The sequence below is a fragment of the Bacillus sp. BPN334 genome (genome assembly GCF_008368885.1).
Classification (GTDB): Bacteria; Bacillota; Bacilli; order Bacillales; family Bacillaceae_G; genus Bacillus_A; species Bacillus_A wiedmannii.
Map to the genome: position 1 here is coordinate 57,672 of NZ_QOZW01000013.1, position 57,671 is coordinate 115,342.

A 57,671-nucleotide genomic window follows, 5' to 3' on the forward strand; every position below is an offset into this window, starting at 1 on the left:
CACATTTATCGTTAAATATGGATTTTTTTAAAAACATATTTCTCAAAGAACTCATAAACCCTTATAGGTGTTGTAAGCGTTAAGGAGCGCTCTTGTCAAGCCCTCCTTAACGCTTACTAAATAACGATTTTACATGTAATGGAACTTCCAAAAATAAAAAATATGAATTCTACTCATAAACATTTACGTATAGCAAATTCTAAATGGTAAGTAAAAATTCTTATTTATATTTTATTTCTTCACTTTGAAATAATCTAATCCTTTGGAATACCATAATATCCCGAAGCACTCTTCTTACCTAATTTGATGATATCTTTAATTAATACCCAGTTAATCTTTTATAATATTAGAAATACTTTCTTCTAACAATTCAAATCCATTACTTAAGCCTTCTATATCAATTGTTAAAGAAGGTAACAACTTAATTACTTCATCATTAGGCCCAGACGTTTCAATAATTAAACCATTTTCAAATGCAACTGAGCAGATCTTTTTAGCTATTCCAAAATTATTACACGCTATTCCTTGCATAAAGCCTCTCCCTCGTACTTCTCCTTGAAGTTGGGGATATTTCAAACAAATCCCATTAAGAAAACTAGTTATTTTTTCACTTTTCCATTTTAAAGCATTAATAAACTCTATATCTTGCCAATAACTCAATGCTTCTGTAGCCGCTAAAAATGCTAGATTATTCCCGCGAAACGTTCCATTATGTTCTCCTGGTTCCCACTTATCATATTCTGGTCTAATTAGTGTAATAGCCATCGGAAGGCCAATACCACTTATAGATTTTGACAAACAAATTATGTCCGGTGTAATGTTCGCAGGCTCAAAGCTAAAAAATGTACCCGTACGTCCGCACCCTGCTTGAATATCATCAACAATCAATAATATATTATACTTTTTACACAGTCTTTCAATTCCCTTTAACCATTGGGAGCTAGCAGTATTTAAACCACCCTCACCTTGAACTGTTTCTAGAATAATTGCAGCAGGTAAATCCACTCCACTTCCACTATCACTTAATACTTTTTCTAAATACGTTAAAGAATTAAAAGAATCTAAATAATTTTCATACGGCATGATAATACTATTATTTAGTGGTACTCCAGCACCCTTTCTCTTAAAATGATTACTCGTTATCGAAAGTGATCCTAAACTCATTCCATGAAAAGCATTAGAAAAACTTATGATATTTGTTCTTCCAGTCACTTTTCGAGCAATTTTCAGTGCACTTTCAACAGAATTTGTACCAGTTGGACCAGGAAACATAATTTTATAGTCTAAATCACGTGGTTCCAAAATAATTTTGTTAAATTGCTTTAAAAAATTCACTTTAGCACTTGTTCCCATATCAAGACTATGAATAATACCATCTTCTAAAAGATACTCTATTAATACCTGTTTCATTTTTTCATCATTATGTCCATAATTAAGAGCCCCAGCACCTGAGAAAAAGTCAATATACTCTTTTCCATCTACATCCCATAATTTATATCCTTTAGACTTAGTAAAGATTGTTGGAAAGCTTCTACTATAACTTCGAACTTGGGATTCCAGTTCATTAAATATATCCATTTTTGAACTAACTACCATATAAGAGCTCCTCCTAATTTTTCGTTTTTACTATGCTCACAAAGAATAACGAAAAGTTATATAATCACTATTGTGAATTTATACTGAATGCGTATCTTTATAACGATGAGCTGCTATCGCTGCTTGGCCAAGAGAGATTCCACCATCATTAGTAGGTACTTGTTTATGCATGTAAACCTCGAATTTACAAGCCTTAAGTGACTTATAGGTTTCTACAAGTAAAAACGTATTTAAAAATACTCCCCCACTAAGAACTAGTTTATTAATCCCTGTTTCTTGACGAATTTGTTTACAGGTTTCAGTAATCATTTGAACCATTGTATAATGAAAACGATAGCTCAATTCACCCTTGGTATACTTATCTTTAAGTATCAAAGATACCAACTCTTTAAACATAGGTTTTATATCGATTTTTCTAATTCCATTCGAAGCAACTATTTCATATGATAATAAAGAATTGGAAGAATCATTGATATCAATCGCTTGCTCCAACTCAATAGCAGCCTGTCCTTCATATTGGATTGTTTCACGGACACCCAATAGTGCTGAAACAGCATCAAAAAGCCTTCCCATACTTGAAGTAAGAGGAGAATTAATTCCTTTTTGAATCATTTTTATAAGTACATCTAGTTCAAAACTATTTCGCTCTGAAATGATCTTTATTGGTAATTCTTTGACTTGTTCACCATATATTTGCGTCAATATTCCTAAAGCGATTCTATACGGTTCTTTAACGGCTTTATCACCGCCTGGTAGCTGAAAGTAATCGATATATGCCGCTCTTTGATAATTAAGAAAATCACCGATTAAAAACTCTCCGCCCCAAATATTCCCATCATCACCATAACCCGTACCATCTAAAATAACTCCTAAAACAGGACCATCTAATTGATTATCAACCATACAAGAAGCCATATGGGCATGATGATGCTGAACCTGTACAACTGGTAAAGCTTTTTGATCAAATGCATATTTTGTACTATAAAAATCAGGATGAAGATCACTTGCTATTACGGAAGGTCTGATTTCAAAGATTTTTTGTAAATGAGCTATAGTATTTTTAAATGATTCATAAATTTTATAGTTTTTTAAATCGCCAATATGATGACTAATAAAAGCTTTTTCACCTTTAGTTAAGCAAATCGTATTCTTTAATTCTGCTCCTAAAGCAAGTACATTAGTTGATCCTTCTTTAAAATCAATTGGGTTTGGTACATATCCTCTAGCGCGACGAATTATGTGTAGTTTTGTTATTTCATCATCTAAATCAATAGCCCTAACAATAGAGTCATCTACTCTAGTGAATATCTCCCTATTGTGTACTAAATAATAATCTGCAATTCCTTTTAGCTGCTCAATTGCATCTACATCTTTATATACAATAGGTTCATCAGAAACATTGGCGCTCGTAGCTATTAATGCAATAAAATTCCCTCTTAATATGAGATGATGAAGTGGGGTATAGGCTAACATTACCCCATAAGTATTATTATTAGGTGCAACATCTAAAGAAATAAACTCATTATCCTTTTTGTTTAATAACACAATTGGCCGTTCTTTAGAAACTAATAAAGCTTCTTCATTTTTTGTTATTTTAGCAAAATTTTTCACATCATCTAATTGAGATGACATTAAAGCAAAAGGTTTTTCATCCCGTTTTTTTCTTTTTCTTAATTCTTTTACAGCTTCATGATTCATTGGATCTACAACTAAGTGATATCCACCTAAACCTTTAATAGCTAGGATTTTCCCCTGTTTCAACAAATCAATGGTTTTTTCTATTGGATTATCAGTGGGGACATTTGTACCATCTGCTGTTCTCAATTGAACTTGTGGTCCACATTTCCAACAAGCATTTGGTTGTGCATGGAATCTCCGATCTAATATGTCTTTGTATTCCTTATCACACTCTTTGCACATAGGAAATTTAGCCATTGTAGTATACGGTCTATCATAAGGAATATCTTTTATTATTGAATATCTAGGTCCACAATTTGTACAATTAATAAATGGATAGCGATACCTTCTATTCGTTGAATCAAATAATTCTTCTAAACATTCATTACATACATAAGTATCAGGAGATATTAAAGTTTGCCTACTACTATGTTTTTTGCTACTCAAAATATCAAAAGAGCTATAACGATTATCGGATTCTTGTTCCTCTACCAATTTAACTTCTTGCACATAAGCCAATTCTGGGGAATTAAATTCTATATCATGAATAAAATGCTTAATATTATTTTGTTCCCCTTCTACTTCTATCAGCACTCCATTTGAATCATTTAACACCCATCCGTTTAGATCATATTTTTTTGCTATTCTATATACAAAAGGTCTAAAACCAACACCTTGCACAATGCCTTTAACTTGATACTTTTTTATAAACATATTTATTACTTTTTTCATGAATTGTCTCCTAACATAATCGAGGTAATTCTGCCCCATATAATAACTCAATGATTTTCAATTCACCTGATTTTGCTTCCATTAGTACTTGTCTATCTTGTGTTTGAGTAATTTTACCAATTACTGCAGCTTCTTTACCATATTTAGTATCTTTCAATACTCTCACGACTTCCTCGCTTACCTCTGGAGACACAAACATACAAACATTACCCTCATTAGCTAGATACATTGGATTAACACCTAACATATCGGCAGCCATAATGGTTTCTGCTAACATAGGAATCTCTTTTTCTTCTATTTTTATTCCAGTATTAATTGTTTCTGAGACTTCATTTAAAACTGTACCTAACCCGCCTCTTGTAATATCTCGCATACAATGTATAGAATCACCAAAATGGTTTTGCAACTCTGATATCATATGATTTAATGGTGCACAATCACTATTTATTCTCTGTTCAAACCCTAATCCTTCTCTTATAGAAAGGATATGTATACTATGGTTTCCTAGTTGTCCTGTTATAATGATATCGTCACCTTCTTGAATAGAGTTTACCGAAAATGGTGATACATCTCCTTCAAAAACTCCTATTCCAGTTGTATTAATAAAGATTTTGTCTACTTCACCTTTTTTAACAACTTTTGTATCTCCGGCAACAATATACACTCCAGCTTCTTTCGCTGTTTCTCTTATAGAATCTAATATTTCTTCCAAATCTTTAATTGGAAAACCTTCTTCTAGTACTAACGCCAATGATAGATAAAGTGGTTTTGCACCACTAACCGCTAAATCATTAACTGTCCCACAAACTGCTACTTTCCCTATATTTCCCTCACCAAAAAAGATAGGATCAATAACAAAAGAGTCCGTTGTCATCGCCAATCTTCTACTACTTACCTCAAGAATGGCACTATCCTCCATTTTTCCAAGATGAACATCTTCTAGTTTTGCAGTAATAATTGAGCTAATTAAATCATGACTCAATAGGCCTCCTGTTCCATGGTCTAAAATTATATTTTCTAAATCTTTAGTTAATTTCATGAATTAAAACTCCTTTTCATTTTTATTTTTATTTTTGAAAAATAATATCACTTGCTACATAGAACAAGTGATATTACAACGTATTTACTTACGGAATTGCAACTCCATCAAAAGAAATATCTTCATTTTTAGAAATCGAATTACAGATTTCCTCGATACTCATAATCTTTGCACAATATGAACCTAACCACTTTAAAGCTCGTTCTTTATCTTCAGCCTTCGCTGAAACAACCGCGTCTTCTGGTACGATTACATTATAACCACGGAAAAATCCATCTGCTGCAGTTGTTTGTACACAAATTTGAGTTTGCATACCCGTAATAATAATTGTATCTACTCCTAAATTTTTTAAGGTTTCATCAAGATTTGTCTCAAAAAAACCACTATCCTTATTTTTCTCCATAATAATATCTTTTTCATGAAGAAACTCAGGTAAGATTTCTGCACCTTTAGATCCCTTTGTGACTGGTAAAAAATCACCATATCGTTCAGCTTTTGGATCATCTTTTAAGTTAATTAACTGTAGGTGAACAATAGAAACATCATTTTCTCTCATAGTATCTAAGAAAGACACCATTTTAGGCGTAAACTCCTCCACAGCTGCAATTCTATCCTCATTTTTATTAACCAAATCGTACTGTAAGTCATTTGTAAGCACTGCATATTTCATAATAATCCTACCTCCAATTAACTAAGAATTTAATTTTTCTAAAATACAATGTTCATTATTCCACCAATAGTAAGAATATGTCAAATGTTATTTTTTATCTAAATTTTCTAAAAAATTTTCAGAAAATTAATACCTAATAGGACTCTATTTCCCATTAGGCATTAATTTTTCGCTTTTTATTTAGAATAATCTCTCATATGTAATTAAAGTTTTTCACTCTCTGTAAAAAATGATTTATGTTCTACTGGAGAAGAAAGCACTATTAAGGTTGTAGGCTTTCCATACTCTATGCACAAATTAATATAGTCTTCGAGTGTATGTACAGATTCCGTCACTACCTTTGTTAAATAACTATACATACCGGCAATACGGTGACATTCGACTACATCTGAATGTTCCATTGCGAATTTTTTATATTTGTTGCAATCCTTTGGTTCCATCAACACAAACGCAGTAATATGTTTTTTTAATTCTTTCGAATTAACAATCGTGCGATAACTTGTAATAACCTCTTGTTCTTCTAGTCTTCTAACTCGCTCTGTAACAGAAGGGGAACTCAAACCTACCAGTTTTCCTATTTCAACCATACTTAAACGTGCATTTTCTTGAAGATGAGAAAGAATCTTTAAATCTGTTTCATCCATTGTTGGACCTCCCCTTGATTAATTAAGAAAATATTTAGTAATTCTTAAATTTTTTAAGAAAATTATAATTAATACATAAATTATAGCATGTTATCCTTTTTTAAAACTTTATATAATTAATATCAATTAATGAAAGAGAGGCTGAGTATCTTGACACAACAATCATTGAAACGCTCAATTACTTGGGTACAGGGAACCGCATTAACCATAGGAGCTGTGTTAGGTTGTGGAATCCTTATTTTACCTTCCATTACTGCAAATAGCGCTGGACCAGCTTCAATTTTATCTTGGGTTATCATGTCTATATTAGCTTTTCCTATTGTAGCAACTCTAGCGCGTCTTGCTAAAATGATTCCTAGTGCTGGAGGAATTACAGCTTATGTTCAAATGGCATTTAATGCAAATACAAGTGCCATCCTAGGCTGGATTATGTTAGGTTCTATTCCTATTGGAGTACCTATTATTGCTTTAACAGGTGCCCATTATATTGGATATGTTTTTCCAATAAGCAATCTTAGTGTTATAGGAATTGCAGCATTAATTTTAATTACCTCTTTACTCTTACATATAAAAGGGATCGAGCTATCATCAAAAGTTAGTGTGTTTGTAATTTGTATCATTTCACTTTTAATAGTTGTCGCTGTTATCGTTTCTATACCTTATGTAAAATTAAGTTCTTTTACACCATTTGTACCAAACGGGTGGTCTTCCGTTGGCGCTTCTTCTGTAATTATCTTTTTCTCATTTGTAGGATGGGAGATGATTACCCCATTAGCTGAAGAATTTAAAAGACCCGCTAAAGATATTTCCATTAGTTTATTTTTAGGAGCAATTTGTATCTCTATTATGTACATTGCTATATCTTTTGTAACAATAGGGACTCACTCATATGGTGATAAGAATCAGATAGCTTCCCTTAGTATTCTAATATCAAAAGGATTAGGACCCATAGGTACATATGTAACAACTATCTTAGCAATTTTCATTTCGTTTAGTGCTGTACATGCTAACATTGCAGGTTTTTCAAGAATGATTTACGCTCAAGCTAGAGAAGGACATTTCCCTTCCTTTTTTGCTAGATTACATTCTAAATTTCAAACTCCAACTAGGGTATTACTAGTTTTAGGAGGTATTTTTAGTTGTATTTTAATCTTTTATGGTGTGGCACGACCAAATTTAGAAATGCTTCTTAAAGGTCCTAGTGTAATTTTTATTACCTCTTATATTTTTACAATGCTAGCTGCTCTAAAATTATTAAAAGTGCGTGATATTGGTTGGTGGATGGCCTTCCTTTCTCTAATTATATGTATTATTGTATACTCATTTAGTGGTTGGGCTATTTTCTATCCAGTTATCTTATCAATTATTGGTTGGATTTATATAGTTATGAATAAGAAGTATAGTACCATTAACAATCATTCAATAAATACATCAAATGAAAACTAGTCTCATATAATCTAAAAATTTACCACTCAAAATACAAATTAATATTAATACTATTAATGCTGGAATAAGGAAATCTTCCAATGACTTATACTTAACACAAATTAACCTACTAATTATGTGCATTCAAAAAAACCAGGATAACTTTTTAAAATCATCCTGGTTTTTCTATATTTAATAAAATTTATCATTTCCTATTTATAGAGACCATATCTAACAGCTCTATTTAACTCTATATATTTTATGAGTTTTTTTAATATGGATAAACTTGTATATAATAGAAGAAATTTTTTAATCTTCAATTAATTACATTTGATAAACGACTCATGTAAATTGAAAATAAATGATAATTAACTGTATTTAATTATGTAAAAAACACATAATTAAATACAGTTATAACTATTATAAAATTCATATCAACATATCAGCGAAAGCAGATCCAACGTTATTTTTACGCTTCATATGCTTCTCTAAATATATTTTTGTGGTTTGAATATTTTCGTGACCGAGTGTTTGCATTAAATGATATAAATCCGCATTTCCTTGTTCAACTGCCATAATTGCAAAAGCATGTCGAAATGTATGTGCGGTTACTGGATTTTCACGATATTGTAAGAACTCTAAGTCTGTCTTCTTTATCATATCTGTTACCTGATTTGATAGTGTTTTAGAATTATATGCACTTCCTCTTTGATTTATAAATAACGGACTTTCATCCCCTTTTTCCAATACTGTTTGGAAACCTCTTCTTCTTCTCATCTCACAAATACATTGGTATAAATGTTCTGAAATAAAAAGTTCACGCACTTTGTTCCCTTTTCCCCTAACCTTTAACCAATACTTTCCATAATAGTGTAAATCTTTTACTCTTGCAGTACACAACTCCTGAATACGCGCACCAGTACTTGCTAATGCAAGTACTATTGTATAGTTTATTAAATGTCCTCTTTCTTTATAAAAGCCTAATATTTTCATGACTTCTTCATAGGATAAATCCCGATTCGGTCGATCTTTTTCATTTACATTCGCACGCTGTAATTCTTCATGAATTGGTTTTTCAATATACCCAAATACATGAAGATGTTTTAAAAAAGAACGTATAAGTATTGATTTTTTTGCAAGTGTTGCGACCGCGTACGTATCCCCATTTCTACCGTTCTCTACCTGCTTCAACCAAGCATTATATTTACGAATATGCCAAGGCTGTAATGTTTTCAATAACGAATCATTTTGCTGCACCTCTTCTCCATTCAATTCGAATTCCTCTGCATGCTGCACCATGCACTGACAAAATGATAAGATTTCAGATACATAACTCTTTTTCGTATCCTCTTTTCTATTCTTTTTCTCATCCATATCTTTTTGTAAATGTACGAAATGATAAATGACTTCCAAATCACTTAAATACGTATATTTACTCTTTCCCTCTTTTTCTGCAACCTCCATCTTCTCTTCCAACTTATCTACATAACGACTATCATGCAGGAATGGAACCATATCTCTTATACTTTCTACATATGTATCTATATCTTCACTTTGATTCTTTATTATAGGTAAGTTCTCTTTTTTATTTTGTTTATCCATATTTCGAATTAACCCCTCCTATTGAAGATTATGAATATAATTCGCTTTATTACCTTTACTTATCATTTTATTTTACTTCTATACATTATACAAATGATTATTCATTTTCTTTCTGTAAGAATCCTACATTCTTCTCTATTATCTTATATTTATATTTTTTTATAATTTATTAGTAAATAGATATCATTTAATAGTTTATACCTTAGAATTTAAATCCCTTTTATAAAGAAAATAAATTTAAAATACATTAAGAGATAAATTAAATCTAAAACGATTTTAAACTACAAAATTTTATAAGAACTTTAATAAATTCTATTTCTCATTTTAAATATATCTCATATTCTGATATGATATATACATATCTAAAATACTAGTAAACAATAGTTATGGAGGTGTCCTTTCATGACACAAGATTTATTGTTCATTACAAAACCTACTGTAACGACAAAAGAGGCAGCCGACTTATTAGGAGTAACGGTACAAACAATTTTAAAGAAAGAAAAAGATGGATTAATAGAATGTGTATATAAAGATAACTGGAAGCAATTCGGTAGTAAGATTTTCTATTTAGAGGATATTGAACGTTTAAAAGATATCGAAGAGATTGAGGGTTATAGTACAAAAGAAGCAGCTGAGATTCTGAATGTAGCACCATCTACTGTCTTTACATATATCAAATCTGGAAAACTACCTGCTTCAAAGATTGAAAAGCGCGGAAAAGAAGTATATATCATTAATAAAGAGGACCTTGAAACTTTTCAACTTACTTATGAAAAAACTACATCAAAAGAGCGAAAAACATTCATTGCTAAGATTCAAGACGAAGATATATATTTATATCAATTATTAACACATCAACATACGGGGAAAGTAGGGAGAGTAATAGAAATTAATGGAGCAGACGGCAAGATTCTTACAGAAGACGAAGAAATCTTCCCTTTATCCACGTATAAAGAACATGATTACTCCTTTGAACCTTTCCGTAAGCAAGCTGTAATTACAAAACGAGGGTATTTATCTTTTTCCTTTAAAAAACCCCAACTATTTAATTCCATTACTTATAATCTTATAAATTTATTTTATAAAGAGCTAGGTGTCACAAATATGCGATTGAGTGTTTCATCTGATACTATTAAATTAGAAATTAAACCTTTCGTATTACAAGTTGATCCATTGCAGTTTCAAGAAGAGATTAAATACTTACATTCTCATATGAAATCCGGTACGATACTTCCACATGTTGAAGGAATTTATTTTAAAAGTAATGTAGAGCCATTAACTTTTCATGCAGATCATGAATTTAAGCAGAAAATAGTTCAAATGGCAGTGGATGCAGGTATGGGACAGGAAGAATTCTTATTACAAGCTGTAAAATCTTATATAAGAAATTTAGAACAACAATAAATATTTCTTAAAAAGAAAAACCGTAGAAATTAAATATTTCCACGGTTTTTCTTTTTACCTAAGGTCATTTTACAACAATATAGAACTTACCTGGCATTTCATTTTGTGCATCTTGAAATATTTTTAAAATTAAATCCGCATAAGGTCCTAACATCTTTTGAGTACTCTCAAAAAATTCCCATTCTATTGTTATAGGAAGACCTATAAATCCAGTTAAACAGTCCCACAAAGCATCTGCATTTTCCCCATAAAAACTAGGGAAATCTAATTGTTTTTTTAATGTTTGGTGCAATACTTCTTTACTAGTAAGTGTTCTTCCATCCAATTTTACTTTATCCATAAATTTAATCCCTCTATTTCCTATTTTACTTCGGTAAACGTTTTATAATGATCAGAAGTTTTATATACTAATCCATCATTAGAATAAAGAATTCTATCATTACCTCGATACCCTGATGAATAATTAATATCTGCTTCATACCAAGTCCTATTTGGAGCATTTGGTAATAGCCTTTCATTATTATAGTAAACATTTCCACCAACACTTTTTCCTGGAGCTACTTCGTGGAGATTTCCTTTCTTTCTATCCCATCCTAAAGCCTCAGCTTGTTGCTTTGTGATGAAATTATCCGGTAATTTCTTATTTTGTTTTATGTACTGAGCGACTTCATCAAAACCCGTAGGATATTTCGTAAATTTTGTACTTTTGGCTGCCGCTTCTAAAGCCTTACCTTTCTTCTCAAGGTCTCCAGCCTTCCCTACAACTTTACCGATAACCCGTGTTGTACCACCAGATACGACAGCCAATGTACCCCATACATAATCTTCTGGATCATATTTTTGACCTGTTACTAAGTCTTCCCCTTTGATGAGTTGTCCAATTTCTTTTCCTGTACCAATTATAGGCGTCATACCCAATACGAATGATACATCTCCATCATTCTTACGATCATATACTCTAGATGGATCGCCACCTAAATCACGTAGTGCATTACTCAAGTCAATATTTCCAACATTGATGGCAGCAGCAGATACATCAACCTTATGACTTGCTATTCTATTAGCGGAGTCCATAAATGTATTTGCAAGGTCTAATCCCATGTTGAAATCTGTGAAGAATCCTGGGACTTTCGCATCCAATGCTTGTAAATCTTGCGCAATAATTGGAGCGTTTTTTCGCGTTACTTGTACAAGTTCCTCCATCCCAGGTTTTGCCTCATCAATGGAATGTTTCAGATTAATGGAGCTATTTACAACTGGTCCTAAATCTTTAACTACACCAGATAACCCCTTCGATAACTCTTGCATATTCAATGTGATTTGATGAATATCTTTATTAATTTCATTTTGACATTCAATAGCTTTGGCCGAAACCACATCTAATGCTTGATAATAACCAACATAGGCCTCAATAAGTGATTCATAATACTGGAGTATAAAACTGTATGTCTCTACACCAAAATCTAGTAATTCTTTTCCATCAGCTCCAAGTAATTTTACAAGTTCTTTCCTTTGGGTAACGGTTAAATTTTTTATATCACCTTTCATTGCATTTACTAGTTCTTGTAACTTACCATGTGCTTCTTTCATCACTTGTATTTTATACTGTACATCTTGCTTTGCGTTGTTTACGTTCCTTGAAATACTTTCCCAATGCTCTGCATCATCTACCAAACGATTTTCTTCTTCTTCTAAAATCTTAATCGTGTTATTTATGAGTGTTTCATCACTTTTTAAATAATCTAATACACCTTCAAATATCTTTACTTTTCCATCAAGCAAAGTGAGTGGACTTTTAGCCTCCTGATCAAAAATAATGGCATCATGAATGCGCACATATCCCTTTTCGCCTTGGTAATTAACCTCATACCAAGAACCGACTTTCCCCACTACTTCTATTAATTCACCTTTATTTACACTTTTTGCACGTAATGCTTTTTTCAAGTCTGCCTCAGGATATACTTTTTTAACAAGGGATTCTAATGTAATCCACCCTTTAACCATTTCTCCATCTTGATTAAAGGAGAATTTCTTATCTTTATATGTAAAATCTCCTGTTTGTAATGCACCTGAAGGCTGTAGTAAATACCAATTAAACTCTTGCTTCATCCAACCATTTCTTGATTCATGAGAAGCATCAAAATAATACGGTTTCCCATCAACATGTGTAAATCCAGATTGTACAGGACCTAACGGGCCAAAGTAATAGGTTTTTCCGTCAATATGTTGGATTCCAGTTTGCACCACGCCATCGGTACCCAGATAATAATCATATCCATTTGTATGTACCCATCCCAATTGCATAAACCCATCGGTACCAAAATAATAACGTTTCCCATCAATTGATTGGAAACCTGTTACTTTTTGCCCATCTTTTTGATAATACGTCCATTTTCCTTCTTCTTGTACCCACCCTTGTTTATTATCTAAATAGAGTGCTTCTTTTAATTGATCAATCCATTGTAATCCATTCGCAAGAACATTTAGATCACTATCAAGTTGTTTATCAAATTTCTTTTGAATATTTGGTGGAAAGTATTTTTCGGGATCTTTATGATACTCCGTTATCATAAAATGAGACAAATTCGTTGCTTCTTTTGCTACATCCCATGAACGAACTGGTGATTCACCAATTATAACTGACTCTAGTACCCGGACATATCCGATTTCCCCTTGATACTTGACCTGGTACCATAAACCTTGTTTGGATATGACCTCTAAAACATCTCCATCCTTTACAGGTTTAGACTTCATTAGAAATTTTGTTTCTGGCTTTGGATAGATTCTTTTAACAGCAGAACGTAGAGTAATCCATCCCTTTTCCATATCCCCGTACTTATTAATTTCAAATGGTTTTCCTTGATAGGTAAATGTTCCTGTCACATACTTCCCATCTTTTAAATAGCTCCATGAAGTTGCAGAAAAACTCCATCCGGTCTTTAGTTTACCAGGTTCACTATAATATAAAGTATCTTTCCCTACCTGCTTTCTTCCTTGGAATAGCCTTCCATCTTTAAAAAAGGAGTACTCTATTCCATCTAACGTAATGTTATCTGTTTGCTTACTCCCATCTTTGTTGTAATAGTACCAATTCTCTTTCTCCTTCACCCAGCCAACTGATTCATCATTTTGCATATCTGTTACTTTCATAATCGTCCTATATAAGAACATAGAAAATTGCTCTCTAGTAACAATGCCATTTGGATTAAAATTGCCGTCACCTGTACCACTTGTTATGTTGTTACCGGCTAATATTTTGACATATTCGTTGGCCCAGTGACCTTTCATATCCGTAAATTCAACATTTCCTTGCGGCATTAAATCAAATGTTTTGACAAGCACAGTTGCCATTTCGGCACGTGTCATATTATTTTTTGGATTGAATTTTTTTTCAGCATTTACACTGAAAATGCCACGTGCTGTTAGTGCCAAAATTTCCTTTTTGAAATTGCTGTCACCAATATCAACAAATGGATTATTTGTACTATCTTGCGGTTTTAAATATCGATACAAGAAAGCAGCGAGATGTTCGCGAGTAATAGGATCGGTTGCACCGAAATACCCATTTCCGTATCCTGTTATAATCTTCTTCTCCACCATATACATCATTTCTTTATACGCCCAGTGAGTTTTAGGAACGTCAATAAAAGATGATGAATTCACTTGATCATTTTGTTCTGCATACGCTGTTCCTACTGTACTGAATAACAAAATACATACCATAAAACTTAAAAATAATTTCTTAATTGTATTCATAATAGCTCCTATTCAATAGTTAAAAATATAATTGCAAAATCAGCACTTATTTTATACTTCATTTACGGCGTTTTATATAATTATCAAATTTCTATTCATACTGATAGTTCGCATAAGGACAACCTAAGTCATTCTGTCTAAACAATAATTAATTCATAAGATGTTTCATTTTTTAAATGTAGTAGCCCGTTTATGGAACCTTCTTAATATATAGTAAAACCAAGTTTTTTAATTTAAAAATCCCTTAGTGTAAAATCCGCATTATGATACCAATCCCCTTTCTCTTTGACGCGGCCTATTTGATTTAAAACTTCGACTTCCTCTGTAAACATTGGTGCATAGGTAGAAAATAATTAAAATAACGATAATATAAGTCCTATGATTTTCTTCATACTCGCATCTCCTTATCAATTCGTAAAAACTTTTTAATTATATATTAGGTTTCATTTGTATTGAAATAAAAAAATATAAATATGCATAATTGCATATTTACCTTCTTAATAGAGTTTACCCTATTGAGAAATACTCCCTTTCCTTGATATTATTAGTCTCAGAGACTCTCAATAACACTTATCAAAAATACAATTGAAATGAAGAGAAAAATGTTTTATGGATACGCTCGTGTCAGTGCACAAGATCAAAATCTAGATACACAGATTGAACAGCTCATGAAATATGGAGTAGATGAAATTATTAAAGAAAAAATAAGTGGAGTAACCAAACAAAAGCCAGAGTTAGACTCTATACTTTCAAAACTAACTACTGAGGATACTTTAGTCGTAACTAGAATGGCTCGTTTAGGTCGAAATACCATTCAGCTTTTACAATTAGTAGAACAACTTCAGGAAAAAGATGTTCACTTTGCGATTTTAAATTTAGGAATAAATATGAGAACGCCAACAGGAAAATTCTTTTTAACTGTCATGGCTGCCTTTAGTGAACTTGATCGAGAAATGATTAAAGAAAAGCAACGTACGGGAATAAAGTTAGCGAAACAAAAAGGAGTGTATAGAGGAAGAGTAAAGAAATATACGGATAAGCACCCAGTTATGAATCATGCGATTGAATTGCGCAAGCATACCAATAAAATTGTTAAAGAAATATACCAAATTACTGGTGTGAGTCCGGCCGCTCTGTATCGTAGATTAAAAGAACTTGAATAAAGTTCTTTTTTGATTTGTAATTAAATCCCAGAGTGGCCCCTCATACCGAGTATCGTTTCCGTACCCCTGGGAGAGAAACACATGCTTATCAGGGTAAAATTAGCTAAGTTCAAACTCATCCAAACTTTTTTGTTCTTGTACAAGGGCATAAAACTCTCAACTATTCCGAGAAAAATCTATATTCAGTTAAATTTCATATCTTTAATTGAGCAAAAATCACAAAAATTATCCAACTTTTGTATAAAAGAATGAGTCAATTGAACTTAGAAAAAGCGTGTTTTAATAAAAAAAATTTTCCGAATGCACTTTTTCTTTTTGTTCTTCTATCAGGGATCATAACGTTAAATTAATCAAACATTTTTCGAAAACAACAACAGTTATTTACGAGAATACAACCTCAACTTAAAAAAGACCACCCCTTTCAATAAAGGAAGTGGTCTTCCTAAATTATCTATTTTCTTAAAATAAAACTATAATAACTTTGATATCTCTTTACTCAGTCATCCGATTATAGGAATAAAATCCATTAATACATGTAATTCCATCCCTATTAAAGCAGAAATAAAAATGATTTTTAAGAAAATACTCTATTTATAAGTAAACAATATTATTAATCTAAGTATTATAAAATTAGTAACTCACTTAAGAAGTTTTAAAAGACAAGCTTGTTAATGATGTTCCAACACTTAAGTCGTCATTTAATACGAGGGATAAACAAGCTACTAATGGTAATGTAATGGTAATTGAGCCATCAGAATTAATCACTATACTAGGACTAGATCCACACTCTTCTCCACCACTTACAATTGATTCTACCCCACCACTCGGAGTAAACGTAACTATAAGACACACATCGATACAAATATCATTTAAAGTATATGCCATTACTTATACCCCACCCTAAAACAATTTATAATAAGCTATGTAGTAAAAAGGGTTAATGACACATAAAAATTTTAGATAAAGGCGCATTAAGATGTTTTTTCTATTTTTACAGAGACCCGCTCAATTCTTCCTTAAAAACACAAGGTAAAGTGAACCCGTTATAGTCCATGAAATGAGCTCTAATCCCCCCTTATCTAAAAAGGAGGAACTATTATTATGGAATATGATTGTAGTAAGCGGTGTACTTTTGAATTTGATCGAATCATTGTAAATCATAAAAACTATAAAAATTCAAATGCAAATACATAAAGCAACACAAAATAGCCCCTTCTCACCAGCAGCGGCTATTTTATATGAAAATACTTCATTAGTTTATATATCCTAAAACACTTACAATCTTACTCGCTTTTAAATTATGAATATGATAATAAATTTCTAAACCTTTTCGCTCAGCTCGTAACACTTTGCCCTTCATTTTTGATAAATGTTGTGAAACCGTCGATTGTGGAATATTCAGTAATTCTGTTAATTGTGTTACATTACACGTTTTTCTCGTACTTAATTCATTTACAATTTGTAAGCGGATTGGATGCGCCATAATTTTCAAAATATCTACATCTTCTTCTGAAACTAAACTTTTTCTCATTTCACTTGTATATGTTGTCATAGGACATTCCCCTTTTATATGAACTCCTTTTATTTTGATCTATTTCCAAAATATTTAAAACTCCGATGTAAAACCTTTATATAAAAATAAGGGAATTTTAAATTTTTAAAAACAGAACGAAATACAATTCACTTAATTTATTCTTTCATTACATGTAAATAATAAAATATTAATATGTGCTCTATGTGAAGTTAGCCTAAATTTATAATGAAGATTTTTCAAATCATTCACATGTAACTACCGATTTTTCTGCTTTGTGTTTCCCTTCTATCTTTTTTGTTTTCTTTCCTTGAGCTTTTCATTGTTTTCTCTAGGTACAGGAGTGTTGGTCATATAAAGATCGATACTACTAAGTCGTTTACTACGAGGAGAATATTTCCTTCCTTTCTATTTTCTTGTACAACTTAATCCTGTAATCGTTTTTTTGTTGTTCTTTGGTTAATAGATGAACGCTCACACGAGATGAGACTTTATTGATTATCAAAGTTGGTCCGCATCAGGATCTAACAAATGAGTCCAAGTAATTAATGCTGTCAACATAACAAAAAGAGTCCTGATTGATACGGACTCTTTTTTGAGTTTTTACAAAAGTAAACTTTTAAACACATAATTCCATTTCTATTATTTATTTTACCACCTGAACAGATTCTGGTTTCCACCCCTGATTCTCTACCCAATCAATATTAACCTTATATTTTTTATTACTTTGCTTATCTCGTACATTACCGTAGGCTTTATTATTACCATTATTCCCAATAAAATCGAAAATCAATTGGCTCTCTGGAACATCGATAGCATAAGAAATTGCTTTTTTCATCTCACTCCAATCTACTGTTCCTTCTTTAAATTTCATTTCAGGTTTTGCTCCTTGTTCTGTACCAATTGGCTTCCAAGAAGAATTAGTTTGAGAACCCTTTTCTTGAGATGCCGTTTTTTCTCCCTCTTTATTTTCATTTCCGTTCATTTTTACCGATTTTTCTGCTTTTTGTTTCTCTTCTAACAGTGCTGCTTCTTTCTCCTCACGTTCCTTCTCTTCTAACTGCGCTGCTTCTTTCTCCTCACGTTCCTTCTCTTCTAACTGCGCTGCTTCCTTCTCCTCAAGTTCCTTCTCTTCTAACTGTACTGCTTCTTTCTCTTTACGTTTCTTCTCTTCTAACTTTGTTGCTTTCTTTTCTTGAGCAATTGCTTTCTTTGATGTATCAGAAGGGGAAAACAACTGGTATGTCACTATACCAACTGTCACTAATACCAAAGTAAATGCAATATTAAAAACCACCTTTTTACGACGATTTTGTTGTTTTTCTTGAAACCTGCTTACTTGTCCCATTTTTTAAACCCCCGAGTTTATTTTCTCTTCTAATTTTTATGCATTATTCTTATAATTCTTAATATTTTTATTAAACAATGGAAATAAATCACAATTCCCATACAAGATTTCATATCATAATAAAATTTGTGTTGTTTCAAGCATCTGACATATGTTATTCAAAAATATTTTAATACATTAAAAATTGATAAACTCCTGTTCGTAAGAAACCTTCAATTTTATTCAAAGATGATTCCAATTACGTCCACATTAGATCTCCTGTAGAAATCTTTTTAACAATTAAGCCCCTTCTTCCCTTATTTATAATTTTTAAATTAAACTGCCCTCTATGGTACAATAAAGATGTGTTGTTCTCTACTGGGGTATGTCGTAAAATCAGAAGGGATTTTATCTCTTTTACCTTTTTTTCAGAGTAACTTTCACCACTAGGAAACTCTATTATTCCTAATGTAATCTTTAATTCGTTTTCATCAAAAGTCCAATCCTTATTAAGTTCCCTTATCTTTTGTATAAAGCTTCTTTTGGTTTTTCCTATATAGATCAATGTTTCATTTTTAGCATATACTCTAGAGATTGCAAATATTCCCTTCTTAAAAGCTTCTTCTCTACTATAAAAATCATTTAAACTATACAATCCATACCATTTAATATGTACTTTTTCTATTAATCTCACCTCATTTTTAGATAATATTATAATTTCTGAATGTTCGAATTATTGTGGATACATAGCCTTGATTACTTGAATTATAAATAGTGCTTTTCAATAATACATTTTATTATTACTAATTTCAATAATGCAGAAAAAATACAATATTATAGTTTAATTACAAAATTATCTAAAAACAAAGTGATGTCGTACCAAATATTTTATTTTTTTCAATATCAGACTATCGTGAACAAAAGTTAGAGAGTTATGGAATAAAATATAATGTGCATTTACATGCATTTCTTTTTAAAAGATGTTTTGTAATTGCAACTGAATTAAAAAAATATAGATTTTTATGACTCCTTTCGGGGGATATAGTAAAGTGGGATCTTATATATGCACATTACTATACCGAACTAGATTTCGGTATAGTAATTTTTTGTAACTCATTGATTTTTTACCAAACACGTATAAAAATTAATAGTATGAAAATAAAAAAGAACCTGCAAATCTGCAGATTCCCCTGATAATAATTTATATAAGTAAGACTCGAAAATATAATACAATGATTCAAAAATAAGTTCAAGTAAATCAAAAGAACCCGCTGGAGTTAGGGTTCTTTCAGAAGTGATGATGTTTTCTCAGCTTCGCAAAGTGAGAAAATACAAGAGTATAATACATCGAGATTTAGAGAATTTCAATAATTAATAGATAAGGAATATTTTATTTATTATGCAATGCTTGTGTTTTTTTATTCAAAATATTTTATAATCCATTTATTTAGATATTATTCAGAAAGTATAAAACTGTTAACTAAATATCGGAGTATTTTTATATATTCTATTAATACTATTAATTCTTTCTTCAAAAATTCCCCTAAAATGAAAAGATACGATATTCTTTCTGTAGAATCATAGGAAAGGATGGCGTTTCTTTTAATTTTATGGAGTACTAATTATTTCTTTTTTTATAATAAGAAAGGAAATTTATTATCATAAAGTATACCTGAGTCTATTGGTTTCCTAGCCCGAAAGAGATAAATAGCTTTGTTCCCATTCATGAAATAGTACAATGTATGCACAATTACATATCTAATTAATTGCTTTTAGTGTTATATTTTAATAGCGATGAATGCTATTATTTCATAAGTTGTCAACAAGCGTTATGTATGAGAAAAAGGAAGGGGCCAAATAGGCCCTTCCTTTTTCTACTAATTAACTAAATTACTCTCTGGTAAAAATTTAAAAAGTGTTGCAAATAAGTTGCATCACTTTTTTAGATAAATACGGGAAGTAACTCTTACGATTCAATGAGTCTTTTTTCCTACCTTTGAAAAGTTCGTTTAGGCTTCAATGCCCTTATTCAGTGATATTTCAGCAGTTCCTTTATTTTTCATATTTAATATTTTGTTCCTTAGCCATGAATATACTTAGAAAACCTCTAAAAACTATTTGATAATCTTTTAGAATCTAACTTTCTTATAATACTCTTTGCTATTTCTTCAATATTTTCATTTAGAAAGAAATGATTACCTTCAAAAGAATGAAGAGTACACGTTTTACTTGTATATTGCTCCCATTTTATTACTTGATCATATGTAGTAAATTCATCATTTTCCCCATTAAATATAAGAAAATCAATATCACACGGTTGTATATTATTGTCATGAATATATGTCTCGACAATTTTAAAATCTGCTCTTAGAATTGGGAGAAAAATCTCCATTAATTCTTCTGATTGAAGTACCCCGGACGGTGTACCTCCCATTGCAATAACTTCTCTTTTAAATTGCTCATTAGAAAGATTATGTCGGATATTTTTTATTTTACTATTTGGATGATTTCTACCGGACAAAACAAGAAATTCAGGCGATACGTTTTTAGAATCTTTTATTTTTCTGGCTACTTCATAGGCGATCAAACTTCCCATGCTATGCCCGAATAGAATGTAGGGCGAATCATCTATCTGCATAACTATTTTATTGTAAACATCATTCACAGCCTCTTCCATACTTTGGTACAAGTTTTCTTCAATTCTATATCCTCTACCAGCTAACTCTATCGGGACTACCTCAATATATGGATTAAAGTGATTTTTCCATTTTGCGTAACTAAACGCAGATCCCCCAGCATGTGGAAAGCAAAAAAGTTTAGTCTTCTGCATTGATTTTCTCCTTACTTTCAAATTTGTATATATTTTGGCAAATTGCATAAATGTCTTTAATTATTATCTCTTGCGGAAATTCATCCCTTGTTGCACAAGCAGATATCTTATAATTTGGCTCAATGTTATATTGTCTAAAGTAAAAGTTTTGAGGTATATACTTATATGAAATTAAAGTTGGTGACTCTTTTTTTATAGAGAATGAATTTAACGGGATATAAAGCCCTTTTTCAATCGTTTTTATATAACTTTCTTTTAATGTCCATAAATCATAAAAATAATTAATTTGTTCATCAGAATTTATATTAGATATATCATAAAATTCTTCCTCTGAAAAAAATTCATTTGCTAATTTAAGAGCCTCTATCTCTGAAACCTTTTCTATATCAATACCCACATTAAAATTAGCAGTAGTACAAACCACCCATTCTCCTGAATGTGACAGATTAAAATGAAAGTCAGAAAAATTTTCAACAAAAGGTTTTCCATACTCATTATATATAAATCTAATTTCTTCATTATTAATTTTATACTTTTGGCAGATTAGAGATCGGATTAGTAAATCCCCTATCAGGGTCCTATTAACGTCGCATGAGTTTAATAAACGCTTCATTCGTTCTTTCTTCTCATTTGAAACCAAGTTACTAAGTTGCTTAAACAAATGACTTTCAATATTCTTTGGTATTTTCACAGCTTGAATGTGTATGATAAATCACTTCCTTTTTTAAAGGATGGCTTCATATATGTGCGTTACATAAATTCAAATTAACTTTATCAAATTGCAAATACAATAGAAAAGGTGCATATTTACATATCAATGAAAATATACACCTTTCCTCAGTAATATCATCAAAGCATTAGCTTCTATTACAAAAAATGGAGAGCATTTACATCATTCTATGAGCAGCTCATATAGGTTTCTATGTCTCTATCAAGTAAATTTTCCATTATCCTCTTAAAAAGTAATACTCTTGATATATTCATTATTGCCTACACTTTATTTGCAGTTATTGGGCTGCCCTTTTCGTTCATAGCGTTGCATCTTTTGCACTCTCTACTTTTCAGTAAATGAAAGGGATGTTTCTTTTATCCCTTCAAATTCATTTAATAGGTACTTAGCTATCTTTTCAACTGCGGGGAAGTCTACTATTTCCTCATGTGATCCAGGGACAGAATACTTATTTACTCTTCCTTTTAATAAAGGTCCCCAATTTGTAAACAACTCTTTTCCTTCCTCAGCACTAAAGTAGATAACTTCTCCAAAGTATGGTATCAAATCATTCTCTGCCATTAAGTTCAGGCATTTCCTATGAGCATTGATAACTTGCTTCAAATTCATAAGATTTGCATCAGGCGGGAGTACTCCTTCCATAATTAATCGCTCCACAAGCATATCTTGCTTATGGACGAGGCCTTCTTCCTGCTCAGTAAGATCTCTAGGAATGAAATGTTCAGATATATATGAGAGCATATCCTCCCTTGTTTTACGATCTTGCTCTGAAGGTACTTTAGTATCCATTAGTACCAAAAACTCAACTTCCTCTCCTTGATTCCTTAATACAGTTGCAATTTTATAAGCAATTGCACCGCCTAAAGACCATCCTCCAAGACGATATGGGCCTTCTGGCTGAACACGTTTTATTTCTTCAATGTAAAGTTGAATTACTTCCGGCAAGGTCAAATCATCAATTTCTCTCTTTTCTATGAGAGGATTCTGTAAACCATAAAATGAACAGTGGTTCTTAAGCAATCTTGCTAGTTGAATGTAACAGAATACATTCCCCATAAACGGATGAACGCAGAAGAAAGATCTTTTTTCTGATTCTTGCAGTGGAACCAGCGCTGATACTGATTTCGTCATATCATGCTTATCACGAATAAGGCATGCGATTCCTTCCACTGTTGGATTCTTAACCAATGTAGACACCTTAATCTCTTTTCCAAACTTCTCCCTAATTTTTGAAACTAATTTAATTACAAGGAGAGAGTGTCCCCCTCTATTAAAGAAATCATCATTTACATAGACATCTTCTATCTGTAACAAATCCTGCCAGATTTTAATCAACTGATATTCAATTTCATCCCTTGGAATGATTGGTGTAGAGAAGTTATTTTCTCTTTGAATAGTTAAATTGTTCAATGCCTTTCGATCAACTTTTCCATTCGTTGTAAGAGGAATCTCGTCTATCTTAATAAAGTGTGCAGGAACCATATAATTCGGTACTTGTCTCTTGAGATATTCACGCCAATCATGCATACTTCCATCTCCAACTACATAAGCAACCAATCTCTGCTCTCCTAATTTATCCTCTGTTACCAAAACTACTGCTTCTTTTACCAATGGATGCCTCTCTAGATTCGCTTCAATCTCTTCAAGTTCAATACGAAAGCCCCTAATTTTCACTTGATTATCAATTCTTCTCAAGTAATCTAAATTACCATCAGGTAAATAACGAACCAAATCTCCCGTACGATATAAACGCTCTTCTTCATTAAATGGATGACGGATAAATCGCTCTGCTGTTAATTCTGGACGATTCAAGTATCCTCTCGCTATACCTGTACCACCGATATATAGCTCACCTGCTACACCAACTGGAACAGGTAACAAATTTTTATCCAATACATAAGTTTGAACGTTCGGTAACGGACGTCCAATTGTAACTTTCTTACTATCTGTTTGAATATGATAACACGTTGCATCAACCGTACATTCTGTAGGACCGTATACGTTATAAAAATCAATTTTTTCGGTCTCTACTAGCTGTTCCCATAATGACGGCATGATTGCTTCACCACCGACTAATATCTTACTTGGTACATGAACATCAGCACTTATTTCTAGCAATCCCCCATCTATAAGTAATTGAAGTAATGAAGGTGTCATATCAAACATTTCCAATTTATTCTCCCTAATATAGGACACAAATTGTTCCGGATTAGTGCGAACTTCACTTGGGATAATATATAAACTTGAACCATAAAGCAACATTTGTAATTGCTGAATAGATACATCAAAGGCAATTGACGCATTCAAACCGACGCGCATATTACTAGGTATCTCATGTGAGAAAACTTCTTTTTGTAAACCATAGGATAGGTTTATTACAGAATGATGCTGTACTAAAGCCCCCTTTGGATTCCCTGTCGAACCAGAAGTATAGATAACATACGCTAAGTTTTCCCCTGTTACCTCACATATTGGTGAAAGTTTGCTTTCTTGAGAAAGCATTGCTTGGTCCCTATCTAGGCAAACTGTCTTGATGTCTTTAGGTATCCATCCTAGTAATACCTCATTTGTAACTAACACTTTAATTCCCGTGTCTTCTAAAATATATTGCAGGCGGCTTTCCGGATTAGATGGATCCAATGGAACATAGGCTGCTCCAGCCTTCCAAATTCCCATGAGACCAACAACCATCTCAACTGATCGATCAAAGCAGAGGCCAACTAATGACTCTGTCCCAATTCCACATTTCTGTAAATGATGGGCTAATTGATTAGCTCTTTCATTCATCTCTCGATACGTTAGTTGCTGTTTATCATCTACCACTGCCACCGCGTCAGGTGTACGATTTACTTGCTCTTCGAATAGTTGATGAATTACATTCTCACGTGGATAGGATATAGCATTATTATTCCATTCTTCCAATAGCCTTCTTTGTTCAGCCTCCGTAATATATACTAGTTCCGATAGATTTTGATCAATGTTTTTGAGCATTTGCATTAACACTTTGTGTAAATGACCCAGCGTTTGTTCAATGGTTACTCTATTAAACTTACTACGGTCATACATTAACTTTAACGATAACTGGATTCCTGGAACTACAGCCAATCCTAGTGGGTAGTGGGTTTGTTCTACCCCTTTCAATTCACCAATTTCCAAATTTCCTGAAGATTCTTCTTTCACTGGATAATTTTCAAACACATATAAACAATTGAACAGCGGTGTACCTCTAGGAACCTCACTCCACCCCTGAATCTCTGTCAAAGAAGCATACTCATATTGTCTTCTTTCTATCTCTTCCTCTTGTATCTTCTGCAACCAATCTATTACTTTTATATCATCCATCAATTGAATTCGCGTCGGTGACGTTGTAATGAAAGGACCTACGATGTTTTCAACATCAATAATCTCCGTAGGACGCCCTGAGCTTGTTACACCAAAGACAATGTCATTTTCTCCACTATATCGGCTCATGAGATATGCCCATGCACCTTGAATTACTGTACTCAAAGTAAGTTTATTTCGTTTCGCCCATCCTTGTAACGCTTGAGTCTGCTCTTCTGATAAATAGGTAACCTTTTCTGTATAACCTTTTTCTTCCTCTTTACTTTCTAAGCCCAGCAAAGTTGGTGCAGTAAAACCTTTAAGCTTTTCTCCCCAGAATTGTTCCGCCTGCTCCTTATCTTGTTCCCTGAGCCATTGGATATATTTCTTATATGGTGAGGGTTTAGGTAACTTTACAGCTTTTCCATTCATTCTCTTCTGATAGACTGTAAGTAATTCATTAAAGACCAATGGTAAACTCCATCCATCCAGTAAAATATGGTGATGTGTCCAAACAATCCGATATTCTTCCTCACCTTCTTGAATGACTGTTACCCGCATCAATGGCGCTTCATCAAATTGGAAGGCTTGTTTTCGATCTAATGCCAAAAAGACTTTTCTTTTTTCTTCTATCTCTTTAGTTGTCATTGTACGCCAGTCTTCTTTGTTCACTTTAAATGGGATATTTTCATACACCACTTGTAATGGTTCTTCAATTTCGTCCCAAACAAATGCTGTACGAAAAATTTCATGCCGCTGAATTACAGATTTCCATGCCTGCTCAAAAGTAGGAATATCCATTTTCCCTTTAATCATAAAACTTAATTGCACTATATACGGTGCAACATGTTCATTCCCTTGGTCATGCAATGTGTGGAAAATCATACCTTCTTGCAAAGGTGATAGTGGATATAAATCAGTAATCTGATTGTTCTTTCCACGATTCATTTTGTTTAGTACATTTGTCAAACCTACTTGGTTAAGATTAGCCATTGCAAAATCCGAAATGGTCAGTGCAGATTCTCTATCTGAAGGTTGAATCAATCTGCTCAGTTGATATAGCATATTCTGTGCAATACTTTGAATCGTTGATTTGGCGAATTGTTCAACATTGTATACCCAAGTGAACTGAAGTTTTCCATTCGTTACAACCCCAATTACATCAATTACATGCGATCGCTTGGAACCGGCAGCATGATCTAAACGCTTAAATTCGTTCTCCGGCATAAACATTGCATCGCTAGAAAACATTTGATCAAATTGTCCAAGATAGTTAAAACTAATAGACGGTGTATGTTGAGAGCTCAATTGCTCACACATTGTTGCGTTCATGTAACGCAACACCCCATAATCAACACCCTTATTAGGAATTTTGCGAACTTGTTCTTTAACTGCTTTTAATGCTGCAATTGGCGTATTAGCACTAGTAATATTTAAATGAACTGGGTAAATACTTGTAAACCATCCCACGGTTCTCGATAAATCAACATCTTCAATAATCTCTTCTCGACCATGTCCCTCTAAATCTACGCTTAATATCGGCTGCCCCGTACATGCTGCTGTAGCTTGTACCAATGCTGCTAATAATACTTCATTGATTTGGACACGGTGAGTGCTTAAAGTCTCTTGCAATAACATACGGGTCTCATTCTCATTTAACACCACAGTAATTTCCTCAGTTACTGCGCTTACTGGATTACTTATAGTACCATCTACTGGCAGTATAACTACGTCTTGTTCACCCTGCTGCTCCCAGTAATGTAGCACTTCTTTTGATATTCCAGTTTCAGCGTAATGTTGTAATTTCTCCGACCATTCTTTAAAAGATGTACTCTTCATAGGTAATTGAATTTTTTGCCCTTGGACTGCTTGCGTATATGCTGTTTGCAAATCTTCCAATAAAATTCGCCAAGAAACACCATCCACGGCTAAGTGATGAATTGTCCAAAATAATCGGCCAGTCTTCTCACCTTCATCTAAATACACCATTCTCATTAACGGACCATCATGTAAATTCAATCTTTCTTGTGCAACATTAATCTCTTTTTGAATAACTTCATGCCAATCCGCTTCCGGCACTTCGTCTAATGAAATGACAGTCAGCATCAATTGTTCTTCAATTCCTTCATTCCACTGTTTCCAAGCCCCATTAGGTAAACGTTCATATCTTAAACGCAGGGCATCATGATGAAGTAGAAGGTTACGCGCTGCCTTTTCCAGTGATCCTATGTCCAATTTTTCTTTCGTTCTAAAGAACATGGATTGATTCCAATGATGTGGGTTAGGATGATTTTGTGCAAAAAACCTTTGCTGAATAGGTGTAAGTATCGTCTCCCCAGTTATAATTCCTTGTTCAGCTTGTACACCTTGTTCTTCTTTGACTACTAGCGCCAACTCAGCAATCGTTTGGTGTTCAAATAGTTGTTTTGGTGTCAACTGTAAACCAGCTTGCTTCGCACGAGAGACAATCTGAATGCTAAGAATTGAATCTCCACCAATTTCAAAAAAGTTATCATAAATACCAATACGTTTTGAACCTAGCACACGTTCCCAAATGATAGAAAGCTTATGTTCACGTTCATTTCTTGGGGTCGCGTACCCTTCTTGTGTTCCTTGATAATCTGGTATAGGTAACGATTTCCGATCAACCTTTCCATTTATGGTTAGCGGTAATTCTTTCATTTCGACAAAGTAGGAAGGTATCATATGGATTGGTAGTTTTATTTTAAGATACTCACGCCATTCTTCTAAACTGCCTTCGCCCACTATATAAGCTACTAACCTCTTATCTCCCGACTGATTTCCCCTAACTATTACAACTGCCTCTTTTATCAAGTCATGCTCCTGTAAAGTCGACTCAATCTCCCCAAGTTCGATTCGAAATCCTCTAATCTTCACTTGATTATCCATTCTTCCTAAATAGTCTATATTACCATCAGAAAGATATCTCACAAGATCGCCTGTTCTATATAATCTCTCGCCTTCTTTGAATGGATGAGAAATAAATCGTTCGGATGTTAACTCTGGACGATTTAAGTATCCCCTCGCTAGACCCGCTCCTCCGATATAAAGTTCACCCATCACACCAACTGGAACTGGCAACCCATTTCTATCCAATACATAAGTTTGAACGTTAGGCAACGGACGCCCAATCGTTACTCTTTCACTATCTTTTTTGATATGATAGCATGTTGCATCAACCGTACATTCTGTAGGACCATATACATTATAAAACTCAATTTTAACAGTCTCTACTAGCTGTTCCCATAATGACGGCATAATCGCTTCGCCGCCAACCAATACCTTACTTGGAACATGAACACCATCGTACGTTTCTAACAGTCCGGCATCTATAAGTAATTGAAGCATTGAAGGTGTTATATCAAAGATTGCTAACTTGTTCTCCCTAATATAAGCTACAAACTGTTCCGGATCACTTCGTACTTCATTCGGAATAATATACAAACTTGAACCATACAACAGCATTTGTAATTGCTGAATAGATGCATCAAAGGCAATTGACGCATTTAAACCGACATGCATGTTAGATGGTATCTCATGTTCGAAAACCTTTTTTTGTAAACCATGCGACAAGTTTATTACAGAATGATGCTGTATCAAGACACCCTTTGGATTCCCCGTCGATCCAGAAGTATAGATAACATACGCTAGGTTTTCTCCTGTTACTTCACATTTTGGTGAAAGAATGCTTTCTTTTGAAATCATTGCCTGATCCCTATCTAGACAAACTGCCTTGACTTCTTTGGGTATCCAACCTCCTAATGACTCATTCGTAACTAATACTTGAATTTCAGTGTCCTCCAAAATATATCGTATGCGACTTTCTGGATATGATGGGTCCAATGGAACATATGCTGCTCCAGCCTTCCAGATCCCCATAATACCAACAATCATCTCAACTGAACGCTCAAAGCAAAGTCCAACTAATGATTCAGTCCCAATCCCACATTGCTGAAGATAGTGGGCCAATTGATTAGCTTTTTCATTAAGCTCTCGATATGTTAACTGCTGTTTTTCATCTACCACTGCTACCGCATCAGGTGTACGATTTACTTGCTCTTCAAACAGCTGATGAATCGTACTTTCCCGTAGATATGCTACAGCATTATTATTCCACTCTTCCAACTGTTTTTGCTGTAATCCTGATAATATAGGCAACTTAGCTAATGATTTATCAGGATTCTCCACGATTACATTCAACCAGTTCCCAAAATGTTCAGCCATGGATTCAATAGTTAAGCTGTCAAATAAATCAGTTCTATAAACAAAAGTAAGTAATAAACCCTCTTCCACTTCTGCAGCTGTTAAACTTAAATCAAACTTAGCGATTGGAGCATTACTTTCCATTACTTCTATATTTCTTCCATGTAGTTCTGGTAGCTTCTGTCCCGTATTTTGCAAAGTAAACATGGTTTGGAAAATCGGAGAATGGCTTGTATTTCGTTCAGGTTGGATAACCTCTACAATTTTCTCAAACGGAACATCTTGATACTCATATGCCTTCAATGCTTTTATCCGCACTTGAGACAACAACTTTTGAAATGCCGGTGCATTACTTAATTCAGCTCGATAAACCAATGTATTGACAAAGAAACCAATCAGTCCTTCAATTTCTCGATAATTTCGATTTGCAATTGGGCTGCCAACAATAATATCCGTTTGTCCCGTATAACGAGCAAGGAAACTTTGATACGATGCCAATAAGGTCATGAAAAGTGTGGCCCCTTCTTGACGACTTAGTTCGTTTAATTTATCCAGTAATGGGCGCGATAACAAAACATTATGAGTTAATCCATGGTGGGTTTGCACTGGCGGACGCGGACGATCCACTGGCAACATTAAGACTGGTAACTCACCAGATAATTCTTCCTTCCAATATGCAAGTTGTTGATATAGTACTTCATCTTTCAACCATTCTCTTTGCCACTGAGCAAAATCGGCATATTGAACTGGTAGTGGTTCCAGATCTGCTTGTTTTTCACCAATCGCATTCTCATAAAATGCCATCCATTCTTGAAGTAAGATTTCCATCGACCATCCATCTGAGATAATATGATGCATATTACACAGAAGAACCCATTCTTCTTCTGAAATTCTTATGAGTTTCCCACGGAACAATGGCCCTTGTTCTAAATCAAATGGAGATTCGACTTCAGTTTGAATCCATTGTTCCAACTTTCTTTCTCGCTCCTCTAATGAAAGCTTAGTTAAGTCCATTTGGAGAAGCGGACGGAAAACGTACGGTTGAATCTGCTGCACAGGATGGCCATCCTCTTCATAAAATACAGTCCGCAAAGATTCATGACGCTCTATCAACTGATTCCATCCCAACTCCAATCCCTCAGGTAACCAATTCCCTGTAAGGCGGCATGCCATTGGCATATTATAAAGTGCACTATTAGGTGCAAATTGATCAATAAACCATAAGCGCTGTTGGGCATAAGATAGTGGAATATTATTTCCGCGTTCCATCGGCACCAATGGTGGAATTTCTCGTTTTTCGCTCCCCTTACGTAACTGATCTATTCGTTTCGATAATGCCTCGACCGTTGAATATTCGAACAGTTCACGTACCGGTAATTTGATTTGAAAGACTTCCTGTAAGCGTGAGACCACTTGTGTAGCAAGTAGAGAGTGACCACCAAGCTCAAAGAAAGAATCCTGAACACCAATTTCTTTTATTCCTAGCACTTGACTCCACACTGAAGCGATAAGTTCTTCCAGCGGAGTTCGTGGGTATACAGTATTTTCGGCGGATTGTTCACTAAGTATAGGCAATGCCTTCAAATCAAGTTTTCCATTCGGTGTAAGTGGTAAAAATTCCATCTCAATAAAGTTTGTTGGAACCATGTAATTTGGTAAATGTGTTTGTAGATGTTCTCGCCATTCATGTACACTTCCTTCACCAACTACATAAGCTACTAATCTCTTGTCACCTTGATTATCCTCTCGTACCAATACAACTGCTTCTTTCACAGAAGAATGTGCCTGCAAAACAGCTTCTATTTCTCCCAATTCAATCCGGAAACCACGAATTTTCACTTGGTCATCTATACGTCCATGGAACTGGAGATTACCATCAGAAAGATAACTTGCTTTGTCTCCTGTATAATAGAGACGTTCTCCTGACTTGAAAGGATGTGGAATAAATTTTTCCTTTGTAAGATCCGGACGATTAGCATATCCACGTGCAAGACTCTTCCCTCCAATATAGAGATCTCCAATTACACCAATTGGTACTAGCTGAAGATGAGAATCTAACACATAAACTTCTGTATTCGCAATCGGTCGACCAATCGATGGCGTACCTGTTGTCACTCCTACAGGTACATAACAATCTGTGGTAACAACGGTATTTTCCGATGGACCATACTGATTAATTACCGCAAAAGGAATATCGTTAGATGGGTACTGCGTTAATTGATCCCCACCAGTAATGATAAAACGAAGATCCGTTTTATCTGGCCAAGATAATTTCAAGAGCCTTTCCAGAATAGGCGTAGGTGCAAAGCTAGCTGTTATTCGTGAATCAATGAGCCAGTCCCTTAGTGCTTCTGGATTAATTCTCAGTTCCTCTGTTGACAAGTAGAGTGTTGCGCCAGCAGTTAGATACGGCCAAATCTCCTGGACAGCCGAATCAAAAGCAACCCCTGCAATCTGAGTCGCACGATCCTCTGCTGAAATATGATAAACTTCCTGATGCCAAGAAACCATATTCATTAATGAGCGATATTCAACCATGACACCCTTCGGTTTTCCTGTAGAACCAGAGGTATAGACAATATAGGCTAAGTTCTCTGGATTTATTTGACGTGTAGGTGCGATTACGCTTTCCACCGTTAATTCTTCTAACCTCACCATTTCGACGTGTGCGAAATGTCCTTCTTGTCCTTCCGCCGTCACTACAAATTGAATTCCTGCATCTTCAATCATGTATTCTAACCTTGATTTTGGATACAACGGATCTAAAACGACATAAGCTCCACCAGCTTTTAAAATGCCTAGTAAACTTGCCATCAGCTCAGCTGACCTCGGAAGATAAACTCCTACCACTGACTCTGGGGCTACTCCCTTTCGCTGTAAAACATTTGCCAACTGATTTGCTTGTGTATCCAGTTCACCATAAGTCCACTGTTTTGTTTGATCAACTACCGCAATCGCATCAGGACGCCTTGCTACTTGCTCCTCAAATCTGTCGCAAACAAGACCCTGATGAGACATTTCCATTACAGTGTCATTCCATGTTTCTAATAACAAAGTACGCTCGGGTTCTGATAGCATGCTCAGGTCATGCAACGGATTTTGTGGGCGATGAGAAACTTCATGTAGCCATTTCTCAAAGTGTCCTGCCATCCGTTCAATAGTAGTAGCATTGAATAAATCCTTATTGTACTCAAAAGTAAAAAGTAAACCCTCTTCCGTCTCAGCTGCCATTACACTTAAATCAAACTTTGCAATTGGACTATGGCTTTCTATCATTTCAATACTTCTACTAGATAACACCGGAAACTCTTGTTTCATATTTTGCAAAATGAACATAGTCTGGAAGATTGGCGAATGACTTGTACTTCGCTCCGGTTGCACAACTTCTACAATTTTTTCAAATGGAATATCTTGATATTCATACGCCTTCAATGCCTTTTGACGAACCTGATACAGTACATCTTGAAATGTCGGTCTACCACTCAAATTAGCTCGATAAACCAGCGTGTTAACGAAGAAACCAATTAGTCCTTCAATTTCTCTATAATTCCGATTCGCAATTGGGCTTCCGACCAGAATATCTTCTTGTCCCGTATAACGAGATAGAAAACTTTGATATGCAGCTAAAAGCGTCATGAAGAGTGTAGCCCCTTCTTTTCGACTAAGTTCATTCAATTTATCATGTAGCGTGCTTGGCAGAACCAGAGTGTATATCGACCCGTGATGAGTTTGTATTGCGGGACGCGGGCGATCCATAGGAAGTTGGAGTACAGGAAGCTCCCCAGACAATTCTTCCCTCCAATATTGGAGTTGTTGATCCAGCACCTCCTCCTTTAGCCATCCTTTTTGCCACTGAGCAAAGTCGGCATATTGAAACGGTAATGGTTCAAGTTCCGCTACCTTTCCATCCGTTGCTTTCTCATAAAATGCCATCCATTCTTCAAGTAGGATTCCCATTGACCATCCATCTGAAATGATATGATGTAGAGTACAAAGGAGTATCCATTCTTCCTCTCCCACGTGCAAAATACTTGTCCTGATTAATGGACCCTCTGTTAAATCAAATGGCACTTCTGTTTCTTGTTGAATTAAACGTTTAACTTCTTCTTCTTGATCTTCAGAAGAAAGCATAGTTAAATCCGTTTTCGGAATTGATTGAAAAGCATACGGTTCAATTTGCTGTACGGGTTGACCGTTCACTTCGTGAAAGACCGTCCGCAGTGATTCATGACGTTCTATTAGTTGATTCCATCCCGTTTCCAATGCTTCAAGTAGCCAATTCCCTGTAAGGCGGCATACCATTGGCATATTGTAAAGGGCACTATTAGGTGTAAATTGATCAATAAACCATAAGCGTTGTTGGGCATAAGATAGTGGAATAGCTTCTCCTCGTTTCATTGGTATTAGCGGCGGAATCTCTCGTTTTTTATTTCCTTTACGTAACTGATCTAATCGCTTTGCCAGTGACTCCACCGTTGTATATTCAAATAGTTCACGTACTGTTAAGTCGATTTGAAAAATTCCCTGTAAACGTGACACTACTTGAGTAGCTAGTAGTGAATGACCACCGATTTCAAAAAAGGAATCCTGAACACTAATGTTTTTTATTCCTAACACTTGGCTCCAAACGGAAACGATAAGCTCCTCCACTGGTGTTCTTGATGAAGTAATATCTTCACTTATGAACTGTTCTTCTAATTCCAGTAAGGCTTTCCGATTCACCTTACCATTTGGAGTGAGTGGCATACCTTCAATTTTGAAAAAGTATGCCGGAACCATATAATGTGGCAGTTGCTTCTTGAGATATTCACGCCACTCCCCAGTATCCCCTTCACCCACTACATAAGCTACTAACTGCTTATCTCCTGGTCGATCTTCCTTCACCAACACGACTGCCTCTTTTACAGATGAGTAATCATGTAAAGCTGCTTCAATTTCTCCCAATTCAATTCGGAATCCTCTAATTTTAACTTGGTTATCTATTCTTCCAATATATTCCAAGTTACGATCATTCATATATCTCACCAAGTCACCCGTTCGATATAATCGTTCTCCGTCCTTAAAGGGATGCGGAATAAAACGTTCAGTAGTTAAATCTGGTCGATTGAAGTAGCCACGTGCCAATCCTACTCCTCCAAGGTAAAGTTCCCCTGCCACACCAATCGGGACCACTTGTTGATATTGATCTAACACATACAACTCTGTATTATCAATCGGACGACCAATCGGAATAAGCATTGCTTCTTTTTCTAAATCACAATCATAATAAGTCACATCCACAGTCGCTTCAGTAGGACCATACAAGTTAATTAACTTTGTTTGCTGAACATTGTAAAAGATCCCCTTAAACCGGCGAACCTGCTCAGTGTTTAACGCTTCTCCACTAGTAAAAACTTGAATTAAAGACGAGACATCCCTTTTCGAATTATATAGTTCCATATAATCTAAGAAAGTAGATAACATCGACGGAACAAAATGCATGGTGGACACACGATATCGCTCAATATACTCCTCAATCACCGCAGGATCTTTCTCTCCTCCAGGTGGAAGTAAACAAACACGTGCTCCTACAAATGACCACCAAAATAATTCCCAGACAGAAACATCGAACGAAAACGGTGTCTTTTGTAGGATTGTATCCTCCTCGGCCAATGGATATTTTTTCTGCATCCACTGTAGGCGATTGATAACGGAATGATGTTCAATCATTACCCCCTTTGGATTTCCCGTCGAACCCGAAGTGTATATAATATAGGCTAAGTTATTTGCTGTTACTCCACTTACCGGGGCTAAATTACTCTCTTTAGAAATCATCACTTGATCCCGGTCTAAACAAATTGCTTGGATATCTTTAGGTAACCAGTCCTGTAGTGTTTCTTTTGTTAACAGCACTTGAATTTGTGAATTCTCCAAAATATATCTCAGGCGTTTTTCGGGATAACTTGGGTCCAGTGGGACATAAGCCCCACCTGCCTTCAAAATCCCAAAGAGACCGATAATCATATCAGGAGAACGTTCAATACATATACCGACCAATGATTCAGGTCCGATACCTCGTTTTTGTAAAAAATGCGCCAATTGATTCGATTTTTCATTAAGTTCTTGATACGTTAGCTTTCCACCCTCATAAACTACCGCCACTGCATCAGGTGTCCGTGCAACTTGCTGCTCAAATAGCTCATGAATCATACAATCATGACCATAAACTACGTCCGTATCATTCCATTCTTCTAGGAGTTGTTTTTGCTCAGTATCCGATAACATTGACAGCTTTGTATATGATTCATCTGGATGATACGTGATTTCATTTAGCCAGTTCTCAAAATGTCCTGCCATACGTGCAATGGTACTACTATCAAATAAATCCGTGTTGTATTCAAATGAGACAAATAGACCTTCTTCCACTTCATAGGCAGTTAAGCTCAAATCAAATTTAGCAATAGACATATTACTTTCTACCATTTCAATACTTCTATCAGTCAAATCTAGTCGTTCTTGTTTTATATTCTGTAGCGTAAACATGGTCTGAAATATAGGGGAATGACTCATGCTTCGTTCAGGTTGCACAGCTTCTACCACTTTTTCAAATGGTATATCTTGATATTCGTAAGCTTTTAACGCCTTTTTCTTTGTTTTGTTCAAAATCTCTCGAAAAGTAGGGGTGCTACTCAAATCTGATCGATAAACCAACGTATTAACAAAGAAACCAATTAATCCTTCTACTCCCTTATGGTTCCGATTTGCAATCGGACTACCAACTAGAATATCTTTTTGTCCCGTATAACGAGCAAGAAAGCTCTGGTATGCGGCCATTAAAGTCATAAATAAAGTAGATCCTTCTTGTCGACTTATATCCTTCAATTGACTGAGCAATTTATAAGGAAAAATCACATGATACGCAGCCCCAGAGTAAGTCTGCTTAACCGGTCGAGGTCGATCCACTGGCAGTTGTAAGATAGGAAGCTCACCAGACAATTCTTCCTGCCAATACGTAAGCTGACGATTTAGCACATCACCTTGCAACCACTCCTTTTGCCACTTCGCAAAGTCTGCATATTGAATGGATAATGAACTTAATTTAGCAGGATTTCCGCCCGTTTCTTCTTCATAGAAAGCAAGGAATTCATTCATGAATATACCAATGGACCAAGCATCAGAAATAATATGATGCATCGTAAACAGTAATAACCATTCATCCTTCTCTAATTGAACAAGCTGATTACGAATTAAAGGACCATTCATTAAATCAAATGGTTCTTGCGCTTCTCTCGCAATTAAACTATCTACCTCTTTTTCTTTTACTTCTAGAGGAAGTTGAGAGTAATCTCTTACAGGTAATGCTCTAGGAAGGAATTCGATAATTTGTTGCACAGGCTGTTCTCCTATTTCTTTAAAAACAGTTCGTAATGATTCATGACGTTCAATGATTCGATTGAATCCCTTCTCTAATGCTTCAGGTATCCAATTTCCTTTTAGATGCCATACTGTTGGAATATTATATAAAGAACTGTTTGGGTTAAATCTGTCCATAAACCACAAACGTTTTTGTGCATAAGACAACGGGAGTGCTTCTTTATTCTCCTTTTTTTGCATTTGCTTCTGAAGCCATGCTCTCTTCTCAGGAGAAAGTGAACTCAGCTTTGCAAGTAAATCACTTTTCATTTTTTTACCCCTTCCTGAATCAAATTACTCTCGAATATCCCTTGTGCTTCTTCCTCTGATAGCTCTTCTAATTGCTTAAGCAGTTCTAGTAATTCTTCATCATTACTGACTTCTGCTTCTTTTTGAATATAGTCTTGAAGACTTACATTCTCCTTACTATCATTCTGAATTTCTTGATTTTTGTTATAGAGCAATTGATCAATCTGTTCTGCCAATTGCTGCACCGTATGAAACATAAATAAATCATGCAATGGTATCTCGACTCCAAAAGCCTCTTTAAGATTGGAAACAGCTTGCGTAGCGAGTAGTGAATGGCCACCAATTTCAAAAAACGAATCTTGAATTCCTATGTTTTCCATATCTAAAACTTCATGCCATATCGAAACGATTGTTTTTTCCGTAGACGTACGAGGAGCAATATAACCACTTGCTATCTCCTGTCTCTCTGGTGCTGGTAAGGCCTTCCTATCAATTTTTCCATTAGGAGTGAGTGGAAATGCATTTAATCCAACAAAATAGGCTGGAATCATATAATTTGGTAGTTGATCCTTAAGATAATCACGCCACTTTTGAGCATCTCCATCTCCTACAACATAGGCAATCAAACGTGGATTGCCAGGATAATCTTCCCGCACCATCACAATAACTTCGTTAACTAGTGTATGCTTTTGTAATGTCGCTTCAATTTCTCCTAGTTCAATCCGGAACCCACGAATTTTCACTTGATGATCGATTCGTCCAACATACTCCAAATTTCCATCTGGTAAATACCTTACTAAATCTCCAGTCCGATATACTCGCTCTCCTTCTTTAAACGGATGCGGTATAAAACGATCTTGCGTTAAGTCAGGGCGGTTTAAATATCCACGCGCTAACCCTGATCCACCAATGTATAGCTCACCAACTACACCAATTGGAACCATTTTTTGTTCGGCACTCAGTACATATACTTCTGTATTGAATATTGGTTTACCAATTGGTGGTACCCTATTATACATGTCACCCTTTTCTAATTCCATATACGTGGAATACGTAGTATCTTCGGACGGTCCATATAGGTTGTATACCTTTTCGATCGTACTTCTCTCGTATAAATCTTGAACAAGCGAATATGGTAATGGTTCTCCAGCCAAATTCATCACCTTTACCGAAGAAGGAATTGTTTTTGCTCGAACCAGTTCCTTCGCTACCGATGGCACACTATTAACCAAAGTTACACCTTTGGTAGACAACTTCTCTAGATGTAGAGCATTTTCAGTGACAATCACCTTACCACCCATCGTTAAGGGAACAAATACTTCAAAAACGGATAAATCAAAAGATAGCGAAGTTGAAGCTAACACTCCCGCTAATTCCTTTCGGGAATACGTGTGATGCGCCCAATGAATCATTGTTACTGTATTCCTGTGCTCAATCATTACTCCCTTTGGATTTCCAGTGGAACCTGAAGTATAGATAATATAGGCTAAGTTATCGCCCGTCACTTCACTCATACATACCGTAGTTACTTCTTGTTCTATTTCTGCTCGATTACGATCAATACAAATTACGTCAACGAATTTAGGTATAACCATTTTTTGTTGTAACTTTTCTTGTGTCACCAGTACCTTTATTTGAGCATCTTCTAAAATGTACTGCAGTCGACTTTCCGGATACGCTGGATCAATTGGGACATATGCTCCTCCTGCCTTCATAATTCCTAAGAGGCCTACAATCATCTCAGATGAACGTGTAACACAAATCCCAACCAATGATTCGCAACCTACACCATTTTTCTGTAAATAATGTGCCAGCTGATTCGAGCGTTCGTCCAACTCTCGATATGTTAGTTCTTCATCTTCGCATACCACTGCAATTGCTTCTGGTGTTTTTTCTACTTGTTCTTCAAACAATGTATGAATCGCGCATGCTTCTATATCTATAACAGCTGGTTCATTCCATTCTTCTAGTAATTGCTTATGTTCTACTTTCGATAACATATTCAATTCTGATAATAAACATTTTGGATGAGAGACAATTTGATTTAACCAATGCTCAAAATGACTTGCCATACGTTCAATGGTTGTATCATCAAACAAATCAGTATTGTATTCAAAGGTTAGTGATAATCCTTCTTCCGTCTCAGTAACAAATAAACTCAAATCAAATTTCGCTACAGAAGCATGGCTTTCCATGAGTTCCATTTGTCTTTCAGATAGCTGAGGAAATTCTTGCTTCGCATTCTGTAAAGTAAACATGGTTTGGAATATTGGTGAATGACTTGTATTCCGTTCCGGCTTTACGGATTCTACCACTTTCTCAAATGGGATGTCCTGATAATCGTATGCTTTTAGTGCTTTTTTTCTTACCTGCGACAAAAGTTCTTGGAACGTCGGATTTTCACTGAAATCAGCTCGATAAACCAACGTATTTGCAAAGAAACCTATTAATCCCTCAATCTCTTTCACATTTCGATTAGCGATTGGGCTTCCAACCAAGATGTCATCCTGTCCTGTATAACGAGAAAGGAAGCTTTGATACGCTGCCATCAATGTCATAAATAAAGTGCAACCTTCTTGCAGACTTAAATCTTTGAGCTTTTCCTGTAGGGAATTCGCCACTATTAAGGACTGACTTGCACCACGATGGGTTTGAACTGCAGGTCGAGGACGATCCATCGGTAATTGTAAAACCGGTAGTTCCCCAGATAATTCATCCTTCCAATATTGAAGGTGCTGATTCAAATTCTCTTCTTTTTGCCATTCCTTCTGCCACATGACAAAATCTGCATATTGGATAGATAACTCCTTCAATTCCGCCGGTTTGCCGCTTAATGCTCCTTCATAAAAAGCCATCCATTCTTCAAGTAAGATTCCCATTGACCATCCATCTGAAATAATATGATGCATCGTACAAATGAGAATCCATTCTTCCCTGTCCACTTTCAATATTCGTGTTCGAATCAGAGGACCTTGTCCAAAATGAAATGGTTCCTCAGCTTCATTTTGAATGAGCCGTTTCATTTCTCTTTCCCTATCTTCCAAAGAGAGATCTGTTAGATTCGTTTGAGGAATATGTCTGAATACATGAGATTGAACTTGTTGAAACGGTTCACCCTCTTGTTCTAGAATTGTCGTCCTTAATGATTCATGACGCTCCAACAATTGATTCCATCCGACCTCCAATGCTTCAATTGACCATTCACCTGTTAAGCGACACGCTGCATGGATATTGTACATAGCACTATTTGGCATTAATTGATCAATAAACCATAGACGTTTCTGCGCATAGGAAAGTGGGATAACTTCTTCTCGTTTCATAGGTACAAGGGGAGCAACCTCTCGTTTTTTATCTTCTTTTCGTAACTGATCCACTCGTTTCGCCAATGCTTCCACAGTATCGTGCTTGAAAAGTTCACGTAATGGAATTTTAATTTGGAACAGTTCTTGCAATCGAGAGACGATTTGAGTAGCAAGTAGTGAGTGCCCACCACGTTCAAAGAAGGAATCCTGAATGCCAATATTTTCTGTTCCTAACACTTGACTCCAAACCGAGGCAATAAGCTCTTCCGATGGCGTCCGAGGTAGCAAATTTAAATCTTCAATAGCTTGCTCATCAGGTGCTGGCAAGGCCTTTCGGTCAATTTTCCCATTTGGAGTAAGCGGGAAGTGTTCTAACTCTATAAAGTGCGCTGGAATCATATGATTCGGTAATTGGTTTTGTAAATACTCTCTCCACTCTTGGGTACTTCCATCGCTTATTACATATGCAACCAATCGTTGATCACCTGGACGATCTTCTCTAACTAATACGACAGCCTCTTTAATAAACGAACATTTTTCTAAAGTCGCTTCAATTTCTCCTAATTCTATCCTAAAACCACGCATTTTGACTTGGTGGTCCATTCTACCTATAAATTCTAAATTTCCATCAGTTAGATATCTTACTGAATCTCCTGTTCGATATAGTCGTTCCCCCAATCGATATGGATGCGAAACGAATTTTTCAGCAGTAAGATTCGGACGATTTAAGTATCCACGTGCTAAACCAGCACCACCAATATATAACTCACCCTCAGTTCCTATTGATTGCAAGCGTTGATTTTGGTCTAATACATATAATTGCGTGTTCTGTATTGGCTGCCCAATAGAAACAGATTCTTGATTAGGCTGAATATCAAATGCATTCACATAAATAGTGGCTTCAGTTGGCCCATAAAAGTTGGTTAATTTCACTTGTCCACTATAATTCCATTTCTGTTGAAATCGTCTAACCAGCCCTGAACTTAGTTCTTCTCCACCAGAAAATACATGGCGTACGGACGAACAATTCATGTTCAATTCAATATGATTGAAGTGATCTAAGAAAACAGATAACATCGAAGGTACAAATTGAACTATAGTAACCTGATGTTGTTTAATCACTTCAGCTATAATAGAAGGATCTTTTTCTCCACCTGGAGGTAGGAAAGATACACTTGCACCAACGTGAATGCCCCAAAACAATTCCCAAACAGAGACATCAAATGAGAATGGCGTTTTCTGCAAGACCACATCCTTTTCAGAAAGCGGATATTTATGTTGCATCCATTCTAGATAATTAATTACTGAATGATGCTCAATCATTACTCCCTTTGGATTCCCTGTAGATCCTGAAGTATACATAACATACGCTAAATTTTCTCCTGTTACACCACTTATACATGGGGTTGTTTCTTCTTTTTCAATTGCAGTATAATCTTTATTCATACAAATCGTTTCAACATTTTCAGATACAAACAAATTTTTAGAATTCTCTTCCGTCACTAGTACTTCGATTCCAGCATCCTCTAATATATATCGAAGCCGACTCTCTGGATAAGTAGGATCAAGTGGAACATACGCTGCTCCTGATTTTAGAATACCTAATAACGCTATCATCATTTGTAATGAACGTTCTATATATACTCCAACCAGAGACTCTGAGCCTACACCACGCTTTTGTAAATAATGAGCTAGCTGATTTGCACGCTCCTCCAACTCTTTATAGGTAATTTGTTCATTTTCGTAAATAGCCGCGATTGCTTCCGGCGTTTTTTTAACTTGCTCCTCAAACATCGTATGAATCATGCCTTCAGCCGAATAATTTACTTGAGTATGATTCCATTCCTCTAATAACTGTATCTGTTCTTCCGCTGTTAAATGAGTAATTTCAAAGAGTTTTGAATCTAGGCTCTTCGTCATCTGAATTAATATTTGCAATAAGTGATTCTGAATCCGATTTATTGTTTCTTCATTAAAATACCTTCGATCATACATCAACTTTAAAGTAATTTTCTTACCAGGCATTACAATGAGTGTTAAAGGATAATTTGTTTGTTCCGCGCTTTTAACATCTAGTAATCTTAAATCATCATTTCTCTCACCTTGAATTGGATAATTTTCAAACACATACAAGGTATGAAATAAGGAGCTATTTCGTGGAACCTCACTCCACCCTTGAATATCTATCAATGAATTATACTCATATTGTCTTCGTTCCATTTCTTTCATCTGTATTTTACGAAGCCAATCTACTACAGATGTATTATCCGTTAATCGAATTCTAGTAGGTAATGTGTTAATAAATAGGCCTACCATATTCTCTGCTCCTATCAAATCAGTAGGACGTCCAGAGCTAGTTACGCCAAATACGATATCACTTTCACCGCTATACCTACCCATCAAATAGGCCCATGCTCCTTGTACTAATGTATTCAATGTTAATCGACTATTTCGTACCCACTCTTGTAAATTCTCAGTGAGTTCCTCAGATACCTGATAAACACACTCTCCATAGCCCTTCTCCTGCCCTTGATCCTTTCTTTCCATCGCTAATGGCGTAGGTGCATAGAACCCTTTTAATTCTTCTTTCCAAAATTCCTCTGCTTGACTTTGATCTTGTTTATTTATCCACTGGATATATTTTTTATAAGGAAGAGATTTAGGAAGATTCAACAATTCTCCCTTTATCATCTTGAGATAAACTTCCATCACTTCACTAAAGACCAATGAAACACTCCAACCATCTAGCAAAATATGATGATGTGTCCAAATAATTCTCGTTTCCCCTTCTACTTCTTTAATCGCAGTGACTCTCATCAATGGTGCTTCATCCAATAAAAATCCTTTCCTACGATCTGCAGTCAAAAACTGGTGTAATTTCTTCTCCTTCTCCTCATGCGAATGGGTACTCCAATCCTCTTGATGAATAGTAAAAGGAAGACGTTCGTAAACTGCTTGTAGAGGTTTTTCAACTTCCTCCCAAACAAATACTGAGCGCAGAACCTCATGTCGTTGAATAACATATTCCCAAGCTTTTTCAAAAGTAGCAACATCCAATTGCCCCCCGAGCAAGAAACCTACTTGTACAATATAGGAAAAAGAATATTCATCATCTTGATCGTATAAAGTATGAAACAGTATTCCTTTTTGCAAAGGTGATAAACCATATATATCAATAACGTCTCCCATTTTTACACCCTCTTCTTTGTTAATTTAAGTAAGACTTTGCTCAAGCTTTCTTCCGTAAGATTCTCTGCATCAGCAAAATCTGATACCGTAAAAGCAGACTCTGTTGTTGGTTTATTTATAAGTTGGCGAAGATGCCTCAACATACCATCTGCTATTACTTGAATTTTTAATTTAGAAAACTGTTCTCTACTATACATCCAAATAAAATGTAACTTTTCATCTTTCACCATTCCGATAACATCAATTAGATGAGATGGCTTGGAATCTGGAGCATGATCTAAAAATGTAAACCCTACCTCTTGCATAAACAAAGATTCCTTTGAAAACACCTGATCAAATTGGCCCAAATAGTTAAAGCTTATTGAAGGCTTTTGCTGATAAAACGGAAGTATTTCTTTATTCAAGTAACGTAAAATACCATAGTCTACTCCGTGATTCGGAATTCGACGCAATTGTTCTTTGACAGCCTTTAAGCCTTCAATTGGTGTTTTAGTTCCTTGAAAATTTAGATGAACAGGATAAATACTCGTGAACCAGCCCACTGTCCGTGATAAATCAATACCTTCAATCATCTCTTCTCTCCCGTGTCCTTCTAGATGAATAGAAACCGTTTGCTGATTTGTACAATCGACGATAGCTTGTCCTAATGCCGCCAATAGTACCTCATTAATCCTTGTCTTATGAGTGACTGGAACTTCGTGTAACAATGCTTGTGTTTCTTTTCCCCCTAAAGTCCTTGTCACTTGATCAATCGATTCTTCTGTTGTTTCTTGTATTGGATAGTCCATTGGAATTGTCATCGTTTCTTTTTCTACTTGTTCATTCCAATAATCCTGTACTTCTTTTGAAATACCCGAATCACTGTATGTCTGGAGTCGTTCAGACCATTCTTTAAAAGATGTACTTTTCGCAGGTAAGCGAATTCCTTGACCTTGTTTCATCTGGTTATATACCACCTGTAAATCTTCCAATAGAATTCTCCACGATACTCCATCTACTACTAAATGATGAATCACCCAGAATATTCGATCATTTCCAGTCAAGTTATCCTCAAAGTAAACTACTCTCATTAACGGACCAGTAACTAAATTTAAACTAGCTTGATTAATGTTCATCTCTTCTTGTATTATTTTATTCCACTCTTTTTCATTAACTTTGTTCCGTTTTACAACATGGAGTACTGACAGCTCATCTGTCCCTTCATTTCTCTGCCTCCATGTTCCGTTTGGTAACTGCTCGTACCGAAAACGTAAAGCATCATGATGTTTGATTAAATTTAATATTGCTCCCTCTAGTAACTTCACATCCAATCTCTCTTTTACTCTTAAAAGCATTGATTGATTCCAATGCTCTGGATGTGGATGTTCTTGCTCGAAGAACCAGTACTGAATTGGAGTAAGAAGCACATCTCCTGTCACAATCCCCTGCTCCGCTTGTACTCCCTGCGTTTCTATAGCCACTTGTGCCAGCTCGGCAATAGTTGGGCATTCAAACATTTGCTTCGGAGTAAGTTTTAACCCCACTTGACTTGTTTGAGATATGATTTGAATACTGAGAATCGAGTCGCCACCAATTTCAAAGAAATTATCATAGATTCCCACCTTTTTAATACCTAATACTTGCTTCCAAATGGTAGCCAGTATCTGTTCATTACTATTCCGAGGGCCAATACATTCACTATTAATCTGCTTTTCCTCCGGCATAGGTAAGGCCTCACGATCAACTTTTCCGTTAGCTGTAAGTGGAATGGCTTCCATCATCACATATCCCGAAGGTACCATATAGCTCGGTAGTTTCGCTTTAAGATACTCTCTCCACGCACCGACATTTCCATCTCCTACAACATAAGCTACTAATCGTTTATCACCCGGTTGATCTTCTCTTACAATTACAACTGCCTCTTTTATAGATGCATATGTATTTAAAGTAGACTCAATCTCCCCAATCTCAATTCGGAAACCACGTATTTTAACCTGATGATCAATTCTTCCACGATAATCCAAATTCCCATCTGGCAAATACCTCGCTAAGTCTCCTGTCCGGTATAATCTAGCTTTCGGATCACTACTAAATGGATGAGATATAAAGCGCTCTGCTGTTAATTCAGGTCTATTTAAATACCCACGTGCAAGCCCTGCCCCGCCAATATAAAGCTCACCATCTACACCTATAGGAACAGGTTGTTGATAAGCATCTAATATATACACTTCTAAATCTGGAATCCGTTTTCCGATATTACTTCTCGAAGCATGATGTACATCATCTAGAGTAATTGGATAATATGTAACATGAACTGTAGTTTCTGTAATTCCATACATATTAATTAGCTGTGGTTCTTTATCCCCATATCTTTGAAACCACGGTAACAAGCTAATGGGTTCTAACGCTTCTCCGCCAAATATCACATAACGCAGCTGCAAGTTTTTATTCTTATCTTCGTGTTCACACACTCGTATTAATTGTCGAAATGCGGAAGGTGTCTGATTTAGAACTGTGACTTCTTCCTCCACCAATAATTGATAAAAATCTTTTGGCGATCGACTAATCCAGTACGGAACAACAACTAATTTTCCACCATATAATAATGCTCCCCAAATTTCCCATACTGAGAAATCAAATGCATAAGAATGAAAAAGCGTCCAAGTATCTTTTTCATTAAACTGATACCAACAATCCGTCGATTTAAATAACCGAATGACATTGTGATGCTCTATCATAACGCCCTTTGGATTCCCTGTTGATCCCGAAGTATAGATTACGTAAGCTAGATTTTGGGAATTCACATCAGAAACCGGCAAGGTCTTACTTTCTTTCCCAATCTCTTCTTGATCACGATTCAGGCAAATCGATTCAACATTTTCTGGTAACCATTTCAATTCTTTTAAACTTTCTTGCGTTACGAATATCTGAATGCTAGCATCCTCTAAAATATATTGAAGTCGCTGCTCTGGATATGTTGGATCAAGCGGAACATAAGCCCCACCAGCCTTCAAAATCCCTAAAATACCTACAATCATTTCGAGAGAACGTTCAACACACAGTCCAACTAAAGTATCAGATCCTATTCCCTTTTTCTGCAGATAATGAGCTAACTGATTTGCACGTTCATTAAGTTGCCTATAAGTAACTTTTTCTTTTTCATACGTAACTGCAATAGCGTTTGGATAAATCATTGCTTGTCGTTCGAACAATTCATGAAGAGTTTCCCGAGGTGGAAAATCCAGCTTAGGATTGTTGAACTCAACTAAACTTTTTCTTTTATCTTCATCAGAAATAATTTCGATTTCAGCAACCTTCTGCTTTGGGTTTTCAAAAGTGTTTTCCATTATCGCTAACATAACGTTAAAAAAGCGTTTTATCTCTTCCTTAGAAAATAGCTCCTCACGATAATCAATATGTACATGCAAAGAGTCTATATCAATTAGATTTTCAATATGCACTGCAAAATCTTGTACTTCTTCACGGTTTGCAATCCATAGTGAGTCACCACTTTCATCACGATCCCTATAATCAATCGTAGTTCCGAAAAGTCTCACATTGCTGTTATTCTCTTTATTAATCTGCTTTAATAATAAATCAAATGGATATTTCTGATGTCTTAATGATTTACTTTGTTTTCTGGACACCCTACCAATAAATGAAAGCACTTCATCTTCTGGATCAATATCCATTCTTAAAGGAACTGTACTCACCATCATTCCAATCAATTTTCGTTCCATTTTAGTCATACGGTTGCCGTAAGCCATTCCTAATGCAATATCAAGCGATGAAGTCCACCGATACATGGACAACGAGAAAGCAGCGACAAAAAGAGTATATAAACTAAATTTGTAATTTTCGGAAAATAATTCTATTTTTCTCTTCAAATGCTCCGATAATATAAACGTTTCGCGTGATGCTTTGGTACTAACTTGGTACGTATTATAGGGCTTCAATCCGGTCACAGATGGAAGTGTTTTAAATTCCTCTAACCAGAATTTTTGATCTTTTTGAAAGCGACTACTATTCAAGTATGTTTGTTCATTAGCCAGAAATTGAATATATGAATTTTTAATTTCGCCTTCCTCAGTCTCGTTATGCATTTCATAATAATATTTTGCAATCTGCTCAGTAAATATTTGAATTGATAAACCATCCATGATAATATGATGAACATTTCCAAAGACTGCACATTCATTATCGTTTAATTTTATTAAGGCGAAATAGTATAAATTCGAATTAAATAATGTAAACGTTTCTTTTGTTTTCTGCTCAATCCATTCCTCAAGTAAATCTGAATTCTCCACATTACTGAAATCGAAAAACTCAAATTCTTGTTCTTCATGTTTAATAAAATATTGTTTAGGTTCCTGATGCCCATTTTCTTTTAATCTAATGCACAGACCGTCATTTTCACTGATAACACGATTCACAACTTGATTTAATTTTGAATAATTCATTTTTCGATGAAGTTTAAATAAAAATCTTAAATTACATATCCCTTTATCAGAATGAATAACTTCTGTATACCATATTCTTCGCTGCGGGTGACTTAATGGATAACTTTCCTCATTGGTCATAAAAAATCTTCCCTTCAAAAATTATTTGCTCTTATAGGTTCGTGTTTATGTTTAGCCCATAAATATTTCTGCAGTGAAACTCCAATTACTCCAATGACAACAAGCCCAATCCCGCCATAAACATAGAGTTGAGTTACTCCAAACAAATGCACTAATGGGCCACTCATAGCAGGAGAAATAATTAGAACTGCGTTTGTTAAACTGCTTTGAATACCAAATACTCTTCCTACTTGATCTTGATCAGATTCTATTTGTAAAATGACTTGATTAGATACAAGCATCAGCCCACTTCCAATACCAGCGATAAAACTAATCAGATAGGCCAAAACGAAGACCGTACCGGGCGTTATCAAACCAATCCCTCCAAAACCAATCCCCATTAAAACCATGCCTCCACATACTACCCAACCATATTGAAATTGTTTTAATTTCTGAGTTAGTAATGCACCAAGTATTCCGCCAAGACCAATAATAGAAATGATATATCCCATTTTACTTTTATCATGTGGGAATAAGCTCTTAAATAAAGTCGGGAATTGTGAGTCTACTAATTGTAATACTGCCATGGCTATTGTAACGAAAATCATAGTTGATAATATTATCCGATTAGATAACACATAGCCCCACCCTTGTACCCAAGCAGCCCAAGTGCTTTGCTTTTGCTTTTCAACAAGTTCTTTTGATATAGTTTCTTTGAATTTTATTGTGGGTATCAGAACTAAAGTAGCTAATAAACAACTTATAGCTCTTATAATTAGGCAGAACTCTGGCTGAAACCAGCTCAGCAACATGCCCCCTATAAGTGGGCCTACTATCTTGGTACCCTGCTCTACTATTCCGTTGATACTTACTGCTTTAGTAAGCAAATCTGGGGATACAATTTGTCTTGTTAGTGTTTGTTGTGCAGGATAATAGAAAACAATAAAAATGGAACGAATCATTAATGCCACTAAGAGCCAGTGGATATTTTGTACAAATAAAAGAGCAATTGTTATTAAACCAACCATCAAATTACAGAACATCATAATTGGAATTTTTCGAAAACGATCCGCAATAACACCTGCCCATGAGCCAAAAATAATTCCAGGAAGTGCATATGCAACAGGGATCAATCCAATCATAGTAGGATCTACTTCCCATTCAAACCCAACTATAGTCATAATCGCTAACATATCAATAAAAACACCAAGCATAAGCAATGAATAGGCAGAAAAAACTTGTAAATAAACCCTATTTCCTAATAGGCCTTGTGAATCGGTAGTTTTCATAAAATGTGCTCCTTAAATTTACTAAAACGGATGTTTTCGTGTACACAATACCTCTTTTTTGCATATAATTTATAACTCTACATATATCCATCCGAAATTTAATAGTATTCAAACTTCAATAACTATAAAATTCAATATCTTTGGTATAATTTATGCATTCAAATATATTTATTTTCAGTTTTTATACATTCACTTCTGACTCTAAATAATCTTTTTCACCTATAAACGTGGACAAATTAAATGATTTCTAGTTATATCGTCATTACAACCACAGTAAAAAAAAATAATATTTCATTAATTTATCTGAAAAACTTTCTTTGATTTTCATATTCTACAAGCTAAAACTCTACTCAATGAAAATAATCCATTAATAGCTATCTAACCCTAAAATTCACAATAGTTAAACCATCCAAATTACACCCTCTTTTCAGAATTGTCTTTTTTTTCTATTTAAAATACTATCACACAAATTTTCTAGCTACTATCTTCATAAAGTTGAAATAATCAAATTGGAAAATTCAGATAAAAATAAGGTAAATTTGCAATTATCTTACTCAATATTATTTTCACAAAAGCTATTGAGTTCTAACAAATGGTAAATTCCTCTTTTTCCACATGTATGTTAATCATAGAAATTGCTTCTTTTCCTTAAAAAACTCTCGTTACTGGTTTATTTTTCATAAATAGGTCATACCTATTTCTCCTTCCATGCCTCTTTAAATTTTTTATCATACGCAATGAAAATCTCCCCCTCCTCATTTATTGTTAATGTGTTAAAAACTGCTCTTTGATACTAAGTGTTTTTCTGTCACATACGGTAGTGTCAAAATGTCATGATTTTTATGACATAGCTATTAATCCAGCAGGATCCCACTCAAATTTTATTATTCTTTATAAATATGACAGAAGTTCACTATCGACTATGACTCGCCGCTTGCTACACTCTGTTCATACGCTAACGGGCCGCTAACTCGTTGTGCTTATAAAAATGTGGCTAAAAAACTTACAAAGATAATTCCAAATGATTATACAAACGCATATCGACCTTTTATATTTGATTCCCCGTTATTAAAATGGTTAGAAAGTAAACAAGTGAATGCGATACTATCTATTCTTAGTGTACTAGTAGGAGTTGTATTATTTATATTTACAATTAGTTTCTTACACTTACATTTATTTACATATTTAGTTAGAAGAAGTTATTTGCGTCAAATAATTCATTCTATACATTAAAGTGGAAAATGAGAGAAATGCTAATGGTATTCCATATATATACCTCTTACTTAAAGTCACTTTTTTAGTGAGCTAATTAAATTCTTTGTTTTACTAATGGAGTAGCACCACATCTTTATCAAGCTAAGAAAATAAAATTCCTTTTAAAATGAAAGAATACGCTATTCTTTCTGCAGAATCAGAGGAAGGGATAACGTATTTTTTGCTTTATGGATAGTGTAACGTCTTAGCTTGATGGACATGTGGGCAAAGCTCTCTTTTAAAAAAACTGTAGGAATCAAAAAGAACCGGGCTATTTATGCCCAGTTCTTTTTGATTTTGATTTCTCAATTTAATTATCTTATTTTATATCCTCTTTAGAGGTTGCTGGTACTGCATCTTTAGGTGCATTAAAGTCTTGTGAGAAAGAAGTTGTTCCATCTGCACTCATTGAAATTGAATTACCTTCATTTGACTTTAGGTTATCCATTCTTGCATCTTCTTTTACATCACCTTTAGGAGTTGCTGGTACTGCGTTTTTTGAAATTTCACTTCCATCAATTTCTTTATACGTTATATTTCCATCTTTATCTGCAACAGTAACTTTTATTTTTTCATCCGTTTTTACATCTTCTGTACCTACTACACCACCCGCAAATAATCCTGTACTTAAAAGTGTTGCTGCTAATAATGTTTTTTTCATTACCTCCTTGTTTTGTTTGAGTATGCATTTAGCATAAAACAAGAATCTATAGTTGATATGGACTGTATCTGGAGATTATGTAGAGAAAAATAAGTGGTTTCTCGGTGCGTAGGCAAGGACATATTATTAAAATCTTTTTTAAGTTAAGACCATAATGGGGATTCCACCACATCGTTATCAACTTAAGAAATTAAATGTACCTCGAATCTCCCTATACGTCGCTCAAAAAGGCAGATGTAGTGTAACTGGGGAGAAACTTCTACCCTGTGGGACATCCATTGTTGTCACAAGCAATTATGGAATGAAACAAAGGACAATAGCTACAAAAACCTTACAATTGTTAAATCGAGTATTTACAGACTAATTCAGGCAACCAAAGTTGAAATCATTAACCAACTACTCGTTGAGCTACAACTTAACGAGGAACAGTTAAACAAACTCAACAAATTGCGAAAACTAGTTAAAAACGAGGAAATCTGTATGAAATCACAAACTGAAGTGGAAACAAATAACAAAAAACTAGTGTTGTTTACTTAGAACTTATCATTATTGGGTGAGAAGAAAACTACAATATAGATGAAGCGCGGTATGCCATGAAAGTGGCACGTACTGTGCGGATCGGGGGAAAAGTTAGAAATAATCTCAAAGACTTACCTATCGACAATCATGCAGTTATGCAAGAGAAAAATTACTGGAAAGGTCAAAAACAGAAGTTTCGAAAAGAATATAAAAAGTTATTTATTTCATTAGAACCACATTTGTTTGAAAGACTGGAAGAGTTCGCATTGTATAACGAAAATCTAAATCAAACCGCATCGGAGTTAGTAATAGAGGGCTTAGACTATATCTATAAAGAGGGTACACCTGTAATGTAATCTCATGCTTTTCAGCATTTTGTAAAAATTGAAATATCACCATTTCAACAAAAACTCTTACAACAATTAGCGCTCAAACGAGGATGTTCAACAAGAAAAATGGCATATCCAGTATTAAAATTCATGTTACAGACAAAGTAAAAGAATCCAACGTTTAACGAAGGATTCTTTTACCTGGTGTTCGTTGACAAATAGCTTCACCAAAGGAATTGAGTCTAGCCACTCAATTCCTTTTTTATGTTATAAAAAAGTTTGTAATTTGTCAAAAAGCATTTGCTATAGAATAACAAATGCTTTTTGTTGAACTTGAATTGATCACTTTCAGAAAGTATTTATATTGTTTGCCTTTTTCTCTTGAAAAATTATACCCTCAATCACTAATTTTACCATAAAATATAGAAAATGTAGCGTTTTAATATAGAAAAACTTATTGGTTTTATATGGATTTTTTCTTTATAATAATGAAAGGTAGTTCCCGATTATAGATAGGCTCGCATGCTTTTCTTGTATGAGAGCCTATCTATATAAAAAGATTGGATATTTATGAGTTTTGCAACACCCTCAGTAGTAATATCGTAAAAAATTATTGTAAAATATTTTTAGAGTAGATTAATTTATGTAGCAACACTTAATGATCAATGGAGGTATTAAATGAGAGATTTTTTTGAGGATAAATACTTAGATATAGAGCTACAAAGAGAACTGGTAAGTTTAATAAGTGAAATTAGTGAATACAAAGGAAAAATATCCGCTTATCAAGACAGAAACCCTGATATATTCAATAATTTGGAGAAAACTATCCCCCTTCATTACATAAAAAACTTTAATACTGTTTTTATGGATGTAAACGTTCCGAATAAAAGGTTAAAAGAACTGATTTTGAACGAAATGTTACCCAAAACAATAGAAGAAGATGCCGTATATTGTTATTATCAAGCAATGTCTCTTGTGCAAAAAAAATTCCATAATCTACCCGTTAACTCAGAGACAATACAAGAATTACATTTTCAATTAATCCATTATATTACTTCTGACTGTGCAATGTGGCGTAAAAAACAATTTATTGTCCCAGGTGTTCCTGAATATGGGATGCATTCCAGTAGCTATCGTCCAGTAGCTCGGGAACTTATCCCCCAATCTGTAAAACAATTATGTGAGCAATATAATACATTAGTGAAGAATAAGGATTTTCATTCACTTATATTAATAGCTCAATTTATATTGAATTTTTATTGTATTCTCCCTTTTGACCAGGGAAATCGAAGACTCGCATTCATATTGATACAATTACTATTAATGAAGACTGAACATACATTTATAAAGTATGTATGTTTAGATAAATATATAAAGAAACATGAATCAAAATACTATGATTCAATCTTTAAATCTTCAGTTAATTGGTACTGTCGTGGGCACAATATCAGCTTTTGGATAAAAATATTCTTAACAATTATATTAGAAGCATATCAGGATTTGCATCTAACAGTTCAGGATTCTATATGTAGGGATACTAAAATTGAGCGAATTAAAAATTATATAATTAGGCAAAAAAAACCTTTTACTAAAGAAAATATTCGTGACGTTTATCCAGATATTGCCGAAAGTACAATCAGTAAAGCATTAGCTTCCTTCCAGTCTCTTGGTCTTATAAAGCTAGCTTCACGAGGAAGAAATGCTCAATGGACACGGGTTTAATTCCTTTTTTTACGATTATCAAAAATTTATTGGCCAAAGAAAAATGTAATTCATTTATGACCGTATAGGTCAAAGGAGGCTTAAATCCTGAGTAATAGATCACTTTCAGAAAAGAAAATGAGAAAAATCACAGATAGGATATTTGAAAGGTAATACAATTCAAGAAAGATAATTTTGTGATAGCCGTTGGCTATTACTTTTGTTTTTTTAGTTATCGAGGTGTATCTGAGGTCCTCAAAGAATCTGAAGATTTCATATTCATCCAAAAACGATTATACGTTGGGTCCATGAATATGGTAATTTGATCTATCAAATCTGGAAGAAGAAAAATAGAAAGGTTCAATCATTCTAGAAATTAGATGCGATTTATATAAAAGTGAAAGGAAAATGTTGTTATTTATATCGTAAAATCTTTAATAATGGATGTACATTGGATATTCAACTTCAAAAAACTAGAGATCATCAGACAGCCTATGCCTTTATGAAAAGATTGGTGAAGGCTTTTGGAGAGTCAACGGTTCTCAAAACAGACAAGGCCCCAGCACTACTTTGCGCATTTAACAAATTAAAAGTACAAGTTTTTTATAAACAACTCATTGTACAGTCAAACATTTGAACAATCTCGCCGAACAAGACTATAGACATGTAAAAAGACGTTGAAACCGTTCATACTCTATATACACGAAAACGAAGTTTGCAACAACCAAACTTCGTTTTTTTCGACGTATAATGAACTATATCAATTACTAACGATTGTTTGAACTACTCACCACTTAACGTCCTTACGGACTTTTTGAAGTGGGAGATTCCTGCGAACACCGATGTATCCACCGGTTATCTTAGCAGGCTCTACCCGTAGTCCCTACGGTGAGAACACAAGTATCTTGTACGTTGACGCCCCACACTCCCTACTTTAGTTTGGTTTTCGCAACATCGGCAAGCATGGGGCGATAGAACGTTGAAGATTTTACGGTTGGAACGTTTTTCTGCAACCAACCTCATATCTTCAGTTTTCGAAGAGCAATCTGTACAAGTAAATGATAGCAAACATGTTGGCTTATGCCAACCGACATTCATCTCCCACCAAAATTGGTGTTTCACACCTTCACATTTTTGAGGAAGGAGTCTTCTGTCGGAAAACGATAAAAAAGAAGAATCCAATTTAGGTTCTTCTTCCATACAAAAGCAGACCATTTACTGAATATTGACTATTTTATCCCCCATCTTTCGTTTCCTGGATTGCTTCAATTACATTGTATGGTTCTGGTGCAAAAATTTTAATAGATGTGTAAGTAATCTCTAAAACTTCAACATACTGACACTATTACTCAAAAAAAGATATTTGATTGGTCTGGAAAAGAAACGCGCATTCAAATATATGCATTATCAGCTGATAATATTTTGTTAACGATACAATCCCAATTCTCACAATTTGGTAAAGATGATGAAGAAACGGTTTTATCCATTTCTAATGCAACAATTCCATTAGGATTATATACGCCTTATTCTCTATTATTTTTGTTGTTTATTTACAAATTGATAAAAATTTCTGCGTATTGTTTTTTTAGCTTCTTAAATTATTTTCATTCTCGATATCAATATTAGATAGTATCAAATTGGTATCATCTTTTGACAATTTTATTTTACTTTTAGACCTCACCATACCATTTCGGGAAAATTGTACGCTAAGGATTACAAACCTTTATCATTACAGTGTTTTTTTAGATGAGTATATGTTCATAAAGATAAAATACTAAGTTTAATTGAACACTGATTTATATACATACTTTATGAACACGATTATAGCTAAAAAACGTTGATATTATTGAGTTTTATCGCCTGTCCATAAACATGGATTTTCTGGACAGATATCTCTTAATGTACAGAAAACGCTTAAAAAGTGTCCAAGTGTACAATTTTCCCAATATGGCATGGGGTACAAGCTTAGATACGAGTAAAAATCGGTCAAAGGTTAAATTTTATTCCCCAACATAATTTAAGAGTATTTATTTTTACATTTTGGAAAGATAAGCACATTCAAAATCATTATAGAATTTATGACAATTAACGATGGAATTCTTAATTCATATATATCTTTTTATTATAAATATGACATTACCAAAAAAAAAATATATATTTCAAATGGCATATATATAACAAAACATAAAAAAACTAGTCACTATTATCTTATAGTGGGTGATTAATCATAAAATTGCGTATTTTCTGACGTTTATATATTCTAATAGGGGGTATCTTTTTCCATCCCCCGATAAAGGAGAATAAGAAAGAATCTAGTCAATATCTATTGCTATTTCCTTTATAAAAATAGTAATTGTAACAGACTTAATCTAGAATCTCTCTTTAAAAAATAAGAAAAGGAGGAGTTCAAGTGAAAAAAACTTTAGTTACAGGATTAATGGTTACAGCAATATTAGCAAGTCCTTCCAACTATGTAAGTGTTTACGCGGAGAAGGTGCAGTCTAAATCAGAGTCAACATATGTACAAAATGTCAAAAATGCGAATACATTATCACATTCGATTAGAACGTTAGGTTCACAATCACCTTTAGCACAAGCATATGGATTAATTATTTTACAGCAACCAACCATTAAAGGGACTGGTATGAGCAGTTTAACGAATCACCAAGAATTTGTAAAAAATCATGTTCGCGAATGGTTAGATGAATATAATCCTAAGTTAGTTGATTTAAATCAAGATATGCAGCGTTTTAGTACAAGATTCAATGGTTATTATGGTACATTATATGATTTAGCGGGAACGGTAAATACAGATGCGGAAACAAAAGTGAGTTTTGTAAATGCTTTTAATAGACTTCAACAGGACGTACAAACTATCCAAGATAGTATGAACCAAACCTTATTGCAGCTAAATCGTTTTAATGATTTATTACTTCAAGATAACAAAGGGTTTTCTGAAAAAGCAAAAATAGCAATTCAATCCTTAGAGGGGTCAGATGGAACTGTTACACAGCTAAGAGCTGATATTAAAAGACTTCAAGAAGAGATACTGGTAGAACTCGCAAAAATTTTAAATAGACCAAATGAAGTTCGTAACGGCGTTATAAATATTGGGAAGCAAGTCTTTACGATTGCGGGCGGAGCAGCTCAGACTCAAACTATAGATTTTATCTCTATTTCATCTCTTGGTGGTGGAATTTTAGATCTTTTCGACAGCCAAACAGCTGCTTCTGCTAGGATTATTGAGCAGAAACAAAAAGAATTACTACCACTAATTCAGCAGTTAGCAGAAACCCAAATTCAAGTGACTGAAATGACTTTTATTGAGGATCAAATGAATGGGTTTACTGAGATGATTAAGAGGCAAATTACTACTTTTGAATATTTGATGAATGATTGGAAAGCGCTAAATGATACAATGATCCAAATCCAACTCAATCTGAGTGCAGGGGCAAACATGGATAGTGTTGGATTGCAAAATCAATTAATTCAGCTCAAAGAATTCAGTGATGAACTGTATTTGCAAACAAAAAAGTTTGAAAATTTCATTTCAAATATAACAATAAATTAAGTTTAA

General features: G+C 34.5%; 23 protein-coding genes and 5 pseudogenes. 9 read left to right on the forward strand and 19 right to left on the reverse strand.

Features of this window, described 5'->3' with window-relative positions:
• Positions 1-330 precede the first annotated feature (330 nt).
• The 5 genes from ectB to DN393_RS20845 all read right to left on the reverse strand — a co-directional run bounded on the left by ectB (position 331) and on the right by DN393_RS20845 (position 6,358).
• The gene (gene ectB / locus DN393_RS20825) at positions 331-1,596 is read right to left on the reverse strand and encodes a diaminobutyrate--2-oxoglutarate transaminase (protein WP_064475244.1); all 1,266 of its coding nucleotides are present in this window, start codon (positions 1,594-1,596) and stop codon (positions 331-333) included.
• A gap of 78 nt (positions 1,597-1,674) precedes the next feature.
• Positions 1,675-4,005 (reverse strand): carbamoyltransferase HypF, encoded by a 2,331-nt coding sequence (gene hypF, locus DN393_RS20830; protein ID WP_081257242.1) that lies wholly within the window; start codon positions 4,003-4,005, stop codon positions 1,675-1,677.
• Between the two features lie 10 nt (positions 4,006-4,015).
• Entirely contained in the window at positions 4,016-5,044 is a 1,029-nt protein-coding gene (hypE, locus tag DN393_RS20835; protein WP_064475243.1) for a hydrogenase expression/formation protein HypE, read from the reverse strand.
• An 88-nt stretch (positions 5,045-5,132) separates the two neighbouring features.
• Positions 5,133-5,714 (reverse strand): cysteine hydrolase family protein, encoded by a 582-nt coding sequence (locus tag DN393_RS20840; protein ID WP_149173820.1) that lies wholly within the window; start codon positions 5,712-5,714, stop codon positions 5,133-5,135.
• Positions 5,715-5,917: 203 nt separating this feature from the next.
• Positions 5,918-6,358, reverse strand: a complete 441-nt coding sequence (locus DN393_RS20845) for an Lrp/AsnC family transcriptional regulator (protein ID WP_064475241.1) — start codon at positions 6,356-6,358, stop codon at positions 5,918-5,920.
• A gap of 150 nt (positions 6,359-6,508) precedes the next feature.
• Here DN393_RS20845 and DN393_RS20850 point away from each other — a divergent pair, with 150 nt between their 5' ends.
• Positions 6,509-7,804, forward strand: coding sequence for an APC family permease (locus DN393_RS20850; protein ID WP_064475240.1), 1,296 nt, complete (start codon positions 6,509-6,511; stop codon positions 7,802-7,804).
• A 408-nt stretch (positions 7,805-8,212) separates the two neighbouring features.
• On the opposite strand, the gene DN393_RS20855 is transcribed toward DN393_RS20850, so the two are convergent.
• Positions 8,213-9,385 (reverse strand): tyrosine-type recombinase/integrase, encoded by a 1,173-nt coding sequence (locus DN393_RS20855; RefSeq protein ID WP_149173821.1) that lies wholly within the window; start codon positions 9,383-9,385, stop codon positions 8,213-8,215.
• Between the two features lie 402 nt (positions 9,386-9,787).
• Between DN393_RS20855 and DN393_RS20860 the strand changes: the two genes are divergently transcribed.
• Positions 9,788-10,789: a helix-turn-helix domain-containing protein gene (locus DN393_RS20860; protein WP_149173822.1), complete on the forward strand. Its 1,002-nt coding sequence runs from the start codon at positions 9,788-9,790 to the stop codon at positions 10,787-10,789.
• Between the two features lie 64 nt (positions 10,790-10,853).
• On the opposite strand, the gene DN393_RS20865 is transcribed toward DN393_RS20860, so the two are convergent.
• Together DN393_RS20865 and DN393_RS20870 are read right to left on the reverse strand one after the other, a co-directional pair.
• Positions 10,854-11,129: a barstar family protein gene (locus DN393_RS20865; protein ID WP_064474277.1), complete on the reverse strand. Its 276-nt coding sequence runs from the start codon at positions 11,127-11,129 to the stop codon at positions 10,854-10,856.
• A gap of 20 nt (positions 11,130-11,149) precedes the next feature.
• On the reverse strand, positions 11,150-14,545 hold the full coding sequence (locus tag DN393_RS20870) for an S-layer homology domain-containing protein (protein WP_149173823.1): 3,396 nt from the start codon (positions 14,543-14,545) through the stop codon (positions 11,150-11,152).
• A 602-nt stretch (positions 14,546-15,147) separates the two neighbouring features.
• Here DN393_RS20870 and DN393_RS20875 point away from each other — a divergent pair.
• Positions 15,148-15,708, forward strand: coding sequence for a recombinase family protein (locus DN393_RS20875; RefSeq protein ID WP_149173824.1), 561 nt, complete (start codon positions 15,148-15,150; stop codon positions 15,706-15,708).
• A gap of 642 nt (positions 15,709-16,350) precedes the next feature.
• On the opposite strand, the gene DN393_RS20880 is transcribed toward DN393_RS20875, so the two are convergent.
• The 10 genes from DN393_RS20880 to DN393_RS20930 all read right to left on the reverse strand — a co-directional run bounded on the left by DN393_RS20880 (position 16,351) and on the right by DN393_RS20930 (position 49,630).
• On the reverse strand, positions 16,351-16,593 hold the full coding sequence (locus tag DN393_RS20880; protein ID WP_098669700.1) for a hypothetical protein: 243 nt from the start codon (positions 16,591-16,593) through the stop codon (positions 16,351-16,353).
• Between the two features lie 367 nt (positions 16,594-16,960).
• Positions 16,961-17,260, reverse strand: coding sequence for an ArsR/SmtB family transcription factor (locus DN393_RS20885; RefSeq protein ID WP_000214796.1), 300 nt, complete (start codon positions 17,258-17,260; stop codon positions 16,961-16,963).
• Positions 17,261-17,885: 625 nt separating this feature from the next.
• Positions 17,886-18,587, reverse strand: coding sequence for a YrrS family protein (locus DN393_RS20890; RefSeq protein WP_149173825.1), 702 nt, complete (start codon positions 18,585-18,587; stop codon positions 17,886-17,888).
• Positions 18,588-18,825: 238 nt separating this feature from the next.
• Positions 18,826-19,260, reverse strand: a complete 435-nt coding sequence (locus tag DN393_RS20895; RefSeq protein WP_149173826.1) for a sodium:proton symporter — start codon at positions 19,258-19,260, stop codon at positions 18,826-18,828.
• Between the two features lie 1,413 nt (positions 19,261-20,673).
• Complete coding sequence (locus tag DN393_RS20905) at positions 20,674-21,396, reverse strand: thioesterase II family protein (RefSeq protein WP_046955819.1); 723 nt, start codon at positions 21,394-21,396, stop codon at positions 20,674-20,676.
• The gene (locus DN393_RS20910; protein WP_149173827.1) at positions 21,383-22,087 is read right to left on the reverse strand and encodes a 4'-phosphopantetheinyl transferase family protein; all 705 of its coding nucleotides are present in this window, start codon (positions 22,085-22,087) and stop codon (positions 21,383-21,385) included. Before DN393_RS20910 ends, DN393_RS20905 begins: the two co-directional genes overlap by 14 nt.
• Positions 22,088-22,450: 363 nt before the next feature.
• Positions 22,451-37,333: a non-ribosomal peptide synthetase gene (locus tag DN393_RS20915; protein ID WP_149173828.1), complete on the reverse strand. Its 14,883-nt coding sequence runs from the start codon at positions 37,331-37,333 to the stop codon at positions 22,451-22,453.
• The gene (locus DN393_RS20920; protein WP_149173829.1) at positions 37,330-43,803 is read right to left on the reverse strand and encodes a non-ribosomal peptide synthetase; all 6,474 of its coding nucleotides are present in this window, start codon (positions 43,801-43,803) and stop codon (positions 37,330-37,332) included. Before DN393_RS20920 ends, DN393_RS20915 begins: the two co-directional genes overlap by 4 nt.
• 2 nt (positions 43,804-43,805) lie before the next feature.
• The gene (locus DN393_RS20925) at positions 43,806-48,362 is read right to left on the reverse strand and encodes a non-ribosomal peptide synthetase (RefSeq protein ID WP_149173830.1); all 4,557 of its coding nucleotides are present in this window, start codon (positions 48,360-48,362) and stop codon (positions 43,806-43,808) included.
• Between the two features lie 14 nt (positions 48,363-48,376).
• Positions 48,377-49,630: an MFS transporter gene (locus tag DN393_RS20930; protein ID WP_088047353.1), complete on the reverse strand. Its 1,254-nt coding sequence runs from the start codon at positions 49,628-49,630 to the stop codon at positions 48,377-48,379.
• Between the two features lie 987 nt (positions 49,631-50,617).
• Here DN393_RS20930 and DN393_RS32465 point away from each other — a divergent pair.
• Positions 50,618-50,824, forward strand: a pseudogene (locus DN393_RS32465) (ABC transporter permease); the annotation flags it as partial.
• A gap of 382 nt (positions 50,825-51,206) precedes the next feature.
• Here the strand turns inward: DN393_RS32465 and DN393_RS32470 are convergent.
• Positions 51,207-51,404, reverse strand: a pseudogene (locus tag DN393_RS32470) (hypothetical protein); the annotation flags it as partial.
• 334 nt (positions 51,405-51,738) lie between these two features.
• On the opposite strand from DN393_RS32470, the pseudogene DN393_RS32080 reads away from it, so the two are divergent.
• The 5 genes and pseudogenes from DN393_RS32080 to nheA all read left to right on the forward strand — a co-directional run.
• A pseudogene (locus tag DN393_RS32080) lies at positions 51,739-52,082 on the forward strand (group II intron reverse transcriptase/maturase); the annotation flags it as partial.
• Between the two features lie 137 nt (positions 52,083-52,219).
• Positions 52,220-52,561, forward strand: a pseudogene (locus DN393_RS20950) (hypothetical protein).
• Positions 52,562-53,071: 510 nt separating this feature from the next.
• The gene (locus DN393_RS20955) at positions 53,072-54,115 is read left to right on the forward strand and encodes a Fic family protein (protein ID WP_064474294.1); all 1,044 of its coding nucleotides are present in this window, start codon (positions 53,072-53,074) and stop codon (positions 54,113-54,115) included.
• A 133-nt stretch (positions 54,116-54,248) separates the two neighbouring features.
• Positions 54,249-54,876 (forward strand): annotated as a pseudogene (locus DN393_RS20960) (IS6 family transposase).
• A gap of 1,628 nt (positions 54,877-56,504) precedes the next feature.
• Positions 56,505-57,665 (forward strand): non-hemolytic enterotoxin subunit A, encoded by a 1,161-nt coding sequence (gene nheA, locus DN393_RS20975; RefSeq protein WP_149173833.1) that lies wholly within the window; start codon positions 56,505-56,507, stop codon positions 57,663-57,665.
• The last annotated feature ends 6 nt before the right edge of the window (positions 57,666-57,671 follow it).

Excerpts from the sequence above, each read along its gene's own strand:
- DN393_RS20865 (WP_064474277.1), bottom strand. The coding sequence starts at position 11,129 with ATGGATAAAGTAAAATTGGATGGAAGAACACTTACTAGTAAAGAAGTA.
- hypF (WP_081257242.1), bottom strand. The coding sequence starts at position 4,005 with ATGAAAAAAGTAATAAATATGTTTATAAAAAAGTATCAAGTTAAAGGC.
- DN393_RS20920 (WP_149173829.1), bottom strand. The coding sequence starts at position 43,803 with ATGGGAGACGTTATTGATATATATGGTTTATCACCTTTGCAAAAAGGA.
- DN393_RS20880 (WP_098669700.1), bottom strand. The coding sequence starts at position 16,593 with ATGGCATATACTTTAAATGATATTTGTATCGATGTGTGTCTTATAGTT.
- DN393_RS20905 (WP_046955819.1), bottom strand. The coding sequence starts at position 21,396 with ATGCAGAAGACTAAACTTTTTTGCTTTCCACATGCTGGGGGATCTGCG.
- DN393_RS20915 (WP_149173828.1), bottom strand. The coding sequence starts at position 37,333 with ATGAAAAGTGATTTACTTGCAAAGCTGAGTTCACTTTCTCCTGAGAAG.
- DN393_RS20885 (WP_000214796.1), bottom strand. The coding sequence starts at position 17,260 with ATGACAACATATACAAGTGAAATGAGAAAAAGTTTAGTTTCAGAAGAA.
- DN393_RS20875 (WP_149173824.1), top strand. The coding sequence starts at position 15,148 with ATGTTTTATGGATACGCTCGTGTCAGTGCACAAGATCAAAATCTAGAT.
- DN393_RS20840 (WP_149173820.1), bottom strand. The coding sequence starts at position 5,714 with ATGAAATATGCAGTGCTTACAAATGACTTACAGTACGATTTGGTTAAT.
- DN393_RS20845 (WP_064475241.1), bottom strand. The coding sequence starts at position 6,358 with ATGGATGAAACAGATTTAAAGATTCTTTCTCATCTTCAAGAAAATGCA.
- DN393_RS20870 (WP_149173823.1), bottom strand. The coding sequence starts at position 14,545 with ATGAATACAATTAAGAAATTATTTTTAAGTTTTATGGTATGTATTTTG.
- ectB (WP_064475244.1), bottom strand. The coding sequence starts at position 1,596 with ATGGTAGTTAGTTCAAAAATGGATATATTTAATGAACTGGAATCCCAA.
- DN393_RS20930 (WP_088047353.1), bottom strand. The coding sequence starts at position 49,630 with ATGAAAACTACCGATTCACAAGGCCTATTAGGAAATAGGGTTTATTTA.
- DN393_RS20925 (WP_149173830.1), bottom strand. The coding sequence starts at position 48,362 with ATGACCAATGAGGAAAGTTATCCATTAAGTCACCCGCAGCGAAGAATA.
- DN393_RS20955 (WP_064474294.1), top strand. The coding sequence starts at position 53,072 with ATGAGAGATTTTTTTGAGGATAAATACTTAGATATAGAGCTACAAAGA.
- hypE (WP_064475243.1), bottom strand. The coding sequence starts at position 5,044 with ATGAAATTAACTAAAGATTTAGAAAATATAATTTTAGACCATGGAACA.
- DN393_RS20890 (WP_149173825.1), bottom strand. The coding sequence starts at position 18,587 with ATGGGACAAGTAAGCAGGTTTCAAGAAAAACAACAAAATCGTCGTAAA.
- DN393_RS20855 (WP_149173821.1), bottom strand. The coding sequence starts at position 9,385 with ATGGATAAACAAAATAAAAAAGAGAACTTACCTATAATAAAGAATCAA.
- DN393_RS20860 (WP_149173822.1), top strand. The coding sequence starts at position 9,788 with ATGACACAAGATTTATTGTTCATTACAAAACCTACTGTAACGACAAAA.